General features: G+C 40.7%; 59 protein-coding genes, 19 tRNA genes, 3 rRNA genes and 1 riboswitch (2 of these 82 cut by a window edge). Of the genes, 21 read left to right on the forward strand and 60 right to left on the reverse strand.

The annotated features are described in order from the left end of the window. From NSQ62_RS19605 to NSQ62_RS19615, 3 genes are all read right to left on the reverse strand, one after another. Positions 1-710: the 5' portion of an SDR family oxidoreductase gene (locus NSQ62_RS19605; RefSeq protein ID WP_341321733.1), read on the reverse strand. Its footprint begins 49 nt before the window's first position; only the first 710 of its 759 coding nucleotides appear in the window; it begins with the start codon at positions 708-710; its stop codon lies beyond the left edge, outside the window. A gap of 155 nt (positions 711-865) precedes the next feature. Further along, a complete protein-coding gene (locus NSQ62_RS19610; protein WP_341321734.1) occupies positions 866-1531 on the reverse strand; it encodes a nuclease-related domain-containing protein in 666 nt (221 codons plus the stop codon). A gap of 162 nt (positions 1532-1693) precedes the next feature. Continuing rightward, a complete protein-coding gene (locus NSQ62_RS19615) occupies positions 1694-2383 on the reverse strand; it encodes a YjjG family noncanonical pyrimidine nucleotidase (RefSeq protein WP_341321735.1) in 690 nt (229 codons plus the stop codon). A 135-nt stretch (positions 2384-2518) separates the two neighbouring features. Here NSQ62_RS19615 and NSQ62_RS19620 point away from each other — a divergent pair, with 135 nt between their 5' ends. Next, positions 2519-3286 (forward strand): TSUP family transporter, encoded by a 768-nt coding sequence (locus tag NSQ62_RS19620; protein ID WP_341321736.1) that lies wholly within the window; start codon positions 2519-2521, stop codon positions 3284-3286. 223 nt (positions 3287-3509) lie between these two features. Here the strand turns inward: NSQ62_RS19620 and NSQ62_RS19625 are convergent, their stop codons facing one another. The 7 genes from NSQ62_RS19625 to NSQ62_RS19655 all read right to left on the reverse strand — a co-directional run bounded on the left by NSQ62_RS19625 (position 3510) and on the right by NSQ62_RS19655 (position 10020). Continuing rightward, positions 3510-4187, reverse strand: a complete 678-nt coding sequence (locus NSQ62_RS19625) for a DUF554 domain-containing protein (protein ID WP_341321737.1) — start codon at positions 4185-4187, stop codon at positions 3510-3512. Between the two features lie 60 nt (positions 4188-4247). Continuing rightward, entirely contained in the window at positions 4248-4718 is a 471-nt protein-coding gene (locus NSQ62_RS19630) for a DinB family protein (RefSeq protein ID WP_341321738.1), read from the reverse strand. Positions 4719-4818: 100 nt separating this feature from the next. Further along, a complete protein-coding gene (locus NSQ62_RS19635) occupies positions 4819-5337 on the reverse strand; it encodes a DNA-deoxyinosine glycosylase (RefSeq protein ID WP_341321739.1) in 519 nt (172 codons plus the stop codon). A gap of 115 nt (positions 5338-5452) precedes the next feature. Then, positions 5453-7078, reverse strand: coding sequence for a glutathione ABC transporter substrate-binding protein (locus NSQ62_RS19640; protein ID WP_341321740.1), 1626 nt, complete (start codon positions 7076-7078; stop codon positions 5453-5455). 179 nt (positions 7079-7257) lie between these two features. After that, entirely contained in the window at positions 7258-8859 is a 1602-nt protein-coding gene (locus tag NSQ62_RS19645; protein WP_341321741.1) for an amidohydrolase, read from the reverse strand. 16 nt (positions 8860-8875) lie between these two features. Then, positions 8876-9346 (reverse strand): fructose-2,6-bisphosphatase, encoded by a 471-nt coding sequence (locus NSQ62_RS19650; RefSeq protein WP_341321742.1) that lies wholly within the window; start codon positions 9344-9346, stop codon positions 8876-8878. A gap of 104 nt (positions 9347-9450) precedes the next feature. Continuing rightward, positions 9451-10020: a hypothetical protein gene (locus tag NSQ62_RS19655; protein ID WP_341321743.1), complete on the reverse strand. Its 570-nt coding sequence runs from the start codon at positions 10018-10020 to the stop codon at positions 9451-9453. 542 nt (positions 10021-10562) lie between these two features. Between NSQ62_RS19655 and NSQ62_RS19660 the strand changes: the two genes are divergently transcribed. Continuing rightward, entirely contained in the window at positions 10563-12302 is a 1740-nt protein-coding gene (locus NSQ62_RS19660) for an ABC transporter transmembrane domain-containing protein (RefSeq protein ID WP_341321744.1), read from the forward strand. After that, complete coding sequence (locus tag NSQ62_RS19665) at positions 12302-14041, forward strand: ABC transporter ATP-binding protein (protein ID WP_341321745.1); 1740 nt, start codon at positions 12302-12304, stop codon at positions 14039-14041. Before NSQ62_RS19660 ends, NSQ62_RS19665 begins: the two co-directional genes overlap by 1 nt. Before the next feature lie 206 nt (positions 14042-14247). On the opposite strand, the gene NSQ62_RS19670 is transcribed toward NSQ62_RS19665, so the two are convergent. Next, positions 14248-16446, reverse strand: coding sequence for an MMPL family transporter (locus tag NSQ62_RS19670; RefSeq protein WP_341321746.1), 2199 nt, complete (start codon positions 16444-16446; stop codon positions 14248-14250). Between the two features lie 171 nt (positions 16447-16617). Between NSQ62_RS19670 and NSQ62_RS19675 the strand changes: the two genes are divergently transcribed. Next, positions 16618-17493 carry a MerR family transcriptional regulator gene (locus NSQ62_RS19675; protein WP_341321747.1) on the forward strand — a complete coding sequence of 292 codons (876 nt, stop codon included), beginning with the start codon at positions 16618-16620 and terminating at the stop codon, positions 17491-17493. Positions 17494-17574: 81 nt separating this feature from the next. On the opposite strand, the gene ahpF is transcribed toward NSQ62_RS19675, so the two are convergent. The 5 genes from ahpF to NSQ62_RS19700 form a co-directional block, all read right to left on the reverse strand. Next, positions 17575-19131 (reverse strand): alkyl hydroperoxide reductase subunit F, encoded by a 1557-nt coding sequence (ahpF, locus tag NSQ62_RS19680; RefSeq protein ID WP_341321748.1) that lies wholly within the window; start codon positions 19129-19131, stop codon positions 17575-17577. 104 nt (positions 19132-19235) lie between these two features. After that, a complete protein-coding gene (gene ahpC / locus NSQ62_RS19685) occupies positions 19236-19799 on the reverse strand; it encodes an alkyl hydroperoxide reductase subunit C (protein ID WP_341321749.1) in 564 nt (187 codons plus the stop codon). 400 nt (positions 19800-20199) lie between these two features. Continuing rightward, positions 20200-20640 carry a hypothetical protein gene (locus NSQ62_RS19690; protein WP_341321750.1) on the reverse strand — a complete coding sequence of 147 codons (441 nt, stop codon included), beginning with the start codon at positions 20638-20640 and terminating at the stop codon, positions 20200-20202. Positions 20641-20692: 52 nt separating this feature from the next. Beyond that, complete coding sequence (locus NSQ62_RS19695) at positions 20693-20815, reverse strand: hypothetical protein (RefSeq protein WP_341321751.1); 123 nt, start codon at positions 20813-20815, stop codon at positions 20693-20695. A 20-nt stretch (positions 20816-20835) separates the two neighbouring features. Continuing rightward, positions 20836-20958, reverse strand: a complete 123-nt coding sequence (locus tag NSQ62_RS19700) for a hypothetical protein (RefSeq protein WP_341321752.1) — start codon at positions 20956-20958, stop codon at positions 20836-20838. A 348-nt stretch (positions 20959-21306) separates the two neighbouring features. Here NSQ62_RS19700 and NSQ62_RS19705 point away from each other — a divergent pair, with 348 nt between their 5' ends. Then, positions 21307-21447: a hypothetical protein gene (locus tag NSQ62_RS19705; protein ID WP_341321753.1), complete on the forward strand. Its 141-nt coding sequence runs from the start codon at positions 21307-21309 to the stop codon at positions 21445-21447. Positions 21448-21579: 132 nt separating this feature from the next. Next, entirely contained in the window at positions 21580-22125 is a 546-nt protein-coding gene (locus NSQ62_RS19710; protein ID WP_341321754.1) for a glutathione peroxidase, read from the forward strand. A 52-nt stretch (positions 22126-22177) separates the two neighbouring features. Here the strand turns inward: NSQ62_RS19710 and NSQ62_RS19715 are convergent, their stop codons facing one another. After that, positions 22178-22579, reverse strand: coding sequence for a DUF948 domain-containing protein (locus tag NSQ62_RS19715; RefSeq protein WP_341321755.1), 402 nt, complete (start codon positions 22577-22579; stop codon positions 22178-22180). A 114-nt stretch (positions 22580-22693) separates the two neighbouring features. Next, positions 22694-24247, reverse strand: coding sequence for an NlpC/P60 family protein (locus tag NSQ62_RS19720; RefSeq protein ID WP_341321756.1), 1554 nt, complete (start codon positions 24245-24247; stop codon positions 22694-22696). 173 nt (positions 24248-24420) lie between these two features. Continuing rightward, positions 24421-24520, forward strand: a riboswitch (SAM riboswitch). 100 nt (positions 24521-24620) lie between these two features. Here NSQ62_RS19720 and NSQ62_RS19725 point away from each other — a divergent pair. From NSQ62_RS19725 to NSQ62_RS19740, 4 genes are read left to right on the forward strand one after another with little or no spacing between them, the layout of a single operon-like run. After that, complete coding sequence (locus NSQ62_RS19725; RefSeq protein ID WP_341321757.1) at positions 24621-25646, forward strand: ATP-binding cassette domain-containing protein; 1026 nt, start codon at positions 24621-24623, stop codon at positions 25644-25646. Next, the gene (locus tag NSQ62_RS19730) at positions 25636-26298 is read left to right on the forward strand and encodes a methionine ABC transporter permease (RefSeq protein WP_341321758.1); all 663 of its coding nucleotides are present in this window, start codon (positions 25636-25638) and stop codon (positions 26296-26298) included. Before NSQ62_RS19725 ends, NSQ62_RS19730 begins: the two co-directional genes overlap by 11 nt. A 13-nt stretch (positions 26299-26311) precedes the next feature. After that, positions 26312-27163, forward strand: coding sequence for a MetQ/NlpA family ABC transporter substrate-binding protein (locus NSQ62_RS19735; protein ID WP_341321759.1), 852 nt, complete (start codon positions 26312-26314; stop codon positions 27161-27163). Between the two features lie 14 nt (positions 27164-27177). Further along, entirely contained in the window at positions 27178-28380 is a 1203-nt protein-coding gene (locus tag NSQ62_RS19740; RefSeq protein WP_341321760.1) for a M20 family metallopeptidase, read from the forward strand. Between the two features lie 153 nt (positions 28381-28533). Here the strand turns inward: NSQ62_RS19740 and NSQ62_RS19745 are convergent, their stop codons facing one another. From NSQ62_RS19745 to NSQ62_RS19760, 4 genes are all read right to left on the reverse strand, one after another. Next, on the reverse strand, positions 28534-29298 hold the full coding sequence (locus NSQ62_RS19745; protein ID WP_341321761.1) for a glucose 1-dehydrogenase: 765 nt from the start codon (positions 29296-29298) through the stop codon (positions 28534-28536). A 70-nt stretch (positions 29299-29368) separates the two neighbouring features. Beyond that, a complete protein-coding gene (locus tag NSQ62_RS19750; protein WP_341321762.1) occupies positions 29369-29740 on the reverse strand; it encodes an iron chaperone in 372 nt (123 codons plus the stop codon). Between the two features lie 164 nt (positions 29741-29904). Then, on the reverse strand, positions 29905-30261 hold the full coding sequence (locus NSQ62_RS19755) for a hypothetical protein (protein ID WP_341321763.1): 357 nt from the start codon (positions 30259-30261) through the stop codon (positions 29905-29907). Between the two features lie 121 nt (positions 30262-30382). Continuing rightward, positions 30383-31042, reverse strand: coding sequence for a phospholipid phosphatase (locus NSQ62_RS19760; protein ID WP_341321764.1), 660 nt, complete (start codon positions 31040-31042; stop codon positions 30383-30385). 126 nt (positions 31043-31168) lie between these two features. Here NSQ62_RS19760 and NSQ62_RS19765 point away from each other — a divergent pair, with 126 nt between their 5' ends. Further along, a complete protein-coding gene (locus NSQ62_RS19765; RefSeq protein ID WP_341321765.1) occupies positions 31169-32380 on the forward strand; it encodes an FAD-binding oxidoreductase in 1212 nt (403 codons plus the stop codon). Between the two features lie 36 nt (positions 32381-32416). Here NSQ62_RS19765 and NSQ62_RS19770 read toward each other — a convergent pair whose 3' ends face one another. The 5 genes from NSQ62_RS19770 to NSQ62_RS19790 form a co-directional block, all read right to left on the reverse strand. Next, the gene (locus NSQ62_RS19770; protein WP_341321766.1) at positions 32417-32875 is read right to left on the reverse strand and encodes a DUF1648 domain-containing protein; all 459 of its coding nucleotides are present in this window, start codon (positions 32873-32875) and stop codon (positions 32417-32419) included. A 16-nt stretch (positions 32876-32891) separates the two neighbouring features. Further along, positions 32892-33872: a M23 family metallopeptidase gene (locus tag NSQ62_RS19775; RefSeq protein ID WP_341321767.1), complete on the reverse strand. Its 981-nt coding sequence runs from the start codon at positions 33870-33872 to the stop codon at positions 32892-32894. Between the two features lie 135 nt (positions 33873-34007). Then, positions 34008-34397 (reverse strand): NUDIX domain-containing protein, encoded by a 390-nt coding sequence (locus NSQ62_RS19780; RefSeq protein ID WP_341321768.1) that lies wholly within the window; start codon positions 34395-34397, stop codon positions 34008-34010. 15 nt (positions 34398-34412) lie between these two features. Beyond that, positions 34413-35003 (reverse strand): DUF2441 domain-containing protein, encoded by a 591-nt coding sequence (locus NSQ62_RS19785; RefSeq protein WP_341321769.1) that lies wholly within the window; start codon positions 35001-35003, stop codon positions 34413-34415. A 10-nt stretch (positions 35004-35013) separates the two neighbouring features. Then, positions 35014-35247: a hypothetical protein gene (locus NSQ62_RS19790; protein ID WP_341321770.1), complete on the reverse strand. Its 234-nt coding sequence runs from the start codon at positions 35245-35247 to the stop codon at positions 35014-35016. 223 nt (positions 35248-35470) lie between these two features. On the opposite strand from NSQ62_RS19790, the gene NSQ62_RS19795 reads away from it, so the two are divergent. Further along, a complete protein-coding gene (locus tag NSQ62_RS19795; RefSeq protein ID WP_341321771.1) occupies positions 35471-36010 on the forward strand; it encodes a GNAT family protein in 540 nt (179 codons plus the stop codon). Positions 36011-36028: 18 nt separating this feature from the next. After that, on the forward strand, positions 36029-37201 hold the full coding sequence (locus NSQ62_RS19800; RefSeq protein ID WP_341321772.1) for an amidohydrolase: 1173 nt from the start codon (positions 36029-36031) through the stop codon (positions 37199-37201). A gap of 18 nt (positions 37202-37219) precedes the next feature. On the opposite strand, the gene NSQ62_RS19805 is transcribed toward NSQ62_RS19800, so the two are convergent. Then, positions 37220-37597 (reverse strand): DUF4440 domain-containing protein, encoded by a 378-nt coding sequence (locus tag NSQ62_RS19805; RefSeq protein ID WP_341321773.1) that lies wholly within the window; start codon positions 37595-37597, stop codon positions 37220-37222. 108 nt (positions 37598-37705) lie between these two features. On the opposite strand from NSQ62_RS19805, the gene lepB reads away from it, so the two are divergent. The 3 genes from lepB to NSQ62_RS19820 are packed head-to-tail and all read left to right on the forward strand — an operon-like array spanning position 37706 to position 39304. Then, entirely contained in the window at positions 37706-38266 is a 561-nt protein-coding gene (gene lepB / locus NSQ62_RS19810) for a signal peptidase I (RefSeq protein ID WP_341321774.1), read from the forward strand. A 17-nt stretch (positions 38267-38283) separates the two neighbouring features. Next, the gene (locus NSQ62_RS19815) at positions 38284-38826 is read left to right on the forward strand and encodes a GNAT family N-acetyltransferase (protein ID WP_341321775.1); all 543 of its coding nucleotides are present in this window, start codon (positions 38284-38286) and stop codon (positions 38824-38826) included. A 13-nt stretch (positions 38827-38839) separates the two neighbouring features. Next, complete coding sequence (locus tag NSQ62_RS19820; protein WP_341321776.1) at positions 38840-39304, forward strand: NUDIX domain-containing protein; 465 nt, start codon at positions 38840-38842, stop codon at positions 39302-39304. A gap of 16 nt (positions 39305-39320) precedes the next feature. Here the strand turns inward: NSQ62_RS19820 and NSQ62_RS19825 are convergent, their stop codons facing one another. From NSQ62_RS19825 to NSQ62_RS19835, 3 genes are all read right to left on the reverse strand, one after another. Next, on the reverse strand, positions 39321-39890 hold the full coding sequence (locus tag NSQ62_RS19825) for a histidine phosphatase family protein (protein WP_341321777.1): 570 nt from the start codon (positions 39888-39890) through the stop codon (positions 39321-39323). Between the two features lie 22 nt (positions 39891-39912). After that, entirely contained in the window at positions 39913-40404 is a 492-nt protein-coding gene (locus NSQ62_RS19830) for a tetratricopeptide repeat protein (protein ID WP_341321778.1), read from the reverse strand. An 89-nt stretch (positions 40405-40493) separates the two neighbouring features. Next, positions 40494-40691 (reverse strand): hypothetical protein, encoded by a 198-nt coding sequence (locus tag NSQ62_RS19835; protein ID WP_341321779.1) that lies wholly within the window; start codon positions 40689-40691, stop codon positions 40494-40496. A gap of 170 nt (positions 40692-40861) precedes the next feature. Here NSQ62_RS19835 and NSQ62_RS19840 point away from each other — a divergent pair, with 170 nt between their 5' ends. From NSQ62_RS19840 to NSQ62_RS19855, 4 genes are all read left to right on the forward strand, one after another. Beyond that, positions 40862-41425, forward strand: coding sequence for a sigma-70 family RNA polymerase sigma factor (locus NSQ62_RS19840; protein ID WP_341321780.1), 564 nt, complete (start codon positions 40862-40864; stop codon positions 41423-41425). Continuing rightward, positions 41422-42447 carry a DUF4179 domain-containing protein gene (locus NSQ62_RS19845; protein WP_341321781.1) on the forward strand — a complete coding sequence of 342 codons (1026 nt, stop codon included), beginning with the start codon at positions 41422-41424 and terminating at the stop codon, positions 42445-42447. The genes NSQ62_RS19840 and NSQ62_RS19845 overlap by 4 nt, the downstream gene beginning before the upstream one ends. Positions 42448-42582: 135 nt before the next feature. After that, on the forward strand, positions 42583-43056 hold the full coding sequence (locus tag NSQ62_RS19850; RefSeq protein WP_341321782.1) for a RidA family protein: 474 nt from the start codon (positions 42583-42585) through the stop codon (positions 43054-43056). Beyond that, positions 43053-44021 carry a threonine/serine dehydratase gene (locus tag NSQ62_RS19855; RefSeq protein ID WP_341321783.1) on the forward strand — a complete coding sequence of 323 codons (969 nt, stop codon included), beginning with the start codon at positions 43053-43055 and terminating at the stop codon, positions 44019-44021. Before NSQ62_RS19850 ends, NSQ62_RS19855 begins: the two co-directional genes overlap by 4 nt. A 30-nt stretch (positions 44022-44051) precedes the next feature. Here the strand turns inward: NSQ62_RS19855 and NSQ62_RS19860 are convergent, their stop codons facing one another. The 4 genes from NSQ62_RS19860 to NSQ62_RS19875 form a co-directional block, all read right to left on the reverse strand. Continuing rightward, on the reverse strand, positions 44052-44726 hold the full coding sequence (locus NSQ62_RS19860) for an HAD family hydrolase (RefSeq protein ID WP_341321784.1): 675 nt from the start codon (positions 44724-44726) through the stop codon (positions 44052-44054). Continuing rightward, complete coding sequence (locus NSQ62_RS19865) at positions 44727-45197, reverse strand: GNAT family N-acetyltransferase (RefSeq protein ID WP_341321785.1); 471 nt, start codon at positions 45195-45197, stop codon at positions 44727-44729. Between the two features lie 127 nt (positions 45198-45324). Further along, entirely contained in the window at positions 45325-46140 is an 816-nt protein-coding gene (locus NSQ62_RS19870) for an MBL fold metallo-hydrolase (RefSeq protein ID WP_341321786.1), read from the reverse strand. A 55-nt stretch (positions 46141-46195) separates the two neighbouring features. After that, complete coding sequence (locus tag NSQ62_RS19875) at positions 46196-47257, reverse strand: PQQ-dependent sugar dehydrogenase (RefSeq protein ID WP_341321787.1); 1062 nt, start codon at positions 47255-47257, stop codon at positions 46196-46198. A 233-nt stretch (positions 47258-47490) separates the two neighbouring features. Between NSQ62_RS19875 and NSQ62_RS19880 the strand changes: the two genes are divergently transcribed. Next, positions 47491-47760: a GNAT family N-acetyltransferase gene (locus tag NSQ62_RS19880; protein ID WP_341321788.1), complete on the forward strand. Its 270-nt coding sequence runs from the start codon at positions 47491-47493 to the stop codon at positions 47758-47760. Between the two features lie 21 nt (positions 47761-47781). On the opposite strand, the gene NSQ62_RS19885 is transcribed toward NSQ62_RS19880, so the two are convergent. The 25 genes from NSQ62_RS19885 to NSQ62_RS20005 form a co-directional block, all read right to left on the reverse strand. Then, positions 47782-47853 (reverse strand) — tRNA-Glu (locus NSQ62_RS19885). 1 nt (position 47854) lies between these two features. Further along, a tRNA-Asn gene (locus NSQ62_RS19890) sits at positions 47855-47930 on the reverse strand. A 9-nt stretch (positions 47931-47939) separates the two neighbouring features. Next, positions 47940-48016: transfer RNA gene (locus NSQ62_RS19895), tRNA-Ile, on the reverse strand. A gap of 10 nt (positions 48017-48026) precedes the next feature. After that, positions 48027-48100, reverse strand: a tRNA-Gly gene (locus tag NSQ62_RS19900). A gap of 3 nt (positions 48101-48103) precedes the next feature. After that, positions 48104-48179: transfer RNA gene (locus NSQ62_RS19905), tRNA-Phe, on the reverse strand. A gap of 8 nt (positions 48180-48187) precedes the next feature. Beyond that, positions 48188-48263 (reverse strand) — tRNA-Asp (locus NSQ62_RS19910). 3 nt (positions 48264-48266) lie between these two features. After that, positions 48267-48341 (reverse strand) — tRNA-Met (locus NSQ62_RS19915). A 30-nt stretch (positions 48342-48371) separates the two neighbouring features. After that, positions 48372-48464: transfer RNA gene (locus NSQ62_RS19920), tRNA-Ser, on the reverse strand. Between the two features lie 10 nt (positions 48465-48474). Beyond that, positions 48475-48548: transfer RNA gene (locus NSQ62_RS19925), tRNA-Met, on the reverse strand. A 20-nt stretch (positions 48549-48568) separates the two neighbouring features. Continuing rightward, positions 48569-48644: transfer RNA gene (locus NSQ62_RS19930), tRNA-Ala, on the reverse strand. A gap of 6 nt (positions 48645-48650) precedes the next feature. After that, positions 48651-48727: transfer RNA gene (locus NSQ62_RS19935), tRNA-Pro, on the reverse strand. Positions 48728-48746: 19 nt separating this feature from the next. After that, positions 48747-48823: transfer RNA gene (locus NSQ62_RS19940), tRNA-Arg, on the reverse strand. Between the two features lie 7 nt (positions 48824-48830). After that, positions 48831-48919 (reverse strand) — tRNA-Leu (locus NSQ62_RS19945). An 8-nt stretch (positions 48920-48927) separates the two neighbouring features. Then, positions 48928-48999 (reverse strand) — tRNA-Gly (locus NSQ62_RS19950). Between the two features lie 51 nt (positions 49000-49050). After that, positions 49051-49126 (reverse strand) — tRNA-Lys (locus tag NSQ62_RS19955). 15 nt (positions 49127-49141) lie between these two features. Further along, positions 49142-49216, reverse strand: a tRNA-Gln gene (locus NSQ62_RS19960). A 25-nt stretch (positions 49217-49241) separates the two neighbouring features. Then, positions 49242-49317, reverse strand: a tRNA-His gene (locus NSQ62_RS19965). 28 nt (positions 49318-49345) lie between these two features. After that, positions 49346-49419, reverse strand: a tRNA-Trp gene (locus NSQ62_RS19970). 9 nt (positions 49420-49428) lie between these two features. Then, positions 49429-49512: transfer RNA gene (locus NSQ62_RS19975), tRNA-Tyr, on the reverse strand. 43 nt (positions 49513-49555) lie between these two features. After that, positions 49556-49671, reverse strand: a 5S ribosomal RNA gene (rrf, locus tag NSQ62_RS19980). A gap of 65 nt (positions 49672-49736) precedes the next feature. Next, positions 49737-52664: ribosomal RNA gene (locus NSQ62_RS19985) — 23S ribosomal RNA — on the reverse strand. Between the two features lie 311 nt (positions 52665-52975). After that, positions 52976-54530, reverse strand: a 16S ribosomal RNA gene (locus NSQ62_RS19990). Together the 16S, 23S and 5S rRNA genes with 19 tRNA genes alongside form the textbook arrangement of a ribosomal RNA operon. A gap of 656 nt (positions 54531-55186) precedes the next feature. Further along, positions 55187-55735, reverse strand: a complete 549-nt coding sequence (locus NSQ62_RS19995) for an AAA family ATPase (protein WP_341321789.1) — start codon at positions 55733-55735, stop codon at positions 55187-55189. Between the two features lie 96 nt (positions 55736-55831). Further along, on the reverse strand, positions 55832-56311 hold the full coding sequence (locus NSQ62_RS20000; RefSeq protein ID WP_341321790.1) for a GNAT family protein: 480 nt from the start codon (positions 56309-56311) through the stop codon (positions 55832-55834). 119 nt (positions 56312-56430) lie between these two features. After that, a protein-coding gene (locus NSQ62_RS20005; RefSeq protein WP_341321791.1) for a copper amine oxidase N-terminal domain-containing protein crosses the window boundary here: on the reverse strand, positions 56431-56880 show its 3' portion. It continues 399 nt past the right edge of the window; the window shows 450 of its 849 coding nt (coding positions 400-849); the start codon falls outside the window, past its right edge — the gene reads right to left on this strand; the stop codon is at positions 56431-56433.

The raw sequence follows: 56880 nt of genomic DNA on the forward strand, positions 1-56880 counted from the left end.
AAATCCGAATCTTCCGTAGCTAAAAATAAAGCGACACGCGCGATATCCTCAGGCTCCCCTGTTCGTGGATTAAAGCTAGCACCAGCCATCGCACGACCAATACCAAATTCATTTGCATTATTAAAACTTGCGCCAATATTTGTGTTGACGCCACCTGGAGCAATTGCGTTACACTTAATGCCCTTTTCTGCATATTGGAATGCGGTATTTTTCGTAAGACCGACAACGGCATGCTTCGCCGCAGTATAGGCTGCGCCAGCACGTGATCCGTAAAGACCACCAACCGATGCAATATTAATAATCGTTCCAGCACCTTTTTCTAAGAAAATTGGCATTGCCTGACGAATCCCACGCATGACACCTTTTACATTCACATCAAAAACGCGATCCCACAGGTCATCTTTGACATCGCCCGCTGGAGAGAAATCATCCATAATACCGGCATTATTCACTAAAATGTCTAGTGTGCCATAACTATTTTGCGCTGCTTTAATGAGCTTATGAATATCCGCCTCAATCGCTACATTTGACGCAATCGCTGTTGCCGTACCACCAAGTGCAGTAATCTTCGCTACTGTTGTACCTGCACCTTCAAGCGTTAAATCCGCTACAACGACCTTCGCACCTTCTTTTGCAAATAAAATAGCGATTGCCTTCCCCATACCTGATGCTGCCCCTGTCACAACTGCTACCTTGCCTTCTAATCTCATGAAAAACCTCCTAAACAGAAATTTTTACTACGCTTAGTATTTCGACAATTGCTATTCAATAACCTTTATTAAGAAAAGCGCTTCACATGCATTTGTAAGTAAAATCGAAAATAAAAAAGCTAAGCAGACAATAATAATCTGCTTAGCTTTATGTACTAAATTGATACTGGCTTATTCGCTTTTAGTGTAGCACTCTTTTTGTTCATTGAACCTTCTAATGTAACAAATAATGTCTGGATGTCAGTTTCTGAAAGAACCTTACCTTTTAATGAGCTTCCCCATTTTTTCAGCTCGCCCACCTTCAAGACATCTACACCGTCTGACTCAATTTCAATCTTTTGAAACGAGCAACCATCCGTAAATAACACGACCGATTGAAATGCCTGTTCATCCACTTCTGGTAATTGATCTTGTAGTGCATAAATTAGACGCTTCGCTTCATGAATTGGATTTTCAAATGCTCGAGATTTTTCTTGATGTAAAAGCTCTTTCCATTCAAGATCCTGCTCACGCCCATTAATCCAACCCGATTTTTCTTTTAAATTCAACACATAAATACCGGATTCATGTAACAGTAACCCACTAATTGTTTGTAATTCACCGTTTACTGGTACTTGTACATCGACTAACACTTTATGGCTACCATTAACTTGGTCGAAATCATTGACCATTTTATACATCGTGCGGATTTTTTTGTTTGCTACCATATCTAAATATGAATAACCCGTCAATTTATAGAAAGCAGAATTGTCATGACGGTATATATTTACCATAAAATAACCTACGATTAAAATTACTAAAATGATTAGTATGAACTTCACTAGGCTCACTCCTTGCATCATGCATCATTACTCTTCATTCTAGCAAACATTATAAGCCTTTGCTATACACCTATAGACCGCTTTTACTGCTACAATCGCCCTTTAGGATTTGCAGTAAATAACAGAAAAGTACTAGAAAGCATCATTTTTCAATGCTATTTTCTATGGCTTTACTAGCGGAACCAGCTGCGCTAACTTTTCAATTGTATAGGTTGGTCGAATGTTCGTAACAGGCTTCTGTTGGTATGGATTTAACCAGCATGTGTCAATACCTGCTACAGCGCCACCTGTAATATCTGCGCTATATGAATCCCCAATAATCATTGCCTTTGTTGGATCAAAATTTGGAATATGATCAAATACATAGTCAAAAAATGGCTTCATTGGCTTTTGATAGCCGGTATCCTCCGACACAAATACTTGATTAAAATACGGTGCTAATCCCGTTACTTGTAAACGTTTGTTTTGCGTTTCAGATATCCCGTTTGATGTAATGTATAACGCATGCTTCGGAGCTAGTGTCTGGATGACCTCCAATGCCCCTTCAACAAATACTTTACTCTCTGCTAAATAGCCACGGTATTCGGCATCAAGTGCTAATCCATCTGCTACGTGGCCAAAGTGTTCAAACGTCTTACCAAAGCGTGTAGCCATTAGCTCCTCACGTGTAATACGCCCCTGCTCTAACGCATGCCAAAGTCCACCATTAATTTCGTGATAGACCGCTTCCACTTCAGGCGTTAACGTGAAATTATGTGCTGCAAATAGCTTCGGTAACGCCAATTTTTCAGCGGCTTTAAAATCTAATAACGTATCGTCTAAATCAAAAAATAAAAATTGATAATCCTTCATTTTACTAAAATCTCCATTTCGTACAGTGTAATTCATTTACAATATCACAATCGATTTAAAATGATAACTATTTACACCACTTATTCCTATCGTGTAACATGCCTATAGTGAAAGTTTAGAAAGAAGGTAACCTTTATGGGTTTTGATGTCGATCCACAGCTCATCATTATTTTAGTGGGCTTCGGATTTTTAGCGGCTTTTATTGATTCAGTCGTTGGTGGAGGTGGCCTCATTTCATTGCCAGCACTTATGTTCAGTGGGCTTAGTCCGTCTACAGCCGTTGCAACAAATAAGCTTGCGAGTTCAATGGGCTCGTTAACGAGCACGATTACGTTTTATCGTTCAGGTAAATTAGATTTAAAATCGGTGTTAAAATATGTGCCTTTTGTTTTTATTTGTTCAATCATTGGTGCATGGATTGTCCATTTACTCGATCCGAATTTATTAAAACCACTGATGCTTATTATGTTAGCGGTTGTTGCCGTTTATACGATTTTAAAGAAGGATTGGGGTGGCATTTCGGGTGTTAAAAAGCTCTCAAAGCCAAAATACATCCTATTTTTTATTGTTATCGCATTCATTGGCTTTTACGATGGCTTTTTAGGTCCGGGTACCGGTTCATTTTTAATTTTTGCCTTCCTCATGGTCGGCTACGACTTTTTAAAAGCAGCCGGTAACGCCAAACTACTCAATTTAACGAGTAATATTGGGGCGCTACTAATGTTCTTATATTTAGGACAGGTCAATTTTACATACGGCATTATTATGGGCTTATCGCAAATAGTCGGGGCCGCTGTTGGCTCACGCTTTGCTTTAAAGCGTGGCAGTGGCTACGTGCGCGTGCTGTTCATTATCGTGACCTTCACACTACTCGCGAAAAATACGTATGATTACTTTTTTTAATGAATACAAGCGCTAAAGCGCCCTTTAAGCCCCGACAACGGTTTACAGGCCCGACTAGAAAGTAAACGTTCTACCACTTTCGACGGTGGGACCGAAAAGCTCGAGGGGCTGGCGCTTTAGCCTGGACGTATAGAAAATTATGTAAAGTTACCCAGGGTGCGATAATTTATAATTTCCTTAACAAGAACAAAAAGCTTGCTAGTTTTGTGCTAGCAAGCTTCTTTTATAGAAAACTAATAATGAAAAACCACACGACTGGTACAAATAATGCTGGTAACATATTCAGTGTTTTACTATCTTTAATTCCTAAAATCGAAAGGCCTGACGCAAAAATAAGTACACCCCCGATAATCGACACTTCTGCCATTAAGCTATCGGTTAAAAATGGCTCTAAATACCCCGCTACTAAGTAAATACCACCTTGCCACAAAAACAGTACAACTGCCGCAAACATTATCCCAATCCCATACGTTGCAGCTAGTGCCATTGAGGTGACAAAATCAAGCGTTGCATTTGTTAATAAATACGTATGATTATTATTTAACGCACTTTCAATCGGCCCTAAAATCGATAACGTGCCAATACAAAATAATAAGATGGCCGTTGAAAGTCCTTTACTTAAATTTGAGTTACCAAAGCGACCAACAAGCGTATTAAATTTCCCATCTAAATCAAGTGCTGCACCTATAAAGCTACCAATAGCTAAACTCATAATAAACAGCACTGGGAATGTACTGTTCGGCATATTTTGCACGACTGCATTCACGCCTAATGCTACCGCAGCAAAGCCCATCGCATTAAATAGCGCTGTTTGATATTCCTCTTTAATTCCCTTTTTTAACACCGTCCCAATGAGCGTTCCTAAAATGATGAGTATGGTGTTGACGATTGTTCCAAACATACGCACTTTCTCCTTAGATTATGTATGAAAAAACTCCGGAAAATTCCGGAGCTTCATCGATTATTGCATTTCTTTTGTTGGTCCCATTACTGGTGGCACTGTTAAGCCTGATTGGCGTAGTAATACCGTCATTTGCCCAACATGATGTGTTTGGTGAGTAATGACCATACGCAGCAAGGCACCGCGCTTCATCATACCGCCAAATGCCGGTACTTCTTCTACTAATTCCGCCTCTGTTAGTGTGGCTGCTTCTTTTTTATAAGCTTCTATTACCTTTTCATACATTTCCGTAATTTCTGCCATCGTTTCTGGCTGCTTCATATCCGGTCCTGGTGCTGGGATTTGTAAGCCAGCAAATTGACCAAATGCGCCTGCTACACCAACTAAATGCCAGCTTAACCAACCTAATGAATTGTGTCCTTCAACAATTGCCACATCCATTTTATCATCTGGAATGGCTTGCATCACTTTTAATGCACCTTTTGACGCCATGGCCCACTCTTGAACGAAATCTTCTGCTACACGATACATAAAATAGCCCCCTTTATTAATACCTTTATCATACAAAACTCTTGTCCATTACGCTATTTTTTGATAAGCATGAAAGCGCCAAATCGTTTTTTTAAAATTTTTATACGTCCCTATCCACCAAATAATCGAGTAGCAATTGCCACGTAGCTACCTTTTCATCAAATGATTTTATATTCTTTCCTGGAATCGGGCTTGTGGATGGCATTTTTTCATAAGACCGCTTCTCTAGTACCTCTAATCCTACATGCTTTTTAAAGACGTCAAAGCTTTTGCCACCATTAAATAACACAAGTTGGATTTGTGGATACGTTTCGAAAAGTGTTTCAAAATCATTCGGCACTTCATTTTTAATCGTGGCGTCTAAACTCCCTTTACGCTCACAGCTTGCGATCGAATCCCATAGTCCAATTTTTTTCGAGCGTAGTAAAGCAATTCGTTCCTCATAGTTTTCAGGAATGGCTATTTGAAAAAGCTCACCAATTATTGGCCAAAAATGATTTCGTGGATTGCCGTAGTATTGCTGTTTCTCAAGTGACTGTTTCCCAGGCATCGAGCCAACGATGAATACACGTGTTTGTTCATCAACAATTGGCGGTAAAATATTTTTTATTGGCTGCATGCATTCACGCTCCTTCTACATACAAGTAGTATAATGAAGTGCTTGCGTCAGCACAAAAAGGAACGTCCCAAAATTTCTTTTGGCACGCCCCTCTTTGAAAAAGTAGTCCAATTTTTTACTGTTTAATCTGAACTTTTTGGATTTGGTAAATACCTGTTGCATCTACTGAGAAGCCTGTTACATTTTTCGCATAACCTGTTAGATACGCTTGGTGATGGATAAATGCAGCGGGTGCTTCTGCATTAACGATGTCTTGTGCTTGTTTGTAAATATCTGCACGTACCGTTTCATCTGTTTCTATACGACCTGCTTCTAATAGCTTATCTAGCTCTGCATTACTGTAACGTGTACGGTTGTTGTTCCCTATATCAGATGAATGGAATAACGGATAAAGTGCGCCGTCTGCATCTCCTGTTGAAGGAGCCCAGCCAAGCATGAACATGTCATGATCGCCTTTAGATGTTTTTTCTAAATACGCGCCCCACTCCATTACTTCAATCGTTACTTCAACATTTACTTGTTTTAATGCTTCTTGCATAATTACCGCAATTTGTTGACGTTGCGGGTTATCATTTGTCCAAATCGTTGTTTTGAAGCCATCTTTAAAGCCTGCTTCTTCTAATAGCTTTTTCGCTTCATCTACGTTTGTCGTTTGCTTTGTAATGTCTTCTGAATAACCCCAAACCATTGGAGATAATGGGCCAAATGCTTCTACACCAAAGCCATCATACACACCATTTAAAATTGCTGAACGGTCGACAACTTTCGAAATGGCTTGACGAACTTTTGCGTTATCAAATGGCGCTTTTTCTGTGTTAAAGCCTAAATAGGAAATCGATACAGACGGTTGCTTTAATACAGAAGCAAAACCTTCTACTAGTGGTACTTCAGTTGGTTGAACTGGATCGATAATATGCGCATAGCCAGCTTCTAAATCAGCTGCACGTGTTGCACTTTCTGGTACCGTTTTAAATACTGCTGCATCGTAAGCAACTTGCTCACCCCAGTATTCGGTATTTTTCACTAAACGGATTTCTTGACCTGGTGACCACTTTTCTAACTTTAAGAAACCTGTACCAATTGGACTTTCGTTACCATAAGCACGAGCGTCACCACCCGATTCCATGCGTTTGTAATCTTCTTCAATCACAGCTGGACTCATAATATTACCGCCCGGATGTGTTAAAGCAAACAATAATGGTCCATATGGTTTTTCTGTTTTAATTTGTACCGTATACGCATCTACCACGATCACTTCTGTAATCGGTTCGAAGTTAGTTAGACGTGGTGAGGCAATTTCTGGATCACGTAAACGATCTAAGTTAATTTTTACAGCTTCCGCATTAAAGTCTGTGCCGTCATGGAATTTTACACCTTGACGTAATTTTAACTGTAATGTTAAATCATCAACGTATTCCCAAGACTCTGCTAGTAACGGCTCGATATCACCTGTTTCAAAGTTACGTACAACTAACGTTTCGAAAATATTACGTTGTACGTTTGAAGATGGCACGTCATTTGAACCGTGTGGGTCTAACTCAACTGCCTCTGATAATACTTCAATGACTAGCTCGCCACCTTGTGCGTTGTCTGTCTCTGTGTTCGTATTTGTATCTGTTGCAGTCTCTGTTTCCGTACCAGAATCTGTTGTCTTATCTGTGCTTTCATCATCGTTACCACATGCAGCTAACACTAAAACTAGAGCAAATGTTAATAAAATCAAAATTCGATTAAACTTCATATCCATTCCTCCTAACATTTCATAGCTAAACTGAATTTTCAGTTTTTTATATCGTAACGTTACCGCATTTAAATTGCAATACTATTTTCAGATAATTTGTATTTGTTTACTAGGTTTATTTAATACTATCTAGTAAGTTATTGCATTATATATTTCCTATACCCAAAAAAAGAATCACATTATACATGTGATTCTTTTGCAAATTGTTTTTCGTATACAATTCTTCCTGCTACAACGGTTTTAAGCGCGGTCGTTTGCAAAATTTCTTCTGCCGTACATGTTAATAAGTCCCGATTTAAAATTGTAAAATCTGCATCATAACCAGCTTTAATAAGCCCGCGCTCTGATTCCTTACAAATAGCCTGTGCACTTCCAAATGTATACATCTTGACGGCTTCAAAACGCGTCAGCTTTTGTGCTGGCGTATAACCTTCATGCGTAGCGCTCGGCTTTTTACGTTCGACCGCTGCATAAATCGTTTCAAACGGGCTGATTCCTTCAATCGGCGCATCTGTACCAGCAGCGCAAATGAAGCCCTCATCTAAAAACGTTTTCCATGCATACAGATGCCCTGTACGCTCATGCCCTAACTTATCTAATACCCACGGAAAATCAGAGGATACAAACGCTGGCTGTAAATCTAAAATGACCGGTAGCTTTTTCATACGCGCTAATTGTTGCTCTGATACATAGCAGCAATGAATTAACCGATCGCGCTTGCCTTGTGGTACTGGGTACTTTTCTAAATAGGTAAGCACTTGTTCAACACCCGCATCCCCAATTAAATGAATCGCAACCGCTTCATTATATGTGCGCGCTAACTTTACAAGCGCTTCTACCTGCTCATTTGTATGGATAAGCATCCCTTTATTTTCTGGCTCATTGGCATACGGTTCGAGTAACGCTGCCGTTGAACCACCAAATGAACCATCTGCATAAAACTTCATGGCTCCTGGCTCAATAAACGGTGTGTCAAATAGAACATTGTCTTCTATCATCTGCTCAAATACCGAATGATGGCGCAGTAAATTCACACGGAAATGCTTACGCTGTCCCACTGTGCGGTGGTATGCCGTTAACGGATTTGTGTACGTACCGAAATAGCCCATTTCCTCTGTATGGCCACCCGTTAATCCGTAACGGTGCATATCTTCAATGGCAAGCTCTAGGGAATGTACGAGACTCTCTATATACGCCTCGCCTTGCTGTTGAAATGTTTCTGATATCACCTGCATCGCTTGTTCGTATAAGAGCCCATTTAAATGTCCGTTACTATCACGGCCGAACTTACCGCCCGCAACATCTTTAGTGGCTTCTGACACACCAGCTCGGTCAAATGCAGCTGAATTACAAAGGGCAACGTGGTGACAAATACGATTTAAATATACTGGGTTCGTCGTGATTGTATCTAGCTGTTCTTTCGTTGGGACGCTCCCGTCGAAAAATTGATTTTCATTCCAGCCATCACCGATTAGCCATTGTCCGTTCTCTAGCTTACTTGTAGCCTCCTGAACGCGCTGTAAAAGCTCCTGGCCACTCGTTACAGCCGTTAAATCCAAACGTTTTAGTTTTTCCCCGTGACCAATCATATGCAAATGACTATCGACAAAACCCGGGTACATGACTGCCCCCTGTAAATCGAGTATTTCATCTGCTAATGGCTGCAAATCTTCGAGCGTTCCTGTCGCAAGTATCTTCTCGTCTTCTACAAGTACAGCCTGAACGATTTCTCCTTCTTGTTCCATCGTATAAATCATGCCATTTGTCCACAGTTGCTTCATTGTAGTGTCCCCCATTCTACATATCAAAGTCTTGTCGTTTGTACGGCTCCCCGATGTTCATATGATCTAAAATTGATTCATATGAGCCTTTATGAATAAACGTAATTTCCTTTAACTCCGGAAAATTTTCAAAATATGATTTTGTTAGTGTTTCCACAAACATGGCTGCCCCTGCTGAGCCTTGAATCGTATACACATCATCGCCTAAATTTAAAATCAGACTCTGATTCTCCTGTTCAAATGTATAATCTAGTAGTACAACTTCATGCTCATTAACATTTTTAAAAATAAACGGCACTAAATTGGCGTCATTGCCGGTAAATTCGATTTCATAAGGCATGGTATATTCCGCATTACCATCTGCTTTATAAAGTAAAATTGTTTCTGATTGTTGTAAGTTTCCTTGCACTGTATCCGGTGTATTTTCCTTGGTCCCACAAGCTGCTAGCATAGCGCTCATTACGAGTACAAATAATAGCTTTTTCATGCCTTCAACTCCCTATGATTATTTTAACCATTACGATAGCTAATATAGTCGTAATTTTCAAATTAAAACCCCCTTCCTACTAAATGAGCAAAGGGGGCAATTGATTATTTAATATAGCTTCGAATTTCTTGAATAATGTCTTCTAATTCACGGTCTGTCGTTTGAATGCGAATGAATTCACTTTCTAGTGCATTAAACTCTTCCACAAAACGTTGACGTAATGCTTCATCATTTAATTGATCATCTAAGAAACCACGACCGCGCGCGTCTAAACGCATTTGGCGCTCGCCTTCTTCTACCTCCAAATAGAAAATATAGTCGGGCTTACGTATCGAATAAAGTTCAGTTTCATATTCATATTTCGCATCAACACCTTTTGCGCGGTGTGATACGACTGTATCGATGAAGTGACGAATGCAGTAAATGTTGCCATCATGCTCCGCCATTTTTTCATTAATAACTGTTGTTAACTGCACATTTGACGCTAAGTAGTATAAATAGTGTGCTGTTGGTGATTGATGGAATAACTTTTCATCGATATCATGACGATTTGATGAAAACGGATAAGGTGGTGATTTTAATAAGGATGAACCTAGATCCTCAAAATGTAACTGATCGCCGACTGTGCTTGTGCCACAGCCATCTAAACCTGTAATAACAACTAACTTCCCCATAACAGTCATCTCCTTTTATTCATCAAAAATGTACCATATTTAGTGAATTAGGTAAACGAATCTTGGAAGACTGTTAGTTTTTTGTCACAACATTTTTCCTAGCTAACTTAATGATAGAAAATAAAATGTTTTCTAAATATATTGACAACATTTATTCACTAATCTAATATTAAGGAACACTAAATATTCTAAAACAGGAAAAGGAGGCTATGACCATGATGATCCCGATTGTAAAATTACACACAAACCATACAACATCATATGAGCCTACCCTTACCCTTTGTTTTAATTGTGCATGCGTACGTAAATAAAAGGCACAGGTATGGACGTACCTGTGCCCTTTTTCGTTTTGACACCTTTTCGAAAAATCGGATAGGTGTCTTTTTGTTTATTTAAACAAAAAACGATGCCCATTTAGTGTAAAAAAACTTAAGGAGGGCTTTGTATGACGACTTTCATGCAGCGAAAACTATTAAGACAGGATCTCTATGATGATGGGTAGCTACCCTAGCGAAACAACAAAGAAAGAAGGTACACAGTAAATGTTCAATGTATTTATCAAACTGAAATGGTTTTTAAAAGAGTACCGCAAACAATATACGCTAGCGATTACATTGCTAATCCTAGCTAGCTTCATCGAAGTATTACCACCTTGGATTTTAGGTGAGGCCATCGATTTAATGACGAATGGCAATATGGACAGCACACAGCTATTCAAATATGTAGGCTTCATCCTACTAGCAGCAGTCGGAAGCTACGTGCTTAACTTTGTTTGGCAATATCAGCTCTTTGGCGGCTCGATTGCCTTAGACCGTATTTTACGCAAAAAGCTAATGCACCAATTTTTAAATATGACGCCAACGTTTTATGAAAAAAATCGTACAGGTGACTTAATGGCCAAAGCAACAAACGACTTAAATGCCGTAACGTTAACAGCGGGCTTTGGGATTATGACGTTAATCGATTCAACCGTATTTATGGCGCTCATTATTTTAGCGATGGGCTTCTTTATCTCATGGAAGCTAACATTCTTTGCGATGTTGCCAATTCCCGTGATGGCAATCATCATTCAATATTTAGGGAAAATCGTGCACGAGCGCTACATGACCGCGCAATCGGCCTTCGGTGAAATGAACGATAACGTCCTAGAATCTGTTGCGGGTACACGTGTCATTCGTGCCTACGTACAAGAGGCAAAGGACGAAGAGCGCTTTAGCGACATGAGCGAAAATATTTTCGCAAAAAACATGCGCGTTGCTTACATTAACGGAATGTTCATGCCAATCACAAAAATCGGAACAGGAATTTGTTATGTCATTGCGCTTGGTTACGGTGCGGTACTTGTATCAAACGGCGAGTTAACAGTAGGTCAACTTGTCTCGTTTAACGTGTATTTAGGATTAGCAATTTGGCCAATGTTTGCCATTGGTGAGTTGATTAATGTGATGCAGCAAGGTAGTGCTTCTTTAGACCGTGTACAGGATACGCTTGAATACGAGGCAGATGTAAAAAACCCTGAACATTCTACTGCTTATACGACACCTAATTCAATCGGATTCTCGGAGTTCACATTCCAATATCCGTTATCACAAGCAAAAAACCTACAGCAAATCTCGCTGAATTTACAAAAAGGGCAAACGCTTGGGATTGTCGGAAAAACCGGTGCCGGTAAGACAACATTCATTCGCCAGCTACTACGTGAATATCCACTTGGTGACGGACACATCGTTATTAATGATACCGATTTAGCACAGATGAACAAAGAGCAAATTCTCGACTGGATTGGCTATGTACCACAAGACCATGTCCTGTTCTCACGTACAATTCGCGAAAACATCCTGTTCGGGAAAGAAGATGCGACGAAGTCTGAAATTGATGAGGCGATTCGTTTAGCAGATTTCGAAAAAGACTTAACGAACTTACCTCTCGGAGTAGAAACACTTGTAGGTGAAAAAGGGGTTTCCCTATCAGGCGGACAAAAGCAACGTGTATCGATTGCACGTGCATTAATTAAAGACCCAGAAGTATTAATTTTAGACGATTCGTTATCCGCGGTAGATGCGAAAACGGAATCAAAAATTATCGAAAACATTCAAACAGAGCGCGCTGGAAAAACGACGATTATTTCGACTCACCGCTTATCAGGGATTCAACATGCCGATGAAATTATTGTGCTAGACGATGGCTTGATTGTAGAACGCGGTACACATGAAGAGCTTCTTCAATTAGGTGGTTGGTACAAGGAACAATACGACCGCCAGCAGCTTGAGGAGGTAGAATAATGAGTACGTCAAAAAGACTTTATTTATACGCAATAAAATTTAAAAAACCGATTTTAATCGGATTATTCCTATTAACACTTGGTGTTTCGACAGATATCGCAGGACCATTTATAGCGAAGTATATTATCGACCATTACATGACTCCAGGTAGTATTGAAGTTGAGCCGATTGCAATTTTATTATCAATTTTCTTCCTACTGTCAATCTTAACGGCTGTGTTCCGCTATGCAATGAACATTTTCTTACAGCGCGGCGCAAACCATGTCATTCAACAGCTACGTAAAGACGTATTCGGGCATATTCAAAAGCTACCCATTGAATACTTCGATAATTTACCGGCTGGAAAAGTCGTAGCCCGTGTTACAAACGATACCGAGGCGATTCGTAACCTTTACGTAACCGTTCTTTCTCAATTTGCCAACAGCTTCATTACCATTGCAGGGGTATATATCGCGTTATTTATATTGAACTGGCAGATGGCGTTAGTTGCGCTTGCTCTAATTCCAATCGTCTATATATGGATGGTACTGTATCGCAAATATGCATCGCAGTACAACCATGTTATTCGTACAAAAATCGCCGACATTAACGCAATGATTAATGAATCCATTAACGGGATGACCATCATTCAAGCGTTCCGTCGTGAAGAACAAATGAAAATTGAATTTGATGAAATGAATGATGAGCATTACGAGTACAATCGTAAATTATTATTCCTTGATTCTGCGACAAGTCATAACTTAGTAAACATTTTACGTTTACTTATGTTTGCCATATTCGTATGGTATTTCGGTACGCAGTCAATGACACTACCAGAAGCTGTTTCAGCAGGTACACTGTATGCGTTTGTTGATTACATCACACGCTTATTCAACCCAATCACAAACATGGTCAACCAATTCTCTCAACTAGAGCGTTCACTTGTTGCCGGTTCTCGTGTATTTGAGTTACTCGATCAAGAAGGTGAAGATGTGAGCCTTGAGCGCATCCCACGCTATAAAGGGAATGTTGTATTTGACAACGTCTCATTCGCTTATAAAAACGATGAATACGTACTAAAGAATATTAACTTTGAAGCAAAACAAGGCGAAACCATTGCCCTCGTTGGTCATACGGGCTCAGGGAAAAGCTCGATTATGAACTTACTGTTCCGCTTTTATGACCCACAAAAGGGTAGCATTATTATTGATGGGCAAGACATTACAAAATTACCGCGCCAAGCGATTCGTGAGCATATGGGTATCGTATTACAAGACCCGTATCTATTTACCGGAACGATCGCATCAAACGTGAGCTTAAACGATAAGCGCATCACGCGTGAAACGGTAGAAAAAGCGTTAGAGGCAGTTGGTGGGGAGCGCGTGTTATCGAAATTTGAAAAAGGCATTGATGAGCCAGTAATCGAAAAAGGTAGCACCCTTTCATCTGGTCAGCGTCAGCTCATTTCATTTGCCCGCGCACTCGCATTTGACCCAGCCATTTTAATTTTAGATGAAGCAACGTCGAATATTGACTCTGAAACAGAGGAAATTATTCAGCATGCGATGGACGTGTTAAAGAAGGGGCGTACTACCTTCATCATCGCACACCGTCTCTCAACAATTAAAAATGCCGATAAAATTTTAGTATTAGACCGTGGTGAAATTGTCGAAGCAGGTAACCACGATGAGCTTGTCGCCCTTGGCGGAAAGTACGAATTAATGTACCGACTTCAATCAGGCGCACTCTCTTCATTATGAACAAAAGCGCTAAAGAGCCCGTTCAGCCCCGACAGACTTTGGAGAGCCCGACGCAAAAGTAAACGTTCTACCACTTTTGCAGGAGGGTTCGAAACGTCCGAGGGGCTGGCGCTTTAGCCTAGACGTAGAAACTTTTATGCAAAATTATCCACAATAATGAACAAAAGCGTATGGAATCTTCAGCTTGAAGACGCCATACGCTTATTTTATTGGATCTTTTTATTTGGCCAATACGACCATTTACCAAACACCGTAATCAGTGCTGGTACGAGCAGTGGACGTACAACAAATGTGTCGAGCAATACCCCTACTGCTGTAACAATACCGAATTGTACTAATAACTGAATCGGTAATGAGGCTAATACTAGGAATGTACCTGCTAAAATTAAGCCGGCTGACGTAATTACGGCACCTGTTGATGCGATACCATTACTAATGGCCTCTTTATGTGGCACACCACGTTTACGGTTTTTCCAAATATCTGAGATCATGAAAATGTTATAGTCATTCCCTAAGGCGATAATAAATACAAAACTATAAAGCGGAATCGCACTAGACATCGCCTCATGCCCTAGACCGTAGTGGATAATTAACCAACCTGCGCCTAATGCGGAGAAGAACGAAATAACAACAGTGATCATTAGTTGAATCGACGTAATAACCGCACGTAAATACACTAATAATACCACGAAAATAATAATAATCATGACGGGTTGGATTAACTTTTCGTCACCAAGCTGTACAACCTTTTTGTCTAATTGTGAGCTTGTTTCGCCGCCAATCCAGAACTCACCATTCGTTAAGTTGCTGTCAGCTAAAATCGTTTTCACGTCTGTCTTCATTTGCTCAACATCATCCATTGCAGCATTTGAATACGGATCTTTATTTAAATCAATTTCGTAGAGCTGCATCGCTTCATTCGTTTCACCTGTACGTACATCTTTTACTAAGCCAACATACGGCAGTGCTGCTAATTGCTCACTAATGTCTAGCTCTTTTCCTTGTGTATCGACAAGTAATTGAACTGGTGCTAATTCACCTGCTGTGAAGTTTTCTTCAATAATGGTGAAGCCTTCACGCGATTGCATATCTTCTGGGAATGAAGAAATTAAATCATAATTATATTTAATGTTTGGTGCATTTAATGCTAAACCAATTAAAATCACACCCGTCACACCAATAACTAACCAAGGTTTTGACGTAACAAATTCCCCAACCATACGCATATAACGGTGATTTTGCTTACGTGGCTTGACTGGCTTGTTTTTCTTTAGTGCATAAGCCTTGTCACCATCAACTGTACGAGGGATGAACGGCCAAAACGCGCCTCGCCCTAAAATACCTAGAACAGCTGGTAATAATGTAATCACGGCAAAGCCTGTTACAAGTACCCCGAAGCTAAACGGAACAGCAAAACGTTGGAACGCCCCGTAGTCCGCTAAACCTAATGTTGCTAGACCAATAACAACCGTTAAACCACTCATGACAATCGCACCCGTTGATTCACGAACAGCTACTGCTAGTGCGGTAAATTTATTTTCTTCCGTTAATAAAATATCACGGTAACGTGTAATTAAGAATAAACAATAATCTGTCCCTGCACCGAATAGCAGTACAATCATAATCGCTACTGCCTGCGCATCCTTATCAATCCAGCCATTTTCAGCCATCGCACCAAGTAATGGGCTTACGACTAAGAAGGCAATCCCCACAACTACTAAAGGAATAACCGCTAAGATTGGCGAACGGTAAATGACAAGTAAAATAACTAAAATAATAACAACTGTCGCAACCATTAATTGAACGTCAGCTGCTTTAAACAGATCTGTCGCATCAACCGAAATCCCTACAGGTCCTGAAAAACGGGCGTGTAAGCCATCCTCTTCTAAATTTGTTTCATATGGATTTTCACCGAATTGTGCCTGTGTTTTTTCTGTTAATAAATTTAAATTTTCTTTAAATACTTCTGTTGTTTCATCTGCTGAGAAAAAGACCGGTGTGACAATCGCCGCGCCATTTTCAGATAGAGAGCCCATTAACGCCTGGACCGGCATTTCGTGGAATGGCGGTATGATTTCCTGTCCTTGTAATGGATTTTCAGCTAAGTCTTTATATAATGCTTGGATATTCGTTAAATCTTGTTCCGTTAAACCTGATTCCTTATACCATGTAATCAGTAGCGGTATGCCACTATCTGAAGCAAATTGCTCTTCAATAATTTGGCCCGCCTTTACAGATGTATAAGTTTCTGGAATCTCTTCTCCAGCGTAGTTTTCTACACTGTTAATTTGCGGGAAAATGAATGCTAGCGCGACAGCAAAAATAAGCCATAAAGCAACAACGACCCAACGCGTATTTTTCCCACCCATGATGCTTCCCCATTTTTCTAATGGATGTTTCGACATCTGTTCAACCCCTTCTTTTATGTTCAATTCGTTTATAACAATTACCTACGATGAATAATACCCATTTTTAAGGTTATACAAACATTGTACACGGAAACGAAAACATTTGACAAGTGTTTTCTTTTCGGATTCAATAGAAATAATTATAATTTTTTTAAAGGAGGTGTAACTTTGACTGGAAAAACTTACTCCATCCAACAAATAGCGGATTTGACGGGACTTTCCAAACAACTTATCCGTAAGTGGGAAGACCGCTATCAAATTATTCAGCCAAAACGTTTAGCAAATGGCTACCGTATTTATACAGATACCGAGTTACAAACGTTAACCGCTGTGTCTGAACTGACAAATAGCGGATTAACGGTAAGCCAAGCGATTGAACGTTATACAAAAGAACAAGCACATCATGAACAGGACCATACAACTTCTATTCGCCAAGCAATGATTCGTGCTGGCACAGTTGGCGATGAACAGCAATTGCTGCATTTGCTTGAGCATGCACACCATAAATTTGGCGTTGAAAAATTGCTCGAACAAATCATTGTTCCCTTTTTACGTGAAGTCGGTCAATTATGGTGTGAGCATGCCTGGGGTGAATATCAAGAAGCCATCAGTAGCCAAACGGTACGTGATTTTTTAGCGCATATTCGTCGCCATTACTTCGTACAAGCCAACGCTCCACTTGTATTAGGAAGCTGTCTACCTGGAGAACGACATGAAATTCCGATGCAAATTTTGCTTATTCAGTGCATGCTGCGTGGCTATCAAACATTGATGCTAGGTCCTTCACCAGCACCAACTGCCATTCAATCGACAATCGCCTTAAAAAAACCTAAAATCGTCTTATTAACGGGCACAACAGACATTGCATTTACTGAGCATGCTCAAGCCGTTCACATGCTCGATAAGCTAGCACAAGTTCACCAAGACATTATGTTTTACATTGGTGGTGCGGGCTCTGAAAAATATTACGAACAGTTTGGGCTACAAGCATTAAAATTATCACGTAAGATTGATGATATTTTTGCAGCTGGCGCGAATGCCTAGACACTGGTATAAGGCTAAAACTTTATACTTTCTTACCTACTAAAAAATCCGCGATATGAATATTCATACCGCGGACTTTTTTTATGCTTCTACTAATGGTTTTTCTGTAACGTTACGAATCATATAATCAAATGCGCCAAGTGCTGCTGTTGCACCTGAACCCATTGAAATAACGATTTGTTTGTACGCTGCATCTGTGCAATCCCCTGCAGCAAATACGCCAGGCACATTTGTAGCACCATGCTTATCTACAATAATTTCGCCGCGCTCATTCATGTTAACCGCACCTTGAAGGAATTCAGTGTTAGGTAATAATCCGATTTGGATGAACACACCTTCTAACGTGATATGCTTCTCTTCCCCAGAAATAGCGTCCACATACGTTAAACCGTTTACTTTATCTGTACCCGTAATTTCTTGTGTAAGTGCATTTGTAAGTACCGTTACATTTTTTAAAGAACGTACGCGCTCTTGTAATACTTGATCGGCCTTTAACTCTGCGCTACGTTGAATAAGCGTCACGTGATTCACGATACCTGCTAGATCGATTGCTGCTTCCACGCCTGAGTTACCGCCACCAATTACTGCTACGTTTTTACCTTTAAAAATCGGGCCGTCACAGTGTGGGCAATACGCAACACCCTTGTTTTTAAACTGCTCTTCACCCGGTACACCTAATTGACGGTAGCGTGCACCTGTTGAAAGAATAACGGTTTTCCCTTGTAATACCGCCCCGTTTTCAAGTGTTACTTCAACGAAATCTTTTTTCTCGATTTTCGCTGCACGCTGAGATTTCATCACATCGATGTCATATTCTAACACGTGTGCTTCAAGGCTTGATACGAATGCTGGGCCTTCTGTAGCCTTTGTGCCGATAATATTTTCGATTGATAAGGTATCATTCACCTGGCCACCGAAGCGCTCTGCTACGATTCCTGTGCGAATTCCTTTACGTGCTGAGTAGATTGCAGCCGCTGCACCCGCAGGACCACCACCGACAACAAGTACGTCGAAGGGATCCACGTTATCAAACTCCGAACCGTCTGATACTTCACCAAGCTTTGTTAAAATGTCTTCTAATTCCATGCGACCGCCACCGAAGTTTTCTCCGTTTAAGAACACCGTTGGAACCGCCATGATGTCACGTGCTTTAATTTCGTCTTGGAACGCGCCACCTTCAACCATTGTGTTTGAAATATTCGGGTTTAACACTGCCATAATATTTAACGCTTGTACCACGTCCGGGCAGTTGTGGCATGTTAAGCTCACATATGTTTCGAATTTCATCGGCTGTTTAATTGCTTGAATACGTTTCACTACAGCTGCATCCACTTTTGGTGCACGTCCCGAAACTTGTAATAATGCTAAAACAAGTGATGTAAATTCATGACCAAGCGGTAACCCTGCAAATAAGATACCTGATTCTTCTGCACCTACTTTGTTAATGCTAAAGCTTGGTGTGCGTTCTAATAAGGCGTGCTGTACGGTAATGCGTGGTGACATTTTTTCTAATTCTTCTACTAGGTTTAACATGTCCTGAGACGTTTTATCGTCAGCGACACTCACTTTAATCAGTAAGTCCCCTTCAAGCATCGTTAAATACTGCTGTAATTGCGCTTTAATTTGATTATCTAACATAAAATCCCTCCTAATTATAACTAAAAATATAGCGACAAAAATCAATCCGTTAAGGTTGGTTTTTGCCGCCATGAAAGTTCTATTTAAACAACGATTGCTTGTTCTTAGATTTTACCTACTAAGTCTAAGCTTGGTGTTAACGTTTCGCCGCCTTCTTGCCATTTCGCTGGGCAAACTTCACCTGGATTGTTACGTACGTATTGAGCTGCTTTAATTTTGTTAACTAAAATTGAAGCGTCACGGCCGATACCACCAGCATTGATTTCTACTGCTTGTACAATACCATCTGGATCGATGATGAATGTACCACGTTCTGCTAAACCGTCTTCTTCGTTTAATACGTCAAACGCTTTAGAGATTGTGTGTGATGGGTCACCAATCATGATGTACTCGATTGTACCAATTACATCAGAATTGTCGTGCCATGCTTTGTGTGTGAAGTGTGTGTCAGTAGAAACTGAGTATACTTCAACGCCTAAAGATTTTAATGTAGCGTATTCGTTTTGTAAGTCACCTAACTCAGTTGGGCAAACGAATGTGAAGTCTGCTGGGTAGAAGCACACTACAGACCATTGTCCTTTGAAATTTTCTGAAGATACGTCGATGAATTCACCTTTTTGGAACGCTTTTGCAGCGAATGGTGCGATTTCTTTACCGATTAAAGCCATGTATATTTCCTCCTCGAATGTATGTAAATGATTAACATTATAATTATTATAAAATAATTATTATTACGATTTAAATTATCTTACATTATCCAATTTTAGTCAACCTCTGTTCGGTAATAATAAGAAGTGTTACTTTTTGTTACTCTAACTATCTGGTTTGTCACCGTCCTGCGAACATCCATCGAAATGTAATATATTTTCTCTCCTACGTTTATTTTCTCTAATTTTAAACAATCAGGTAAATTTAATTATTCTATATTTTTTTACCCAATAACATTAAAACCAATAAAAAAATTTTTTTGAAAATACAAAAGAGCGGGTTCGTTGTAACCGAATCCGCTCTCCCCCCCCTGTATGCCATTCTCGCTTAATATCCATAAAGGTAAATAATTGAGAAAAACTAAAATAACTTTTCTAACTCACTTGTATGATCAACTAACTTGTCGAGCAACTTATTGAGTCGGTTTACCGATACTGATACATCTTCAACCATGGATAACAACTCTTCACTGTTTGCCGCATTACTTTGAATGCTTGAATAAAGTGACGAGAAAATTTGATTTTCTTCAGTGCTTACCATTTGCAGATGTGCTACTAGTTCATCCAACTGTTCAATTTTTTGGCGTGAAAGCTCGGTCCCTTCAATTAACAAGTTAATTGAATGACGAGCATCATCCATTTCAGATTTACTTGTTTCAATCGTTGTCGTTTGCTGGTCATTGCTTTCCTTCACAAGTTGAATCTCACCTTGAAGCTCCAATAAAATATCACTAATTTTACGTGTAGCTCCTATACTTCGCTCTGCTAATTTCCGTATTTCATCATCTTTTGAAGACACCAAAAAGAGAGTGTCCGGTAAATGAATTCCGGACACTCTCTTTGTAGTTTGTTAATTAGTTTGTAAAAGATAAGACTGCGTTTTTATATTGTGCTACTACTTTAGCAGCCTCATTTTTTGTTGTATATTCGAACATACGAATGTCATTTTTATTATTGAATACGGTTACTACCCACATATTTTTTCGCTCCCTTTTAATTAGTTTGTGTATGATAAAACGGCATTTTTATAGTTTGCTAATTTTACTGTTGCTTCTTTTTTTGTTGTGTATTCGAATATACGAATATCATTTTGATTGTTAAATACGGTTACTACCCACATGTTTCATTTCTCCTTTTTTATAAAACTGTATTATAAAATCGTTCATTCCCCAATGACGTTTGCAACTTGTTATATAACAACTTCTTGAATCCTATTCTACTCCGATTTTTATAAAAAGAAAGTGAAATGTCTGGCTTTTCACAATGTGTTCATAATTAAAACGCTTACTTTGAACACTTTGTGACACCGGTATTTTCCTCGTTCTAAATCGAAAGTAGAGAAAAAAATCGCGAACGAGCAACTTCTGTTCTAGTACAGAATAAAAGCGTTTTCATCGATTTTGCTTTTCATAAACTCCATTTACGGGTATACGTACTTATGTGTAAAATTAGCTAAGAGATGATCGAAATGACAGAACAACAATTATTAAATGATGGCTACCGGAAATACACTGGAGAAAAAATCGATGTGTTTTTCTCAGCAACGCTTTGCGCTTTTTCCAAAGCACAATTCGAGAAAAATCCTGATTATCAGGATGTATTAAAATAATTTTTAAAGCCTTTTGAAAAGACAAGAAAGCTTTTCAATGGGCTTTTTATCCTTTACCAATCAAATTTATGGAATTTTCCAAGTTATATTTATATAATGGCTAAGAAATTAGATACACATAGGAGGGTTTTTATGAGCATTTATAATTATTTAGTTGAAAAGCCAAATGGTGAAATTTTATCAATGGAAACATACCGCAACAAAATAATGCTAATTATGAATACAGCAAGTCAATGTCAATTTACATACCAATACGAAGATATGCAAAAGCTTTATGAGAAATACCAGCAGAAAGGTTTGGAAATTTTATCGTTCCCTTGTGATCAATTTGGCAACCAAAACCCAGAAGACGGGGAAACGACAAAGACCCAATGTAAATTACAGTACGGAGTGTCTTATCCAATTTTCGATAAAGTGGAAGTAAACGGTGTAAAAGCGCATTCCTTATTCAACTATTTAAAGCATGAAGTTGATTGTCCTGAATTTGAAAAACATTCCATGCAGCAAAAATTATTATTTAATCATATTCAAGAGAACTATCCCGATTATTTAATCGGTCGCAATATCCGCTGGAACTTTACCAAGTTTTTAGTAGATTCAACAGGGAAAGTCATCAAACGCTTTGAACCCGATACTTCGATGCTTGATATCGAAAAGGCGATTGAAGAGCTTCTATAAACAAATAAAAACAGATGAAATGACCCGTTCGTGGTCCATTTCATCTGTTTTTTTAAGCTTTACGATTTAAAAAGCCCATTGCTGTATTTGTCCATTGCTCCACCTGTGCTTGACGCTTCGGATCATCCGCTGCTTTTTTTATTACTTTAGACGTTAGGGCCTGCGTGGAATCATTGATTTCATTTAACACGGTGCCTGTATTTTTCAACGATTGAACAACGCCCTGCACTGACTCCTTTTTATACTCGATGTCTTGCTTCATTTTATCAGCTGTTGCTGCAAGCTGAGTTGTCTGTGTTTGAATACCATTCATTTGCTTTTGAATGCCATCTGCGTGCGCAAGTAAGACCGTCGCTGTATTTTTAAACGGGACAATGACCGCAACGATACAGACGATTAATACAACAACCGCGATTGCGACAATAATAACAGATGCTAATAACCAACCATTCATTCCAACGCCTCCCACTTCGTTTTCTTTATTCTATTATATATACCCAATTTCCCACTAGTGATAAATAAGAAAATCCACAATCAAATATATTTAAATTTGATTGCGGATTAATTTTTATAAGTATCGGCGTGCGCCAGAATAGTTTCTTTTATATGCGCCTTGGTTCATGTTTTCAATTTTTACTTTTGACGCATAGTGTGGTGCATGGAGCATTTTACCCCCACCAAGATAAAGTCCTACGTGGTATACCTTCCCTTTACCGCCATTATAAGCGAAAAATACAAGGTCGCCCGGCTGTAAATCTTTTTTCGCTACTGCCTTACCACCCTTTGCTTGGTAGAACGAATCACGCGGAATCATAATGCCGTGTGTGCGGAATACCGCATATAAAATACCTGAGCAATCATAGCCCCAAGAAGATGTACCTGCCCATAAGTATGGTAAGTCTAAATAACGTTTGGCCTCTTTTATAATCGTTTCAGCTGTTGGTTTTGGTATATCACTATACTTTTGATACGTTTTTGCATCGCTTTTCTTTAATAATTTAATGCCTTTATTTGGCGTTTCGACATGATAGTACGTGTCATCTGTCTTAACTACCGGTAAAATCGTTGCATAACTAATTTCTAAGAACTTCTCTTTATTGATTTCGTTTATTAATGTTGTTTTCTTTGCCGTTACGACTGCAATCGCACAATCATCATAGTTTTTCGTTGTAACAGCAACATGTGATTCTGGCACCCATCCTGGATAACCAGCCTTTAAATACGGCACATACTGATCCTTTGCTGCAATTCGAGACCATTTTCCTTTCTTTTCTATAAGCGTTACCTCATCGCCATATAATGCCTGTGTATCTGTTTTCCCAACAAGCCATTTTTTTTGCATGATCGATAAAGATGACACCCATTTTTGCATGTCTACTGGATCTTTCTTTGATGGATAATCAATGTTACGTGTTTGATTTGATTTATTCCACATATTTGTTACCGCGACATCGACAACATAGCGCTTTTTATCCGTCTCCACAACACAGCTTTCATACACTGGCTCTTTAGGTTCTGTTAGACGTAATGTCGGCTCTAAAATACGTGCTAAGTAGGAAACAAAATCTCCACGTGCTATCTGTGCATTCGGGTTAAATTTTTCATTTTTTGCTGGAATAAAAATTCCATTTGCAATAAATGCTTGAATCGTAGCATACGCATCGTGATTTGTCTTAATATCTATATAACCTAATTTCGATTGACCAGTTAATTGATACACTTGTTCTAACGTTTTCACCGCTTGAACACGTGTTACTATTGCATCGGGATTAAAATTGCCTTCAAAGCCCGACATAATACGAGCTTCGGTAATCGCAGCAATAACCGGCATTCTTTCATCATCTTGTGCTATGTCTGCATATGTAGGGATTGCACTTACTTCTAGATCTAACTGTAATGTACGCACTAAAAATTCAGCCATTTCATAACGTGTTAAGGCTTCATTTACTCGGAATGCTTCGTTCGGTGTTATTGTAATCCCACCGTAATCACTAAGAACCACCAGCTCTTGTTCTAATTTTGAACCGTCTCCCACATCGATAAATACCTTCGCTTGCCCACTCGTATGAAAACTAAAAAATACTAAAAGCATAACTACAATTTGAACAATTCTCTTTGTCATTATTCTTTTCACTCCTATTCATTTCTCTAAAATATTATTCTAACAAATATTTCCTCCCATATCTCATATAATCGAATATTATTCAGAATAAAATATTTTTTCGAAAAATATATATTGACAATCAGTTTACTGGGATTTAATATTAGGTTCACAGCAAGCAACCAATTAAATATTTCTTATCAAGAGAGACTGAGGGACAGGCCCTGAGACGTCTCGGCAACAGCTTATTAGCCTCGTGCCAAATCCTGCAAGTAATGACTTGAGAGATAAGAACAAAAGTAGACTTTTCAAACTTTCGTATCTTATTTTTAAGATGCGAAAGTTTTTTTTATGAAAAATTTCGCATTGTATTCTAATAAAGGTGGGCGTTAAAATGATTGAATTTTCGAATATATCAAAGTCATTTAAAATAAAAGATCGTGAAGTTCATGCGGTTCGCGATGTGAACTTAACCATTGAACAAGGTGACATTTTTGGGATTATCGGCTTCAGTGGTGCTGGCAAAAGTACGCTACTGCGCTTAGTCAACTTACTTGAAAAGCCTTCTACAGGTACTGTCAAAATACAAGGAACTGATTTAGCATCGCTAGCTCCAAAAGATTTACGCCAATTACGTCGCCGCATCGGTATGATTTTTCAAAATTTCAACTTGATGACATCACGAACAGTCGCTGGCAATATTGCCTATCCACTTAAACTGGCTGGTACACCAAAAGCTGAAATCGAGCGACGTACAACAGAGCTTTTAAAGTTCGTGGGGCTATCTGAAAAAGCAAAAGACTACCCCGAACAATTATCTGGTGGGCAAAAACAACGTGTCGGAATTGCCCGTGCACTTGCAACGAATCCAGATATTCTCATCTGCGATGAAGCAACATCCGCACTGGATCCAGAAACGACAGCTGATATTTTAAAACTGTTAAAACGAGTAAATGAAGAATTCGGCATTACGATTTTACTCATCACCCATGAAATGCATGTTATTCAGACGATTTGTAATCGTGTCGCAGTCATGGAACAAGGGCAAGTGATTGAACAAGGAGATGTGTACGAAGTGTTTACACAACCACAGCACACAACAACGCAGCGTTTTATTCAATCGGTGCACCAAGATGTTCCTTCACCACAGATCTTACAAGAGTGGCAACGTTCTGGTGGGCAGCATTTATACCGCGTATTATTTAAAGGGTCGCTCACACATAACCCGCTACTCTCTGAAATTACGCAAAAGCATCACGTACCATTTAACATCATTTATGGTTCCGTACGAGAGCTACAACAAAAATTATTTGGTAACTTGCTCATTTCATTCCAGGGTGAGGACGAACAAATAAAGAAAGTCATCGAAGAGCTTTCACAGCAAGTTGACGTAGAGGAGGTGCTATTAAATGAAGGTTGATTGGAGTACATTTTGGCCAAGAATTATTGAAGCAACTGGCGAAACACTTTATATGGTTATTTTGACGCTTGGTTTTGGTTCAATTCTTGGTATTTCCATAGGAATACTTTTATTCGTAACACGTGAAAATAATATTTTAGAAAGCAAGTTAACATTTAACGTACTTAATATTTTAATCAACATTGTACGCCCCATTCCGTTTTTAATTTTCTTAGTAGCAATTTCGCCGCTAACACGAATTGTTATGGGAACAACAATCGGTACAAGCGCAGCCGTATTCCCAATGACAATTGCCGCAGCATTCGGCATTGCACGTATTGTAGAAACAAACTTAATCAGTATCGACCCGGGTGTTATTGAAGCGGCAAAAGCAATGGGTGCGAGCCCACTGCAAATTATCTTTACCGTGTTAATTCCAGAAGCATTAGGACCACTTATTTTAGGGTTAACCTTTGTAACAATTAGTTTAATCGATTTCTCAGCGATTGCAGGTACAGTTGGTGGCGGTGGTTTAGGTCATATTGCCATTACTTATGGTTATCAACGATTTGATGGCTCTGTCATGGTTGTCACCGTCGTCATTTTAATCGCATTAGTACAACTCGCACAATGGCTCGGCAATACATTAGCAAAAAAAATCTTAAGACGATAGGAGAACTATACTTATGAAAAAAATCTTATTAACAGCCCTAACAGCATTATCAGCTTTCACATTAGCAGCATGTGGTGATGACAAAGAAGTCGTAAAAATCGGGGTAAACGGTGCAGATGGTGCACAGTGGCCAATTTTAGAAGAAAAACTTGAAAAAGAAGGCATCGATATTGAATTAATCGAGTTTGCCGATTATACACTACCAAACAACGCATTAGCACAAGGTGAAGTAGACTTAAACGCATTCCAGCACATTTCATTCTTAGCAAGCTATGTCAATGAAAGTGGAAACGAGCTTATTCCACTTGGCTCTACAGTATTCGCGCCTCTTGGCTTATACTCAGAAAAAATTAAAGACGTAGGCGAAATTAAAGAAGGCGATAAAATTGCGATTCCTGATGATCCATCTAACCAAGCACGTGCACTACGCTTACTTGAATCAGCTGGCTTCATTGAATTAGCCGATGATTTCGGATTATTCGGTGATCCAACAAAAATTACGGCAAACAAATTAAACTTAGACATTATCCCAATGACAGCACAGCAAACACCACACGTACTACCAGATGTAGTTGCAGCAATTATTAACAACGGGATTGCCGGTCAAGCAGGTTTAAATCCAGGTGAGGACCCAATTTATCGTGAAGTTGCGGAAGATGAAAATGCCTACCCATATGTCAACATTATCGCTGCACGTGCAGAAGATAAAGACAACGAAGTGTACAAAAAAATTATTGAACTTTACCATACAGAAGAAATTGAAAAAGCCATTCAAGAAGATACAAACGGTGGTCAATTTATGACAATCTTAACAGATGAAGAATTAGAAAAATCATTCGAAGATTTAAAAGTAATATCTAAATAAAGGGAGGAATTACCATGACAGTAACAATTGAAAACGAAACAATCATTCATTCAGTACAACAACAGAGCGAGAAATACATCACGACGAGTAAGGCCATTCACGCCAAACCAGAAATCGGAAATGAAGAAGTATTTGCAAGCGCACAGCTTGTTGCTTTACTACAAGAAGCGGATTTTGACGTTCAAACGGCTGTTGCTGGTCATGAAACTTCTTTCTACGCACAAAAAGACAGCGGCAAACCGGGACCAACTATTGCTTATTTAGCAGAATATGATGCGCTTCCTGGTTTAGGCCATGCATGTGGACATAACATTATCGGCGTTACAAGTGTTGCAGCAGCAATCGCTTTAGCTGAGACAATCGATACAACGGGTGGTAAAGTCGTTGTACTTGGTACACCAGCTGAAGAAGGTGGTCCGAATGGTAGTGCGAAAGGTAGCTTTGTACGTCATGGCTATTTAAAAGATGTAGATTTAGCCTTTATGCTACATCCATCTGGTAAAACAGGTGTTACAAACGAATCACTTGCTGTTGATCCACTTGATTTTCACTTCTACGGTAAAGCAGCGCATGCCTCTGCTTCACCTGAAAAAGGTATTAATGCACTAGATGCAGTCATTCAACTATTTAACGGAATTAACGCACTTCGTCAGCACGTATCATCCGATGTTCGAATTCACGGCATTATTACACATGGTGGTGATGCACCAAACATCGTGCCAGAATATGCATCAGCACGTTTCTACATCCGTGCAACTTCTTGGCCAAAAACAGAGGAAATATCAAACAAAATTCGTAAAATTGCAGAAGGTGCCGCGCTTACAACAGGGGCAACTGTAAAAATTGAACGCTTCCAAAACGAAGTAAAAGATCTTGTTGTGAACGAAGTAACCGACCGCATTTTAGCTGAAAAATTAAACGCACTTGGTGAAGATGTTCACCCTCGTGGGCATCGTTCTCCAGGCTCAACAGATGCTGGAAACATTAGCTATGAAGTTCCTACTTCTCACGGTTATATTAAAATTGGTCCGAACGATTTAATTGGTCATACAAACGAATTCCGTGAAGCTTCAAACTCTGAACAAGGTTATAAAGCACTCATTACTGGTGCCATTGCACTTGCGCAAACAGGTCATACATTTTTACAAAATCCTGCACTGATTGACGAAGCAAAAGTCGCACATCAGCAACAATTAGCACTTAAAAAGAACGACTAAAATGAAGCCCCAACTCTTTGCGAGCAGGGGCTTTTTTTACAAATTTAAATTTTTCCACGTGAAACATTTTTCGACAACATATACCACGATATTTTTTGTGGCTTATGCAAAAAGGAGCCTCCGAAATAAATCGGAAACTCCTTTGAGTATTTATTAGTAAGCGCTCCAGCCAGCATCCGCTGCTAAAACAACACCGTTAATATATGATGATTCCTCGCTCGCTAAAAATAGTGCGATGTTTGCAATTTCTTCTGGCTGTGCAACGCGGTGCATAATGTCTTTCACGCCACGAGTCGCTTGACCTAACCCAAACATATCATAGCCTTCCATTGATTGCGTCATGCCTGTATCAACCTGCGCTGGTGCGATAGCATTACAACGAATACCTTGTGGGCCGTAATGAGAGCCAACGTTTTTCGTCATACCAGCGACTGCGTGTTTTGCAGCTGTATATGTTAACCCTGCACGTCCACCTTGTAAGCCCGAAATCGATGCTAGGTTAACGATGACACCACTTTTTTGCTCTTGGAAGTATGGTAACACTTTACGCATACCACGCATAACGCCACCTACGTTAATGTCAAATACACGGTTCCAAATGGCATCATCTACATTGTGAGCCGCTTGCATGTTATCTAATACACCAGCACAGTTTACCAAAATATCTACTCGGCCAAAGTGTGCAACGGTTTCATCTACCATACGATTGATATCTTCTTCTACAGCTACATTTACTTTTACACCAAATGCTTGTTTACCGTCTGCTTTAAATGCCTCTACTGTTGCATTTAATCCTTCTTCATTGAAGTCGGCGATGACAATTTTAGCACCTTCTTCGGCATATTTTGTTGCGATTGCTTTGCCGATACCACTTGCGGCACCTGTGATGATTGCGACTCTATTGTCTAAACGTCCCATACTAGAAACGCCTCCCTTTATAAGATAGTTTAATTGTAAACGACCCTTGGAATGTCGTCAAAACATCCCTCTATTTACGCCAAAATGTTGTACAATTCGCTTTATCAATGATGTTAAATTCAATGAGGCGACCTAATAATTCATAGTTCATTTCCGCATTCCATGGAAAACGAATTAACCCCTTCGTATAGCTTAACCCAGCTTGTTCTATTTCATCCTCAAAATGTTGCATCGTCACTTCTTCTGGTGCGAATGCTAAATGCTTTTTAGCTACACTAAAGCCTGCGATGAACGTATCATGGTCGGTAAACATTGGCTGATTCCATTTTATTTCTTTCTTGAGTTGTGGAAAGCGTTCCGCTACCCAGTTTAGTACCCGCTCTGTACGTTCACGTGCTTCCGGATTGTCAATTGTTTCGATAAACTGTTCAAATGTTTCCATGTCATCGCCTCCATTTTTATGACTAGCATAACGTGAAAACCCCATTTTGAATATACTTCAAAATGGGGTGCTTATTATTTAAACCGGATTAAATACATTGGGCGCTCTGGTCCTTCACTCGTTACAACCAACGTCCCTTCCTCTGTAAAAGCCTAGCATAATTGCTAAGCTTTCATATGAATCAATTCAATTGCTTTATTGCTTTTTTTCAAGTGATCTAATACGTCGTTTAGTTTTGTTAGCTCATCTTTTTCGACCATAAATGCATTTTCATCGTGCTGTGCAACGTATGTGCTACTTAAATATTCTTCGTTTTCTTTTGTAATTAATCGCACATAGCCAAATGTCATGCCCGCCTCTTTATATTCCACACGTAAAATATCACGATAATTGATCGTTTTCGTACGCGGCTTTGCTCGTTGAATAAACCAAATTTTTTCACCTGCATAATCGATTGTCATTTCTGTTTTATCCAGGTGCACTTTATAGCCACCAAACAATCTAAAGCTAAATGTATTCATTATAATTACTCCATTCCCAACATCATTCCCTTTATTATACGAAGTTTACGTGGGAAATTCTAATTTCTGCAATGCTTTTAGCAGGATTTTAATAAGTACTTACCAATCGCTAGGAGAAAATCTACCACATCTTCCTATCCGTTACATTCGAAAAACGAATCGCTGTATGCATCAAGGTCACGATTAATATTAATTCAAATAAGTTCGTAATGGCGTCACTACCAACATCGATTGTAACCGCGCTGCCGATTGTCATAATAATTACCCCCACAAGCATCCACCACCATTTACGCTTCCACGCTAAGAAAATAGCGGTAACGAGTAACGCTAAAACAACAATTAAAATCATCGGCGGTGGTCCTGAGATAGCCTCTACCGAACTATAGCTCGCGACACCGTAGGATTCCTGCACACCCAGTGTTAAATCCTTTAGCTCTACCATAAATTCAATAACCCATGCTGCGACCATCAGAACAATAAACGCAGCACCTACCCACGTTTTTTTAGCAAAACCAATGTTTGCTTCACGCAAAACAAAATACGAAAATAAGATTAATGTTGGTGTAAAAACCCCGTGTAGCCAAAAGCGAGCAGCACTTAACGTCTCCAATAACTCGCCTTCTCCGATAACATGTCCAAGAGCTAAAATCCCGTTATCATAAATGAGCGCGAGCACGACTAAAAATAGTACCGCCGAAGCCGTCTTTTTGTGTTTAACAATCCCCCAAATAAATACCGCCAAATAGGCAATTGCAAACAACCCAAAAATATATGGATCCATTTTAATCCCCCCATTTTTCCTTTTTCTTTCTATCCCTTACCCGCTTTCATTCATAATCAAAATTTACCCGATTAACTATTCACAAAAACGGGAAATGTTTACCAACATAACAAAGGGGGATTTTTTATGGACTTACACAACGGACTGCTCTATTGGCCTACGACGCTTGTAAAACCAACTCATACGAACCTACACATAAAAGCCCACTATGATGTAATCATCATCGGCGCTGGTATGAGTGGATTGCTGACAGCAAAAGCGCTCGTTGATGAAGGACTCAACGTCGCGATTTTAGAGCGAAACGAAATCGCCTCAGGCAGCACTTCTGCCAATACAGGGTTACTGCAATATTCCAATGACATTATGCTACACGAATTAGCGAAGCAGATTGGCGAACAAGATGCGGTACGATTTTATAAACTATGCTACGAGGCACTTGATCAATTAGAAGCAATTTCACTGAGTTTACCGGACAACGCTAATTTTATTCGTCGTCCAAGCATTTGCTTTGCTAGTAAAAAAGGGGATGTCAAAATGCTTGAGAAGGAATTTGAAATGCTCAATCAGCATGGTTTCCCGGTAGAATTTTGGAACGACATTATCGTAAGAAATCGGTTGCCGTTTCAAGCACCTGCTGCCTTGTACACGATGAATGATGCAGAAATTAACCCCTTTAAGTTTGTCGTCTATTTAGCAGAGCAGTTAAAAACGCGAGGTGTTCACATTTTTGAAAACACATTTGGGAATATTATTGAGGATGAAAGTACACATATTACGATTAAAACGATGCACGGGGACTTCAATACCTCTCGCATTGTTTACACAACAGGCTATAATCGACTGCCTCATGGTAGCTTGACAGGTGCAGATATTAATCGTTCCTATGCCATTGTGACCGAGCAAAATCCGCGCTTTGAAGGCTGGTATGAACAAGCCCTCATTTGGGAAACCGCACGCCCGTATTTGTATTTGCGGAGAACTTCTGACAACCGCGTCATTATTGGCCGACTGGATGAAAAAAAAGCGAAGCCTACAAAAGGACAAGAAAAAATTGAGGCAATGGCAGAGAAATTACTCGATGAATTGCATAGGCTGTTCCCAAGCGAAGCATTCCAAGCACCTTACAAATACAGTGCATCATTCGGTGAATCACTTGATAACTTGCCTTTCATCGGACAGCATCCCGATGAAAAAAATCATTATTATTTACTAGGCTTTGGAGGGAATGGGACGGTTTATAGTTTACTTGGTGCTAGTATTTTAGCCGATTTAATCATGGGCCGGAAAAATGACGATGCCCGACTTGTCACACTTGACCGGAAATATGGATTAACATGATAAAACGGATGTGTGAGCAAACCCACACATCCGTTTTTACGCTGTTTTTAATTTATTATTTTTCACGAGATACCACACAATCGTGACGGTCATCATCAAGGCAAAAATCACAAACTCCCAAACCCCTAAGTTAATAGCATAGCCAATCGCTGTGAATACTTCTTTTAACGTTAACAGCGACATAAATAATAGCACTTCATTGCGAATCATATACATCAGCACCACGCTATTTTTGAGCTGCTCTTTATTTAGCGGCTCACCACCATTGGGCATATTTATAAACTCCGGGAATTTCTCTACCTGTCCCAATAACAACCAAAGCCCAAAACCTAGTAGTGGTATAAAGAAAATGAACCACTTATTCGCCCAAGCATCGGCCTCTCCCATGATGTTGTAGTGACTCGGTACTTCACTTGGTAAGTTCGGGAACTGAATGGCAGTAAAGACAATTGTGAAAAGAAATACTGCGAGTGTGAATTTGTTAAATAGTTTCATATGTAGGCCGGCTCCTCTACTTTAAAAATTGCCAAACTGCACGTGGAATTAACGTTAACATTTCCACAAATGTAACGTAGAAATCGACTTTATCCGTCTTTTCTTCAAATGATTTTTTCGGTTTTGGCTTCGTTTCGCTCGTCACTGTGTCTCCTTGCAGTGGCTCTCCGTTATCATCGAATCGAATTCGTAGTGACTTACATTGCGTGAGACTTGGTGCATCCATCACTTGAAAATGTAAATGTGGCTCTGAGGAATTACCAGAATTCCCGCAGCACCCTATGATGTCTCCTGTTTTCACAGGCTGTCCAACACATACTGTAATCGAATTCGGAATTAAATGGGCAAGTAAGCTATATTCCTTGTTTGCATGCTCTATGATGACATAGTTACCCGCGGGATTTTGTTCATCCATTTGACTAGGGATATTATCAATAATCGTGTCTACTACTTCGATTACTTTGCCATCTAGTGGTGCAACAATTTCTTCGTTGTAAGCAAAATAGTTCTCATTGTGCTCGGGTGCATGAAGATACGTACAGCCATCTTGAACTTTTACAAAATCATACGCAAAACACTGCGATTCGTAAGCGTAATGATAGTTAATCAGCTCATTCGTGCCTCCCCAAAACACAAACCATTCCCCTTTAAATGGGTAATAATAGCTATTTTTCGTATAACGCTGATTAGCCTTTTTATCCGTTGTAAATGGTGTTAAAAATAAGCTTTCGATTTCGTTTGCCTTATTGAATGCAACAACAATTGCTTTCGTTTTTTTAGGATCTAACCAAATCTTTTGTCTCGCATGAGGCATATTGGCATCGTACTCTAACTGAAATTGTGCTACCCCCTCGACAAATGGAATCGCTAATTCAATAAACTGCTCATAGGTAACATAGTGTTGAAATTCAGCAGTCGTCGCTTGATAGACTTCCTCAAATTGCTGTGCTAAAAATAACTGTCCAATTTTGTCCTGTAAATTCGCCGCACGTTCCATGTAACCCCTCCGAATACAAAGAATTTTCTAACTAATTTACGTGTAAAGCTTGAAAAAGTTTCACCTAACCACTATTCAATTTGAAATAAAGAAAAATCCGCGCTCCCAAACTGACGCGGATTACTTTTAACAACATTAAATTAGGTAGCTTTTTAAAGCCGTTACCACTTCATGTGGGATTACTGTTTTACCGTCTAGTTCACTTATTGGTAACCAAAGTGGCAAATATGTACCTCCATTAGATTCTAGAAATTCCTCCGCCTGCCCCGTTCCAAACTGTCCACCAATAATTTTTGCGAAAAAATAATATTGTGTACCATTGAATGGCACGGTCGTTAATAGCTCGCCAACCTCCACCTCAACACCCAGTTCCTCGAATGCCTCACGCTTGGCACATTGTTCAATCGTCTCCCCAATCTCCTGCTTGCCACCGGGAAATACATAATACACACGTCCTTTCTTTTCACGCCTAATACATGCGACCTTGCCTTGTTCTATCAGTACAACCGCGCCACGATCTGTCACTCGCTACTTCACCTCTTATTCAAATTCTTCGATGATTTCTACCACCTCTATTGTACCGTCTACTAGCATTTCTGCTAAATCAGCATTATCGTGATTTAGCCAATAGTTGCGTGCCTGCTCTATTTTCTTTGCGAAAGATGTTCCGTCTTCTTTTGGCAATTGTTCACCGTCACCTTCAAAATAGTTGCCATCCACTCTTAATTTAACAATTTGCAGGATTTTGCGATTGTAGGATTCAAATAGCTTCTTCCATTTCAATAAATCTTCATAGCTTTTCGTTACATATAAACAGGCTAATCGCGAGGGATAATGTGGAAATTCTTGTAGTCGCACCATTTCTACAATCATCTCTCGGATGCCGCGCACACTACTTCCCATGTAGCTTAATACTACCTCTGCATCTTCCTTTGATAGTTGTAAGCCCGTTTCAGAATGGCCATTCCGTAAAATCTGAAACGCATCTTCACCTTGTATATTGCGCTGCTCCTTTTCAAAAAAGAAGCGGTACAATGTATTTTTTTCATGTTGACCAAAATAAAGAATTTGACCAAGCTGCATTTTATTACGTGTTACCAAGTGATATACATATTGTTCCTGATCATTCATAGCCGTACCTCTACTTCCATTTCAATTCATATTCATGTAAATACAGACCTTCATAGCGCACCGTAAATCTATTTTGAAGCAGTTCCATCGGTGGCTGATAGAGCGAAAATGTAAAATCAGAATTCGGACCGTCCCCTGTTTGTCCGATTTGTAATAACTGATTATTTACGGTCCTTGCCTCAAATTCATTAAATCTAGAAGTCCTTGTAATCGAACCGCCCGGATGAAAAAGACCGTTATACAAAAATTCGCCCTCTACGTCGACTCATTTACACACTCCTTTTTATCAGAAGCAAACAATAAATTCCCATTTATTTATATTTTACTCAATTTTCTGATAAAATGATACTAACCTATAATGAAAGGATTGATATCTATGAATTACACAGTAAAGGTGATTGAAAAGTAGACACGGAGCTCTTTTCAATCCTTCAGACAAAATTACATTGAAAAGAGGAACAACATTTATGTATCAAGATCAAGAATTAACGATTCGCCCTATTTTAGAAAACGATTTGGAACGTTTGTGGGAGCTTATTTATAAAGATGAACAGCCAGAGTGGAAGAAATGGGACGCCCCGTATTATCCACACAAGGCTATGCCGTATGATCAGTTTATCAAGTCGAATCAAGATTGGATTGGCGACGATAGCTATTGGGTCATTGAAGTAGATGGTATTGTACGCGGCATCGTTTCATATTATTGGGAGCATGAGCCTTCTAAATGGCTTGAAATGGGCATCGTCCTTCATGAAGCTGGCTCTTGGGGCAACGGAATTGGAACGCGTGCACTTAAATTATGGATCAATCATTTATTTAATACGATGCCACTTGTACGCGTCGGTTTCACAACATGGTCAGGCAATGAGCGTATGATTCGTGTCGGAGAAAAGCTCGGCATGCAAATGGAGGCCCGTCTTCGTAAAGTACGTTTATATGAAGGGCAGTATTACGACTCGATTCGGATGGGCATGTTACGCGAAGAATGGGAAGCGTTTAATCACTAACTTTTAGGAGTGGATGAAATGAGCATTGCACACAAGCTACAAGCAAATTTTGATGAAATGGTGCAAATCCGTAGACATTTACACATGTATCCAGAGCTATCATTTAAAGAGGTAAATACACCGAAGCTCATTGCTGATAAGCTACGTTCATTCGGCATTGATGTGAAGGAAAACGTTGGAGGTAATGGCGTTGTCGGCTATTTAAAAGGGACATTGGATGGACCTACGATTGCTTTACGCGCAGATTTTGATGCCCTACCGATTCAAGATGAAAAGGATGTTAGCTACAAATCAAAAATTGACGGTGTCAGTCATGCTTGTGGACATGATATCCATACGGCCGCGCTACTTGGTGTCGCAAAAGCACTAAGTGAAGCGCGTGACGAACTTCATGGCAATGTTGTATTCATCCATCAATTCGCGGAGGAAGTCGTTCCAGGTGGTGCAAAGGCTATGGTCGAAGCCGGTTGTTTAGATGGTGTAGATTATGTTTACGGGGCGCATGTTTCGTCGTGGTCTGAACTTGGGACGGTTCTTTTTTGCGAAGGCTATGCGATGGCTGCTGCGGATTTTTTTGAGCTCACGATTCAAGGGAAAGGCGGACACGGTGCATCACCTCACGAAACGATTGACCCGATTGTCGCGGCCGCGCAATTCGTCTTTGGTGTGCAGCCGATCGTCAGCCGTAACACAGACCCAATCGAATCTGCTGTTATTACAGTTGGTAAAATCGAGAGCGGTACAGTCGGCAATGTCATTCCAGATAAAGCCTATTTAACGGGAACCGTACGTACGTTTAATCCCGATATACGAAATCTCGTCGAACATAAGCTCAACAACTTATGTAGAGCCATTGAAATTCAGTATGATGCCAAATTAGATTTCATCTACACACGTGGCTATGATGCGGTGTATAACCACCCTGCTGAAACAGCCGCCTTGCGTGAAGCGGTATCCATTAATTTACCTGAACTACAAGTTGTAAACGTACCACCGCGCATGGGGGCTGAGGATTTTACGTATTATTTACAAGAGAAGCCGGGTACATTTTTCTTCGTTGGTGGTGGCAACGAATCCATTAATGCAGTCTATCCACATCACCACCCGAAGTTTGATATCGATGAACAGTCGATGATTAATACCGGTACTGTTTTTATCCAAGCGTTGAAATTGCATGGGGTACTTCAATAACCCGTTAAGAGTCTTAGTTTAACTAAGATTCTTTTTTAATGCCTCTTCAAGTGACAATGGTGTAATTGTCCCTTGATGGAAGTACAGCTGCCAGCGTCCATCGATTAGCTTCCAAATCGAGCTGCGATATGTATTACGATTTCTCGTCGTATCCACAATAAAATACGTCGTAAGCACAACGCCCTCGGCTAATGGATAGAGCTCAAAGTTATGCAAAGACATTTCCGACAACACCACACCTGTTTCTAAACATTCTTTTTTATCATATATATATCCTGAGCTACCAATTTCAAAAAATTCATCGGCTAACACTGCATCTAATTTTTCAGCACTCTCTCGCACATCAGGCTTAATATGACTTTCCTCTAACTTTTTGATATGGTGCTTCAAATCCATAAAATGACCCCCTTTAAAAGATTTATCCCGATTTTACTTGTTAATCTTTGTAAAGACAACTAAAATTTATAATATTCGAATAATTAATTTGAAATGGAGGTGGCAAATTTGAAAAAAGAAAAAAATGAACTTGTTGAATGGTTAAAAGTTATTGTGTTAACGGCTGTATTTGTTATTGGGATTCGTTCGTTTATTTTTTCCCCCATTACGGTAGATGGTGCCTCGATGATGCCTACATATGAAAATGGTGATCGCGTCATTGTCAATAAAATCGGAAAGACCATTTCGGATTTAGATCGTTTTGATATTATCGTTTTTAAAGCACCTGATGAACGAAATTTCATAAAGCGTATTATTGGTTTACCAGGTGATCATATCGCTTATAAAAATGACGAACTGTATGTAAATGGTGAGAAATTGGAGGAGCCTTATTTAGCAAAGTTTAAATCTGAATTAAATGGCTTTGGCGATTTAACGTATGACTTCACATTAGAGCAACTGACAGATGCTGCAAAAATCCCTGAAGATTATTATTTAGTTTTAGGTGATAACCGCCGCAAAAGCAGTGATAGCCGTGACCCACGTGTCGGATTAGTTGCTAAAGATCAGATTCTCGGTAAAGCGCATATTCGCATTTATCCGTTTACTGACATAGGCTTAGTAAATTAAATTTGGAGGTGACAACAATGAACTTTCCTATACTAGAAACCGAACGTCTCGTATTACGTAAATTAAAAATTGAAGATGCCGACGAAATGTATATCTACGCATCAAACGATGACGTAACAAAATATGTGCTATGGGATTCGCATACATCGCCTGAACAAACGAAGCGGTTTTTACAGTTTATGATTGATAAATATGAGCAAGAAAATTATGCATGGGCTGTTACATTAAAGGACTCTGATGAATTTATCGGCACGATTGATTATGTCATGCTCGACAAAAAAGAACGTATTGGCGAAATCGGTTATGCGTTATCACATCTTTACTGGGGCAAGGGCTATATGAGTGAAGCCGCAAAGGCGATACTTCATTACGGCTTTACAGAACTCCACTTAGAACGCATTCAAGCTCGTTGTTTCACTGAAAATATTGGCTCTGAGCGCGTCATGCAAAAGGCTGGCATGGTATATGAAGGAACAATGCGTAAGGCAAAACTTTCTAAAGGCACTTATTATGATTTAAAAATGTATTCGATGATCCGAGAAGAAGCGGACCTTTCGTAAAGGAGGCACTTTCATGACACAAGATTTAACAATTTCCTTAACTGACGGAAAGCTGAATATTCGTGTTGCTATTTGGATTGAACACGAAGAAAACATACTCGTCAGCGAATTTCCAAACAATCTTATTACCTTACCTGGTGGACGCGTAAAATTTGATGAATCGAGTAATGATGCCGCTATTCGTGAGCTATACGAGGAAACAGGCGAAAATCTAGAAAATATGCAGCTATTCGCGATCATTGAAAATTTCTTTACACTAGAAACTACCTGTCATGAAATCTTATACGTTTACCGAGGCACCATTCCGTATAAAGAAACGTATGTCGGCATTGATTATGACGACCAGAAATTGTACTGGTTACCGAAAACAGAAATCCACCAATTAAAACCCCAAGCGCTTGCGCAACTTATACATAAGGATGATGTAGGCGTTGTGCATATTGTGAACCGGGATTTAAATAAGAGGTATCGCTTGTAAGCATACCTCTTATTTTTTATATAGGTAAATGCGTGATTTCATTAAAGCTTTTAATGGCCCATACATTCTTTTCATAAATAATTTCCGATAAACAAGCATTCGCTAGCTTCGTTTTACCCGAACCAATTTCATCGTTAGAGAGCACCGCTAAAATACAATTAATGACCCCTCCATGTGCGACTAAAATAATTTTTTTCTCACTTCGCTGTTCTCTAATTTGTTTTAATCCCTTTATTACACGCTCTCTTAAAGCCTCTTTCGTTTCTTGATTCGGGTAATTACGGTTAGGGAATTTTTCTATACGCTTTTCGTAGCTCATACCCTCTGCCTGTCCGTAATTGCGTTCAATAAATAATGGCGCTTCGATAATTGGTAATGCATTGTTTTGCGCAATGATTTGCGCCGTTTGCTTTGCACGTTTCAAGGGACTTGTCAGCACGATTTCGTAACCACTTCCCTTTAAAAATTGCGCGCATTGTTCTGCCTGCTTTAAGCCGTTCTCATTTAATTCAATATCCGTATGTCCTTGCAACTTTCCTGCTTTATTCCAGTCCGTTTCACCATGTCTTACTAAACATATTTCCATTTTCAGGAACTCCTTTTTCAAATTATCTCCATGTTTCATCTAACTTGTCCGCATAAAATTCAATCGCCCGCTTATACGTTAAAATCGCATCGTCCCTTGTCGTGCTTGTAATGCATTTTAACAGTAGCTCCATTGCTTCACTATGCTGCCGTAAATTATGGAGTGTCATGGCATAAAACACTTTTAATGACTCATCTTCGGGAAACTGATGGATAGCCTTTTCAAAAATATTCTTTGATTTCTCGTACTCTCCGAGCGCGCGGTATGTACTACCTAATCCTAAATACGCACCGTGTAAATCGTCTTTTTGTAAATCTCCTTGAATCGCGATTTCATAATACGGAACAGCCTGTGTTTCTTCCCCTAGACAATCACAACTCCATGCGCATTGATAGTTTATATAAGCATCATTGGGATATTCATTGGCTAATGCCACAAGTAATTTATTTGATTCCTTTAATTTATTTTCTTTTCGATATTGTATTGCTTGATTTAGTGTTTCTGTAGCTGACATAGAAATACCTCCTACTTATAAATCATTTCGTATTGAATAAGTACACTATCCATCCCTAAATAGTGCTCAGTTCCATTTCTACTTACTTCTTAAATCCCAATGCGCTTAAAATCCGTCGCCTTATTCGTCACACAATGCATCCACCACTCGTTCAGCTCCTGTTCATCACGATTTGTTTCCCAACCGTTTGCTAAACAAAAAGTATCGTCCTTACTCCATATTAAAACCGCTGTAAAATCGGCCATTGTTATTGGACGAAGCTGTATCAATTGCTTATTAGTCACCATTACTAGCTCCTTTATCGAATTATTTTCATTGCGGAATTGTTTTTTCTTATGTGGATTTCCTTGAAAAAGGTTATACTTTCCTATCCACTAAAAAATAATGAGAATAAATTTATACTCGCTTCGTTGTACTCTATGAAAAAGCTTTTTCACTAAATTAAGGAGCCTAGCCTATGAAAAGTTCACCGAATAATTTTATCGATCGATTAAAAAAACAAAAGGAAGATGCCCTTGATTATATTATCGATACTTACATGCCACTTGTAAAAGCCATCGCGCATAAAATTTTGCATACCCAGTCCAAGCAAGATATAGACGAATGCATCAATGATGTGTTTTTAAGCGTTTGGCAAAATGCCGTGCAATTTCAAGGGAACACAGAGGACTTTAAAAAATGGATTGGCATGATTACGAAATATAAAGCAATCGACCGCTACCGACAATATGAAAAACGTGCCGCTCGTGAGCAATCCGATGCAGTATTACCACAGCAGCAAACAAGCTACACGACCGAACATAAAATACTCGAGCGTGAACAAAAAAACGAGCTGCTGTTTGCACTCAGTCAATTAGCTGAGCTTGATCGCCATATTTTTATTATGAAATATTATTTAGAGCTAACAAATAACGAAATTGCCGATACGCTCGGACTAACAAAGGCCGCTGTAGATAATCGCTTATACCGAGGGAAAAAGGAACTCGCACAACATGACAGTTTAAAGGAGCGCTTTATATGAGTATGAAAGAATGGATGGAGCTCGACATCGATCACTTAGAAATAGAACCTGTAACAGAACTTGAAAAACAACGTGTGAAACAACACATACTTAAAAAACGTAAAAAAACGCCACTTTGGAAGTCAATTGGCGTGGCAGCTGTACTACTTATTAGTGCTACTACTGTGACAACATTTGCCTTCCCATCTGTCGCCGCTCAAATTCCGTTTATGAATAATGTCATGAGCTACTTTAATGACGATTACGGACAATATACAAATTTCGAACTGTTCTCCGATGATTTAAGCCTTGTCGACTCGGACAATGGCGTTTCGATTTTAATCGATCATGCTGTGTATGATGGCACGAATATTATTGTTTCTTATGCTTTGGAAACAGAAAAAGACTTAGGAAAATCCATTGGCGTTAGTGGGGGCAATTGGTTTGATGTTAAAGATGCCATTGCGATAAGAGGTAGTGATTATATTATTCAAATCGATGATACACACTATGTCGGTGTCGCTGAATTCACACCTACCTTTAAAACCGGCATAAACCCTGAAACAATTGAAGTATCTTTTAAGCCAAAAGCTTTTTATAATTACGAAACTCTTCTGGAAGTGAAGGGAGATTGGTCATTTAACTTCTCGCTCAATCGTGTAGATGGCACTGTTGTTACAGTAAATGAAACCGTAAAAAATGAGCAAGTAAGTCTGACATTAAATTCAATCGAGTTTACGGATGTCTCTACCGTTTTAGCCTATACACAATTTGCAAGTGAGGACTTACGCAAAGAGTGGCTATCTGTTACACCTACCCTTACAGTAAAGGACGATTTAGGCAACATTTACGTAGATGGTTTAGGTGGTGGTGGTTCAACTTCTGACGACTTTATAACATTTACCGGTACAACTTACTTTGGCGCAATTAAAGATGGTGCAACAAAGTTATTTATTGAGCCAACAGCCATTGCTAGCTTAGAAAATGGACGTGGGCATGAAAAAATTCAGCTTGATTCAATTGTGATTGAACTAACAAAATAACTGTACGTCAACGTTGCAAACTTCTTGTAGCGTTGTTTTTATTGCTTCCTCCCCTTGATTTCCGAAAAAGAAGGATTTCAGACAAACTTTATTGAAATACTAAAAATGCGTTTTCACATCGAGAGGAGTTTTTACGTGAGTATTATCGAACAACGCCTACACGAATTAGGCTTACAGCTACCTGAAGCAACACCTCCACTTTATCACTATGTTCCTGTAACCATTCATCAAAATGTCGCTTACATTAGCGGACAAGTACCGCGCATTAATGGACAGATTCCGTTCCCTGGTAAAGTCGGACAAGACGTTACAATCGAGCAGGCCGCGGAACTCGCGGAATACTGTGTACTTAAAGCGCTTAGCTGTTTAAAAGCACAGATAGGTTCCTTAGACCAAGTTGAACAAATTTTAAAATTAACAGGCTATGTTCAAGTAGTACCAAACTTTTACGAGCCATCGAAAGTGCTAGATGCCGCTTCTGCTTTACTTGAGAAGATCTTTGGTGAAAAAGGACGTCACGCGCGGACTGCGGTTGGCGTAGCCACTCTACCAAGTAACACGCCAGTTGAAATTGATTTTATCATTGCGCTTAAAGGAGAGAACCGATGATTACATTAAAGGATATTCAAGAAGCACGAACGCGCATACAACAGGTTGTCTATGAAACGCCTATTCTTCAATCGGAGCAGCTGTCGAAATTGTGCGGCAATCAGCTCTTTTTAAAAGCGGAGCACCTGCAAAAAACAGGTTCCTTTAAAATACGTGGAGCAAGTAATATGGGTATTCATGCAATTGAAAACGGTGCCGAGTACGTCACAACAGCTTCATCAGGTAATCACGGTCAGGCCGTTGCCTACGTGGCAAATCGATATGGTATCCCTTCAACGATTGTTGTACCCGAAAATGCGAGTCAGTGCAAAATTAATGCCATCACTGGCTATAGTGGGCTCGTTGAAAAATGTGGTACCACATCTGGTGAGCGTTTGCCAAGAGCGCAGCAAATCGCCACTGAGCAAAACGGTGTCTATATTCCCCCTTACGATGACCCGCTTATTATGGCCGGTCAAGGGACAGTCGGTCTTGAAATTTTACAGCAGCTCTCAAATATTGATGCCATAGTTGTACCAATTGGCGGTGGTGGGTTGATTTCAGGTATTTTAACAGCCGTCAAAGAAACAAATCCAGCCATTCAAATTATTGGCGTTGAACCTGAACTTGCGAATGACACCTATTTATCACTACAAAACAAAAAAATCACGGCAATTCCCGCAACAAACACGATAGCAGATGGCCTCCGCACAAACCAACCAGGCGATTTAACATTCCCGGTTTTATCAAAATATTTAGATGACCTCGTACTCGTCAGTGAAGAGGAAATCCGCATGGCCTTTAGCATTGTACTCGAACGCACCAAACAGCTAATCGAACCATCCAGCGCTACAACCATTGCAGCTGCGCTTTATGGGAAGCTCAATCTACAAGGAAAGAACATCGTCACACTGATTTCTGGTGGCAATGTAGATATTGAACACGTAGATAAGCTCATTGTAGATACAACTACATTTGTTCAATAAATAATGAAGCGAAAATGCCACTAACAACATTTAGTTAGTGGCGCCTTCTTTAAAGGTTTCGAGTACGGGTAATAGTTCGAGTAAATCCTCAATCACCGCATCTGCTAGTACATCATGCCATCCAGCATCCTTTTTCCAAACACCTTTCATCCCCACATACCTCGCTGCTTTTACATCGTTTTCAGGATGGTCCCCAACAAAAATACTTGCACAAGGCGCTACTTGCAACTGCTCTAACGCCTTTAAGAAAATCCGCTCATCCGGCTTTTTCAGCCCCTCCCACTCCGATACTAAAATAACATCAAAAAACGATTCGATTTGTAATGCCCTTATATTGTCCATTTGAAATTGACCAAAACCATTTGTAATCATGCCTAACTTATAACCCGCCCGCTTTAAAGTTGCTAGCATTTCAACTAAATTTGGAAATGCTACACAGCTATATTTAAAATGCTGCACATAATCTTCTAATAGCTGCTCAGACGTGATTGTTGTCAGCGCAAATTCTTGAACAAGTTGTGCATATACCTTGTCCTTCCAAACATAACCTCGCTGATCGAGTTCGGTAAAGCGTCGGGTATATTGTTGCTTTGAGATGTGCCCCACATAGTTATGTAAACGCTCATATTGCTTTTCCACAAAAACGCTTACCGACGCATCTCGGTTTAATAACGTCCCATCTAAATCAAATAGTATCGCTTTCATCTAATTCACCTCTTTATCCATCGTCACTGTCTCCACCATAAAACCAAGCGGGCTCGGCGTAAATTCCTCTTTTGCAATATGAAATCCAAGATTTTTATAGAGGCGAATATTATCCTCTTCAGATTTACGAACCTTACAGCGTACAGTTCGCATTTGCTCTTTTTTGGCGAACTGTTCCACAAACTTTACAAGCAAACGCGCAATGCCCTGCTTCTGAAATTCAGGTAGCACCGCTAACCTTGAAAAATAAACATGATCTTTATTAGATGTCACTTTTACAACCCCTACTAGCTGCGCATCCCTTTCCGCGCCAAACATCAACACACCATCCAAAAGCTCCTGTTCAATTGTTACTTTTGATTCCACTAAGGCACTCGACGGCATTTGCTCTTGTTCATAACGTTTAAACGCTGCATGAATCACCTCCAATATTTGCTGTGAATCGCTCACCCTTCTAATTATATTAAGCATTTCAGGACCTCCTTCATTTGTATAAAAATAACATATTATATATTAAAATACAAAATAAGATTATCCTTTTTTTAATTTCATTACTCGTCTATGCGCCGTTTTTAGCTATCTTTCTTTATATCACCCATCAATCCTCACGTACCGTTATTTCTCCCCCATCTGAATGAAATTCTATATCGCCTTTCCGCGTCGTAAAAATATGAGCATTTACTGCTTCTAATGCCGCCACAGTTTCATCATGTTCAGGATTTTTATCAGAACTCGTAATGAGTGCATACATAGGCCTCACCGCTTCAATAAGCGCGGTCGTTTGCTCATTAAACCGGCCATGGTGTGGTACCTTTAAAAACGTGTGTGGCATGCGAATCGCCGTATCCATTAAAAGCTCCGCAATCCGCGGCGCTTCTATATCACCTGCAAACAAAAAACCAGTATCCCCGTGTCGTAAACTAATGACTAAAGAATGATCATTATCCCCCTCCATCGTTTGCATCGTTGGATACATCTCCCCCTTTACCTCTCCAACCGTAAGCTCACTTATTCCCGTAATTTTTTCAAGTACTAATTGCTTATTATCAATCGCCTGTAAAAATTCACGCGTTTGTTTACTATCACTTTCATAGTTCGGCACATACACATGTTCAATATCTAACGCATTTACAAGAGAATCCGCACCACCAACATGGTCCTTATCGTAATGTGTAATAACTAATGCCTTTAGCTTGTTAATATTGTTCGACTGCAAATGGCGCAAAATCTTTTCTCCGTCATCTTCTTCCCCTGTATCAATCAATACATACTCGCCTTGATGGGAAATTAGTAAGCTATCCGCCTTACCTACTTTAAAGGCATGTACAATAAAATCATCTGAGACAATCATCGCCTGCCCGCTACATGCGGTTAATGGCAATAGCATAAAAAGATACATTAATTTTTTTATCATCTATTAGCCCCTTCTATAACTCATTTGACATTACCTTAAAATGGAGAGCCGTCAATTATTCCACCAATATTAATTTATATAGGTGATCATCTGTTGTACTTTGCTGTCCACGCCCGTCTGTATTATTCGTTATAAAGTACAACGTATCCTCTTCAATCCATACATCACGAATTCGGCCTACATCATTCACGACTTCACGTACTTTACTTGTTTTCAAATCAAACGCCAATAGTGCGGTACCTCTTAGTGCTGCCACATAAAGCATGTCTTGATCATAAGCCACTCCAGACGGCGCCCACGTATGATCCTTCCCCGATGTAAATAACGGTGTCAACAGCCCATCTTGCTTTTCCGCTCCTTCAATATCCGGCCAGCCATAATTTTCACCTGGCTTTATTTCATTCACTTCATCATTTGCACTTTGCCCATGCTCGGTTGCGTACATTACTCCCTCTGGCGTCCAAGCCAGTCCTTGCGGGTTTCTGTGCCCATAACTATAAATCATGGAGTTTTTAAATGGATTATCCTCTGGAATGGAGCCATCTAAATTCACGCGCAAAATCTTTCCAGCAAGTGAATCCTTATTTTGCGCCAGCTCTGGATTCGATGCATCTCCCGTTGTTATATATAGCTTATGATCCGGCCCAATTTTTAAGCGCCCTCCGTGATGATAGGTCCCACTCGGAATTTCATCGATTAACAGCAGTCGCTCATGCCACACCTCTTCAACTAGCTGCAACAACACAACACGGTTCAACAACTTACCATCTTTATTATATGTGTAATAGGCAAACGCTTGATTCGTATCAGCAAAATTCGGTGCTAATACAAAACCTAGTAGCCCTGCTTCTGCAGCGTCAGATAGTTGTTGCTCAAATAACACATCCTGACGCGACAATTCCCCATTTTGAACACGTACAATCTCTCCTGCACGCTCTGTTATATAAAAAACGTCCTCGTGCTTGTTAATTGCCCATGGAGCCTGTAAATGATCTACAATGACTTCTAGTTGCCGTCCATCCATCTCCTGTATCTGTTCTTCACCCGTATCCTTATCATCGATTCCACAGCTACCTAATAACAGTACAATGCATATACTACCTATCAACTTCTTCAACCCAATCACCTCCTGTAGTGCTCATTTTACAGAAAATTATGTAATCAATAACAATAAAAAGCCTTTCCCTATGTAACCAAGCGCGTTGCATAGGGAAAGACCTTAAAAACCACCTTTTTTCATATCCTCAACTGTTGTATCCTTATCGGTAAACTGAACAACTAATGGCAAAACATCCGTTGCAATAGGCGTACACAGCCTTAGTCGCGGAAAAGGCACCGGTATTTGAGTATGTGATACACTGGGCGAAACAACAGCAGCTACATCGCTTAGAATTAACGGTTATCGAACACAATCATCAAGCAATTCATCTTTATAGAAAAATGGGCTTTAAAGAAGAAGGCATCAAAAGAGATTCTTTGTGGATTGATGGACAATTTGTAAATAATTTATATGAGCTTGCTCCTTTAACAAAAAAGAACCAAAGACACCCCCCGAATGGGCGACTTTGGTTCTACCATTTTTACCGACAATTATTCTTAGCAAAAGAAAAAAGCGCATAGCCTCTGCTATACGCCTGTGAATGACCCGTACGAGAATCGAACTCGTGTTACCGCCGTGAAAGGGCGGTGTCTTAACCGCTTGACCAACGGGCCATGGCTCCGAAGGCAGGACTCGAACCTGCGACCTGCCGGTTAACAGCCGGATGCTCTACCAACTGAGCTACTTCGGAACAATTATATGGTGGGCCTAAATGGACTCGAACCATCGACCTCACGCTTATCAGGCGTGCGCTCTAACCAGCTGAGCTATAGGCCCCAAATAAAACTGGAGCGGGTGATCGGAATCGAACCGACAACATCAGCTTGGAAGGCTGAGGTTTTACCACTAAACTACACCCGCAAATGGTGGGTTTGGACGGAATCGAACCGCCGACACTTAGAGCTTCAATCTAATGCTCTACCAACTGAGCTACAAACCCACAAAAAATGGCGGTCCCGACCGGGATCGAACCGGCGATCTCCTGCGTGACAGGCAGGCATGTTAACCGCTACACCACGGGACCATTTGGTTGCGGGGACAGGACTTGAACCTGTGACCTTCGGGTTATGAGCCCGACGAGCTACCACTGCTCCACCCCGCGACAATACTATTAAAACTTATGAAATTAAAATGGAGGAGGTAGAGGGATTCGAACCCCCGCGCGGTGTTACCCGCCTGTCGGTTTTCAAGACCGATCCCTTCAGCCGAACTTGGGTATACCTCCGAAATAAAGATGGCTGCCGAGGGAGTCGAACCCACGACCTTTCGGGTATGAACCGAATGCTCTAGCCAGCTGAGCTAGGCAGCCATATAAAGTTATGAAAAAATTGGTGGAGCCTAGCGGGATCGAACCGCTGACCTCCTGCGTGCAAGGCAGGCGCTCTCCCAGCTGAGCTAAGGCCCCATAAAATGGTCGGAATGACAGGATTCGAACCTACGACCCCTTGGTCCCAAACCAAGTGCTCTACCAAGCTGAGCTACATTCCGAATTTGTCAAAACATATATTGGTGCGCTCGACAGGACTTGAACCTACAACCTTCTGATTCGTAGTCAGATGCTCTATCCAATTGAGCTACGAGCGCGTAAAAATGGTGCCGAGGGCCGGAATCGAACCGGCACGGTGATCACTCACCGCAGGATTTTAAGTCCTGTGCGTCTGCCAGTTCCGCCACCCCGGCATATTTGAAGCGGAAGACGAGGTTCGAACTCGCGACCCCCACCTTGGCAAGGTGGTGTTCTACCACTGAACTACTTCCGCAAAAATGCAAGATATTTTTATACTGACAAGTTATGTAATTTTATAAAAAACTGGTGAGCCATGAAGGACTCGAACCTTCGACCCTCTGATTAAAAGTCAGATGCTCTACCAACTGAGCTAATGGCTCTTTATTAAAAGAGAATGGCTGGGGAACCTGGATTCGAACCAGGGCATGACGGAATCAAAATCCGTTGCCTTACCGCTTGGCTATACCCCAACAATAAGTTATTTATTAAAATAAATGGGGCGACTGATGGGAATTGAACCCACGAATGCCGGAATCACAATCCGGTGCGTTAACCACTTCGCCACAACCGCCATTATAATTATTGTATTTATTTGAAATTGGCAGGGGCAGTAGGAATTGAACCCACACTGACGGTTTTGGAGACCGTAGTTCTACCTTTAAACTATGCCCCTATAAATAAATGGTGGAGGGGGACGGATTCGAACCGCCGAACCCTAAGGAGCGGATTTACAGTCCGCCGCGTTTAGCCACTTCGCTACCCCTCCGACATAAAATACTTATCAGAGCATTTAGAGCATTAAAAAATAAGCGAAGCGACGTCCTACTCTCACAGGGGGAAACCCCCAACTACCATCGGCGCTAAAGAGCTTAACTTCTGTGTTCGGTATGGGAACAGGTGTGACCTCTTTGCCATCGTCACTTCACTTATTAAGTTGAAAGAATTTATTCTTTCAAAACTGGATAAACGTTTCATTGATGTTCATAAATTGTGGTTAAGTCCTCGACCGATTAGTATTCGTCAGCTCCACACATCACTGCGCTTCCACCTCGAACCTATCTACCTGATCGTCTTTCAGGGGTCTTACTTACTTGCGTAATGGGAAATCTCATCTTGAGGGGGGCTTCATGCTTAGATGCTTTCAGCACTTATCCCGTCCACACATAGCTACCCAGCGATGCTCTTGGCAGAACAACTGGTACACCAGCGGTGTGTCCATCCCGGTCCTCTCGTACTAAGGACAGCTCCTCTCAAATTTCCTACGCCCACGACGGATAGGGACCGAACTGTCTCACGACGTTCTGAACCCAGCTCGCGTACCGCTTTAATGGGCGAACAGCCCAACCCTTGGGACCGACTACAGCCCCAGGATGCGATGAGCCGACATCGAGGTGCCAAACCTCCCCGTCGATGTGGACTCTTGGGGGAGATAAGCCTGTTATCCCCGGGGTAGCTTTTATCCGTTGAGCGATGGCCCTTCCATGCGGAACCACCGGATCACTAAGCCCGTCTTTCGACCCTGCTCGACTTGTAGGTCTCGCAGTCAAGCTCCCTTATGCCTTTACACTCTACGAATGATTTCCAACCATTCTGAGGGAACCTTTGGGCGCCTCCGTTACTCTTTAGGAGGCGACCGCCCCAGTCAAACTGTCCGCCTGACACTGTCTCCTACCCCGCTAAGGGGCATGGGTTAGAAGTTCAATACAACCAGGGTAGTATCCCACTGACGCCTCCTCCGAAGCTGGCGCTCCGGGATCTCTGGCTCCTACCTATCCTGTACAAGTTGTACCAAAATTCAATATCAGGCTACAGTAAAGCTCCACGGGGTCTTTCCGTCCTGTCGCGGGTAACCTGCATCTTCACAGGTACTATAATTTCACCGAGTCTCTCGTTGAGACAGTGCCCAGATCGTTACGCCTTTCGTGCGGGTCGGAACTTACCCGACAAGGAATTTCGCTACCTTAGGACCGTTATAGTTACGGCCGCCGTTTACTGGGGCTTCAATTCGCAGCTTCGCTTGCGCTAACCACTCCTCTTAACCTTCCAGCACCGGGCAGGCGTCAGCCCCTATACGTCACCTTACGGTTTTGCAGAGACCTGTGTTTTTGCTAAACAGTCGCCTGGGCCTATTCACTGCGGCTCTCTCACGCTTGCACGCTAACAGAGCACCCCTTCTCCCGAAGTTACGGGGTCATTTTGCCGAGTTCCTTAACGAGAGTTCTCTCGCACACCTTAGGATTCTCTCCTCGACTACCTGTGTCGGTTTGCGGTACGGGCACCTCTCACCTCGATAGAGGCTTTTCTTGGCAGTGTGAAATCAGGAACTTCGTCCATACGGACTCGTCATCACAGCTCAATGTTAAAGTATGCGGATTTGCCTACATACACACCTTACTGCTTGAACACGCGCAACCAACGGCGTGCTTACCCTATCCTACTGCGTCCCCCCATTTCTCAAACGGTGAGGAGGTGGTACAGGAATATCAACCTGTTGTCCATCGCCTACGCCTATCGGCCTCGGCTTAGGTCCCGACTAACCCTGAGCGGACGAGCCTTCCTCAGGAAACCTTAGTCATACGGTGGACGGGATTCTCACCCGTCTTTCGCTACTCATACCGGCATTCTCACTTCTAAGCGCTCCACCAGTCCTTCCGGTCTGACTTCAACGCCCTTAGAACGCTCTCCTACCACGCATCCATACGGATGCATCCACAGCTTCGGTGAATCGTTTAGCCCCGATACATTTTCGGCGCAGCGTCACTCGACCAGTGAGCTATTACGCACTCTTTAAATGATGGCTGCTTCTAAGCCAACATCCTGGTTGTCTAAGCAACGCCACATCCTTTTCCACTTAACGATTACTTTGGGACCTTAGCTGGTGGTCTGGGCTGTTTCCCTCTTGACTACGGATCTTATCACTCGCAGTCTGACTCCCGTGTATAAATATCTGGCATTCGGAGTTTGTCTGAATTCGGTAAAGCGAGATGCCCCCCTAGTCCAAACAGTGCTCTACCTCCAGTATTCTCAATCACGAGGCTAGCCCTAAAGCTATTTCGGAGAGAACCAGCTATCTCCAGGTTCGATTGGAATTTCTCCGCTACCCACACCTCATCCCCGCACTTTTCAACGTGCGTGGGTTCGGGCCTCCAGTAAGTGTTACCTCACCTTCACCCTGGACATGGGTAGATCACCTGGTTTCGGGTCTACGACCACGTACTAATTCGCCCTATTCAGACTCGCTTTCGCTGCGGCTCCGTCTTCTCAACTTAACCTCGCACGTAATCGTAACTCGCCGGTTCATTCTACAAAAGGCACGCTATCACCCATTAACGGGCTCTAACTACTTGTAGGCACACGGTTTCAGGATCTATTTCACTCCCCTTCCGGGGTGCTTTTCACCTTTCCCTCACGGTACTGGTTCACTATCGGTCACTAGGTAGTATTTAGCCTTGGGAGATGGTCCTCCCGGATTCCGACGGAATTTCACGTGTTCCGCCGTACTCAGGATCCACTCAGGAGGGAATAACTTTTGGGCTACAGGGCTTTTACCTTATTTTGCGGACCTTTCCAAGTCGCTTCGCCTAAATCATTCTTTTGTAACTCCGTATTGAGTGTCCTACAACCCCAAAGAGCAAGCTCTTTGGTTTGGGCTCTTCCCGTTTCGCTCGCCGCTACTCAGGGAATCGAATTTTCTTTCTGTTCCTGCAGGTACTTAGATGTTTCAGTTCCCTGCGTCTGTCTCAAACACGCTATGAATTCACGTGAGTGTACTATCCGATTAAAGATAGTGGGTTCCCCCATTCGGAAATCCCCGGATCAAAGCTTACTTACAGCTCCCCGAGGCATATCGGTGTTAGTGCCGTCCTTCATCGACTCCTAGTGCCAAGGCATCCACCGTGCGCCCTTATTAACTTAACCAAAAGTTAAACTTAAATCAGAAGATTTAAGATTTTAAGGATATTGCACGACCAATTTCTTGATCTATTGTTTGTTTATTACTTATCAATGTCGTTTTATCCAGTTTTCAAAGAACAAGACAACTACACTGAACCACTTCGTGATTCGCTTCGTTGACTTTGCTTCATGCAGTCTTGCGACGATAGCGCAGCGACAGGAGCAAAGGTTTTATTTTTGAAGTATCTCATTCAATTAAGAATGAACCTTCAAAACTGAACAGCAAACGTTAATGAGTATCTTCTCCAAGAGAAGATTTCCGAAATAATCCTTAGAAAGGAGGTGATCCAGCCGCACCTTCCGATACGGCTACCTTGTTACGACTTCACCCCAATCATCTATCCCACCTTCGGCGGCTGGCTCCATAAAGGTTACCTCACCGACTTCGGGTGTTACAAACTCTCGTGGTGTGACGGGCGGTGTGTACAAGGCCCGGGAACGTATTCACCGTGGCATGCTGATCCACGATTACTAGCGATTCCGGCTTCATGTAGGCGAGTTGCAGCCTACAATCCGAACTGAGAACGATTTTATCGGATTAGCTCCCCCTCGCGGGTTGGCAACCGTTTGTATCGTCCATTGTAGCACGTGTGTAGCCCAGGTCATAAGGGGCATGATGATTTGACGTCATCCCCACCTTCCTCCGGTTTATCACCGGCAGTCTCCTTAGAGTGCCCAACTAAATGATGGCAACTAAGAACAAGGGTTGCGCTCGTTGCGGGACTTAACCCAACATCTCACGACACGAGCTGACGACAACCATGCACCACCTGTCACCGTTGTCCCCGAAGGGAAAACTGTATCTCTACAGTGGTCAATGGGATGTCAAGACCTGGTAAGGTTCTTCGCGTTGCTTCGAATTAAACCACATGCTCCACCGCTTGTGCGGGCCCCCGTCAATTCCTTTGAGTTTCAGTCTTGCGACCGTACTCCCCAGGCGGAGTGCTTAATGCGTTAGCTGCAGCACTGAGGGGCGGAAACCCCCCAACACTTAGCACTCATCGTTTACGGCGTGGACTACCAGGGTATCTAATCCTGTTTGCTCCCCACGCTTTCGCGCCTCAGTGTCAGTTACAGACCAGATAGTCGCCTTCGCCACTGGTGTTCCTCCAAATCTCTACGCATTTCACCGCTACACTTGGAATTCCACTATCCTCTTCTGCACTCAAGTTCCCCAGTTTCCAATGACCCTCCCCGGTTGAGCCGGGGGCTTTCACATCAGACTTAAGGAACCACCTGCGCGCGCTTTACGCCCAATAATTCCGGACAACGCTTGCCACCTACGTATTACCGCGGCTGCTGGCACGTAGTTAGCCGTGGCTTTCTAACAAGGTACCGTCAAGGTAGCGCCAGTTACTACGCTACTTGTTCTTCCCTTGCAACAGAGTTTTACGAACCGAAATCCTTCTTCACTCACGCGGCGTTGCTCCATCAGACTTTCGTCCATTGTGGAAGATTCCCTACTGCTGCCTCCCGTAGGAGTCTGGGCCGTGTCTCAGTCCCAGTGTGGCCGATCACCCTCTCAGGTCGGCTACGCATCGTTGCCTTGGTGAGCCGTTACCTCACCAACTAGCTAATGCGCCGCGGGTCCATCCTATAGTGATAGCCGAAACCATCTTTCAACTTCAAAACATGTGTTTCGAAGTATTATCCGGTATTAGCTCCGGTTTCCCGAAGTTATCCCAGTCTATAGGGTAGGTTACCCACGTGTTACTCACCCGTCCGCCGCTAAATCAGAGAGAAGCAAGCTTCTCTAATCATTCGCTCGACTTGCATGTATTAGGCACGCCGCCAGCGTTCGTCCTGAGCCAGGATCAAACTCTCCATAATAGTTAGTTTGAAAGCTCATTTGCTTTGCTAGCGATCCAACTAATTAAAGTTGAAATCTATTGTTTGTTTCATTTAAGAAACTTGTTTTTCATTAACGTTGCTTGTTCAGTTTTCAAGGTTCATGTTGTTGTCGTTTTGGCGACCTCTTAAATTTAACACTTTCAACCTTGTTTGTCAATAACTTTTTCGAAAAGTTTTTTGAGCAATTCAGTTGATGTTTATGTCTTTTTCGATTACGTCTTAGCGACAATTAATATATTACAATACTATCTACTTAAACGTCAACACTTTTTATCAAAAAATTATTAGAAAGGTATTTTTTTATTTTATAGCCTGACTAAAACTAATAAATATAGCGTGTTTCTTCTATATAAAGGCCATTTTAAAAAAACTTTATGAAAACATTAAATATATCTTGATCAATAGAGTGGGGTTTTTAGTTTCAATTCATACAGCTATTCATAATTGCTAAAAATGAACATAGTACTTCGTTAGAGATTCACTTAATCGATTGATAAAAAAAGTACTGGGTGGTGTAAATCTATTCAATTTCAATAATATGAATAACCTCTTACATAATTATGTCTTCACTTTTTTGGTGGTAATTTTGTTGTAATTAGTACCTACTATTCCCTTTTTTCACTTTTGAAGTGACACTATTTTATTTGATATGAACGAGCCTGTTGGATTTCATTCATAATAAAATCGACAATAGCCTCGACACTCTTATTCTCTGCGTCAATCTTGCTACCAAAGTTATATTTTTCGTAAGCTACCAAACATGTATCCGTTTGCTCGAAGCACCATGCCCCTGCTGGTTCACCGCGCTCTTTCAGTCTTTCATGAATCGTTTTTTTACTTGCTGTTAAACAAAAATGATAAGTATGTGCATCAATATTTTTAAAGCCGTTATAAATATACTCAAAATACTCCGGTTTACGAATAGTCATCGGTACGATTAAATGGAGTTGATAATGCTGCGCTAAACGTTTGGCTGTCTCTACTGTAAGCTCCTTCCACATTAAAAAATCTTGAAAATCCCCTGTTATCGACTCTGTGCATTGAATATCCTTTGGAATCACATAGCGTAGCATTCCCCCTATCATTTCAGGGTCGTAAATCATACTGTTCTCCATTTTTTTATGAAGAGCCTCTGCTGTAGTCGTTTTTCCAACACCAAAAGCTCCGTTTATCATAATAATCATCTTGCTAACCTCGTTTCCATTTTAAAGTAACTTTTGATTTATTAGATATTCCCTCGATTTCACAAAAAAGCGAATCGCCTACTTATGCCTTTTCGTTTACTGATGTTCGCGTCTAATCATCGTTTGAAACTGTGCAAACAGCGTTTGAAATTTGTCTTCTGAAACAAATCCAAGCTTTTCGTATAAATGAATGGCTCTTTCATTGAATGTTGCTACTGTTAAGCGAATAGCTTTATTCGGGTAATGCTCTTGAATGAATCGAATAACATGCATGCAAAATTCAAATCCGTTCCCTTTCCCAACATACGTCGGATTCATACCCACACCCATATCTACTAAATCCTCGTTATATACGCCAAATTCGTTACCGGCAGGGACTTTTGCATTCGCACCAATGCAAAAAAATCCAATGAGTACGTTATTTTCATCATTCATCCTATAATACGAGCCATCCAGTATTTCCTGAAGTGCTTCATCGGTTCTTTCATTATTATAAAAATCATAAGGCCTGTCATATTGCCAAGTTAGAATATCATTTGATGCTTCTTCATTCATTTGATGTATAAATAATTGCACAGGTTCACCTCTTATATGTTTCTATTTCTTTATCACAATAATTATACAGTAAATTCCAATTGAATAACAAAAAAGAGACTAGCTTTAACCCTAGTCTCATTTCCTTATTTTCTTACTACTTAAGCAACGGTATTACGAATCACCTTTATAAAGCCGTTATCATTCGCGGTATCTACTAAATCATAAATTAAATCCAGTGCACTGTCGTTAAACAAATACCATTTACCAGACGATTCCTCGTATACTAATGCCGGTGGATATCCTTCTAATAATTCTTCTGGGAAACCTTTTACTAATGCGTAGACTTCGTAGCTTTTCACAGCTTTGTCGGCCTCATCGATAAAATCAAATTGCCCATTTCGATAATAAGAGCCTGGAATATCGATAGTGTACATGTCTGAATAACTTTCAGGTGCTTCCACCTCACGAGCTATATTTTCGCTAAATAACGTAAACATTGAATTCGTATAGGCATTGCCGTAAATTTGCTGAACGATTCCTCCCATTGTCATACGGAATTCATGCTGAACGGCCTTGATCTTGATTTGGTCAATTATCAGTGGTTTGCT

The sequence above is a fragment of the Solibacillus sp. FSL H8-0523 genome (assembly GCF_038051985.1).
Lineage (GTDB): Bacteria > Bacillota > Bacilli > Bacillales_A > Planococcaceae > Solibacillus.

Bases quoted from the DNA above. Each gene is read 5' to 3' on its own strand.
- NSQ62_RS19615 (WP_341321735.1), bottom strand. From the start codon at position 2,383: ATGAAGGATTATCAATTTTTATTTTTTGATTTAGACGATACGTTATTA.
- NSQ62_RS19620 (WP_341321736.1), top strand. From the start codon at position 2,519: ATGGGTTTTGATGTCGATCCACAGCTCATCATTATTTTAGTGGGCTTC.
- NSQ62_RS19625 (WP_341321737.1), bottom strand. From the start codon at position 4,187: ATGTTTGGAACAATCGTCAACACCATACTCATCATTTTAGGAACGCTC.
- NSQ62_RS19630 (WP_341321738.1), bottom strand. From the start codon at position 4,718: ATGTATCGTGTAGCAGAAGATTTCGTTCAAGAGTGGGCCATGGCGTCA.
- NSQ62_RS19635 (WP_341321739.1), bottom strand. From the start codon at position 5,337: ATGCAGCCAATAAAAAATATTTTACCGCCAATTGTTGATGAACAAACA.
- NSQ62_RS19640 (WP_341321740.1), bottom strand. From the start codon at position 7,078: ATGAAGTTTAATCGAATTTTGATTTTATTAACATTTGCTCTAGTTTTA.
- NSQ62_RS19645 (WP_341321741.1), bottom strand. From the start codon at position 8,859: ATGAAGCAACTGTGGACAAATGGCATGATTTATACGATGGAACAAGAA.
- NSQ62_RS19650 (WP_341321742.1), bottom strand. From the start codon at position 9,346: ATGAAAAAGCTATTATTTGTACTCGTAATGAGCGCTATGCTAGCAGCT.
- NSQ62_RS19655 (WP_341321743.1), bottom strand. From the start codon at position 10,020: ATGGGGAAGTTAGTTGTTATTACAGGTTTAGATGGCTGTGGCACAAGC.
- NSQ62_RS19660 (WP_341321744.1), top strand. From the start codon at position 10,563: ATGTTCAATGTATTTATCAAACTGAAATGGTTTTTAAAAGAGTACCGC.
- NSQ62_RS19665 (WP_341321745.1), top strand. From the start codon at position 12,302: ATGAGTACGTCAAAAAGACTTTATTTATACGCAATAAAATTTAAAAAA.
- NSQ62_RS19670 (WP_341321746.1), bottom strand. From the start codon at position 16,446: ATGTCGAAACATCCATTAGAAAAATGGGGAAGCATCATGGGTGGGAAA.
- ahpF (WP_341321748.1), bottom strand. From the start codon at position 19,131: ATGTTAGATAATCAAATTAAAGCGCAATTACAGCAGTATTTAACGATG.
- ahpC (WP_341321749.1), bottom strand. From the start codon at position 19,799: ATGGCTTTAATCGGTAAAGAAATCGCACCATTCGCTGCAAAAGCGTTC.
- NSQ62_RS19695 (WP_341321751.1), bottom strand. From the start codon at position 20,815: ATGTGGGTAGTAACCGTATTCAATAATAAAAATGACATTCGTATGTTC.
- NSQ62_RS19700 (WP_341321752.1), bottom strand. From the start codon at position 20,958: ATGTGGGTAGTAACCGTATTTAACAATCAAAATGATATTCGTATATTC.
- NSQ62_RS19705 (WP_341321753.1), top strand. From the start codon at position 21,307: ATGACAGAACAACAATTATTAAATGATGGCTACCGGAAATACACTGGA.
- NSQ62_RS19710 (WP_341321754.1), top strand. From the start codon at position 21,580: ATGAGCATTTATAATTATTTAGTTGAAAAGCCAAATGGTGAAATTTTA.
- NSQ62_RS19715 (WP_341321755.1), bottom strand. From the start codon at position 22,579: ATGAATGGTTGGTTATTAGCATCTGTTATTATTGTCGCAATCGCGGTT.
- NSQ62_RS19720 (WP_341321756.1), bottom strand. From the start codon at position 24,247: ATGACAAAGAGAATTGTTCAAATTGTAGTTATGCTTTTAGTATTTTTT.
- NSQ62_RS19725 (WP_341321757.1), top strand. From the start codon at position 24,621: ATGATTGAATTTTCGAATATATCAAAGTCATTTAAAATAAAAGATCGT.
- NSQ62_RS19730 (WP_341321758.1), top strand. From the start codon at position 25,636: ATGAAGGTTGATTGGAGTACATTTTGGCCAAGAATTATTGAAGCAACT.
- NSQ62_RS19735 (WP_341321759.1), top strand. From the start codon at position 26,312: ATGAAAAAAATCTTATTAACAGCCCTAACAGCATTATCAGCTTTCACA.
- NSQ62_RS19740 (WP_341321760.1), top strand. From the start codon at position 27,178: ATGACAGTAACAATTGAAAACGAAACAATCATTCATTCAGTACAACAA.
- NSQ62_RS19745 (WP_341321761.1), bottom strand. From the start codon at position 29,298: ATGGGACGTTTAGACAATAGAGTCGCAATCATCACAGGTGCCGCAAGT.
- NSQ62_RS19750 (WP_341321762.1), bottom strand. From the start codon at position 29,740: ATGGAAACATTTGAACAGTTTATCGAAACAATTGACAATCCGGAAGCA.
- NSQ62_RS19755 (WP_341321763.1), bottom strand. From the start codon at position 30,261: ATGAATACATTTAGCTTTAGATTGTTTGGTGGCTATAAAGTGCACCTG.
- NSQ62_RS19760 (WP_341321764.1), bottom strand. From the start codon at position 31,042: ATGGATCCATATATTTTTGGGTTGTTTGCAATTGCCTATTTGGCGGTA.
- NSQ62_RS19765 (WP_341321765.1), top strand. From the start codon at position 31,169: ATGGACTTACACAACGGACTGCTCTATTGGCCTACGACGCTTGTAAAA.
- NSQ62_RS19770 (WP_341321766.1), bottom strand. From the start codon at position 32,875: ATGAAACTATTTAACAAATTCACACTCGCAGTATTTCTTTTCACAATT.
- NSQ62_RS19775 (WP_341321767.1), bottom strand. From the start codon at position 33,872: ATGGAACGTGCGGCGAATTTACAGGACAAAATTGGACAGTTATTTTTA.
- NSQ62_RS19785 (WP_341321769.1), bottom strand. From the start codon at position 35,003: ATGAATGATCAGGAACAATATGTATATCACTTGGTAACACGTAATAAA.
- NSQ62_RS19795 (WP_341321771.1), top strand. From the start codon at position 35,471: ATGTATCAAGATCAAGAATTAACGATTCGCCCTATTTTAGAAAACGAT.
- NSQ62_RS19800 (WP_341321772.1), top strand. From the start codon at position 36,029: ATGAGCATTGCACACAAGCTACAAGCAAATTTTGATGAAATGGTGCAA.
- NSQ62_RS19805 (WP_341321773.1), bottom strand. From the start codon at position 37,597: ATGGATTTGAAGCACCATATCAAAAAGTTAGAGGAAAGTCATATTAAG.
- NSQ62_RS19815 (WP_341321775.1), top strand. From the start codon at position 38,284: ATGAACTTTCCTATACTAGAAACCGAACGTCTCGTATTACGTAAATTA.
- NSQ62_RS19820 (WP_341321776.1), top strand. From the start codon at position 38,840: ATGACACAAGATTTAACAATTTCCTTAACTGACGGAAAGCTGAATATT.
- NSQ62_RS19825 (WP_341321777.1), bottom strand. From the start codon at position 39,890: ATGGAAATATGTTTAGTAAGACATGGTGAAACGGACTGGAATAAAGCA.
- NSQ62_RS19830 (WP_341321778.1), bottom strand. From the start codon at position 40,404: ATGTCAGCTACAGAAACACTAAATCAAGCAATACAATATCGAAAAGAA.
- NSQ62_RS19835 (WP_341321779.1), bottom strand. From the start codon at position 40,691: ATGGTGACTAATAAGCAATTGATACAGCTTCGTCCAATAACAATGGCC.
- NSQ62_RS19840 (WP_341321780.1), top strand. From the start codon at position 40,862: ATGAAAAGTTCACCGAATAATTTTATCGATCGATTAAAAAAACAAAAG.
- NSQ62_RS19845 (WP_341321781.1), top strand. From the start codon at position 41,422: ATGAGTATGAAAGAATGGATGGAGCTCGACATCGATCACTTAGAAATA.
- NSQ62_RS19855 (WP_341321783.1), top strand. From the start codon at position 43,053: ATGATTACATTAAAGGATATTCAAGAAGCACGAACGCGCATACAACAG.
- NSQ62_RS19860 (WP_341321784.1), bottom strand. From the start codon at position 44,726: ATGAAAGCGATACTATTTGATTTAGATGGGACGTTATTAAACCGAGAT.
- NSQ62_RS19865 (WP_341321785.1), bottom strand. From the start codon at position 45,197: ATGCTTAATATAATTAGAAGGGTGAGCGATTCACAGCAAATATTGGAG.
- NSQ62_RS19870 (WP_341321786.1), bottom strand. From the start codon at position 46,140: ATGATAAAAAAATTAATGTATCTTTTTATGCTATTGCCATTAACCGCA.
- NSQ62_RS19995 (WP_341321789.1), bottom strand. From the start codon at position 55,735: ATGATTATTATGATAAACGGAGCTTTTGGTGTTGGAAAAACGACTACA.